Below are 53326 nucleotides of genomic sequence, written 5' to 3' on the forward strand. Positions count from 1 at the left end.
TTTCGCCCGCCTCTGGGGCGTTCTATTGCTCGACCAGTTCGTTCCATCCGGCGCGCCGCGGTTGGGGCTAACGCCCGGCGGCGGCCGCTTCGCGCGCCACATTATCCAGCACCTGCGCCTTGCGTGCTTCGTCGCGGACAATAGCGCGGTCGGTCTTGATCCGCGCCGCGGCGTTCATATAGCCGAAGCGGCGGACAAGCAACCCGACGAGTTCGCGGTCGACCTGATCGACCCCCGCACGCACATCGGTCATCGTTTCGCAGGCTTCGGGAGATTTGGCAGCGGTCATGCGCGCTGCCTTTAGCGGTTTTTCCGATGCTGTCGAGGCACGCATCACGGCACGACTGCCGCGCTTGACTTTGCCCCCCTCTCCGTCTAACCGCGCGCCTTCGCAATGGACCCCGCACCCCGGTGAAGCGGCGGTCGCATATGGCGTCGAGCCGGTCTCGATACCCATATGGTGCGACCCGGGACACGCCGAAATCTCTCGGCACATAGCAAGTTGGAGACGACATATGTCGAAGCGCCATAGCGCCAAGTATAAACTCGACCGCCGGATGGGTGAAAACATCTGGGGTCGCCCGAAGAGCCCGGTCAACCGCCGCGAATATGGCCCCGGCCAGCACGGTCAGCGCCGCAAGGGCAAGGTGTCCGATTTCGGCATCCAGCTGCGCGCAAAGCAGAAGCTGAAGGGCTATTACGGCGACATTACCGAAAAGCAGTTCAAGAAGAACTATTTCGAAGCCTCGCGGATGAAGGGCGACACCGGCCAGAACCTGATCGGCCTGCTCGAACGCCGCCTCGACGCGGTGGTCTATCGCTCGAAATTCACTCCGACGATCTTCTCGGCGCGCCAGCTGGTCAGCCACGGTCACGTCTATGTGAACGGCGTCAAGTGCAACGTCGCCAGCCGCCTCGTGAAGCCGGGTGACGAAATCACCCTCGGGAAAAAGGCGCAGGAAATGGCGCTGGTCGCCGAAGCGCAGAGCCTGCCCGAGCGCGATCTGCCCGAATATCTGGCGATCGACGGCACCAAGGCCACTTACGTTCGCGTCCCGACGCTTGACGAAGTACCCTATCCGGTGAAGATGGAACCGAACCTGGTCGTCGAATTCTATTCGCGCTGATCCGGTTCCCACCGAAACGATTTCATCAAGGGCGGTCCGCAAGGGCCGCCCTTCTTGCATGAGCGCGCCCCGGCTGGCACAAGCCGGTTCATCACGAACAAGCCTCAAGGATATGTCATGCTTCGTTTCCCGCGAACGACCGCAGCGCTTGCGCTTCTTTTGACCGTTGCCGCATGCAACGCGTCCGACAAGAACGCCGCGTCGCAGGTCGCCATCCCCGACGTCGAAATCCCCGAACTGTCGCTCGCGACGTTGCAGGAGATCACGAAGGAGCTGTCGCTCGATTCCTATGAAGGCCGCGCACCCGGCACACCCGGCGAGGAAAAGACCGTCGCCTATCTGATCAAGAAATATCAGGAAGCGGGGCTGAAGCCCGGAAACAACGGCAGCTGGACGCAGGATGTGCCGCTGGTCGAGATCACTGCGAAGAACGCGACACCGCTGACCTTCACCGGCGGGAAGGCGCCGGTCACTGCCCAATATGCCAAGGATTATGTGGCGTTCAGCTATCGCGTGCAGCCGACGACCGAGGTCAAGGATAGCGACGTCGTCTTTGTCGGTTACGGCATCAATGCCCCCGAAAAGGGCTGGAACGATTATGCCGGGCTTGATGTGAAGGGGAAGACCGTCGTCGTCCTCGTCAACGACCCCGACTGGCAGACCGCCGAAGCCAAGGGCGAATTCAATGGCCGCGCGATGACCTATTATGGCCGCTGGTCGTACAAATATGAAGAAGCGGCGCGCCAGGGCGCCGCGGCGGTGCTGATCGTCCACGACACCGAACCTGCCGCCTATGGCTGGAACGTCGTCGAATCGAGCAACACCGGCACCCAATATCTGGCCGAAAGCAAGGACGGCGGCGCGAGTCAGACGGTCGCCAACGGCTGGATCCAGTTGCCCAAAGCGAAGGAATTGTTCGCGAGCGCCGGACAAGATTTCGACGCGGTGCGCGAAGCAGCGAAGAAGAAGGGCTTCAAACCCGTCGCGCTGACCGGCGTGAAGGCCAACTTCGGCTTTGACAACGAGATTGCCAAGAAGATGTCGCGCAACGTCATCGGCGTGCTGCCGGGCGCCAAGCGCCCTGACGAATATGTACTTTATACCGGCCATTGGGACCATCTTGGCCGCTGCACGCCCGTCGCTGGCGACGACATCTGCAACGGCGCGGTCGACAATGCGACCGGCATCGCGGGCTTGGTGACGCTGGCGCAAGCGTTCAACAAAGCGGGGGCGCCCGACCGCAGCATCGTGTTCCTTGCGGTGACCGCCGAGGAATCGGGGCTGCTCGGATCGAAATATTATGCCGAAAATCCAGTGTTCCCGCTGTCGCAGACCGTCGGCGGGGTCAATATGGACGCACTCAACTCGGTCGGGCCAGCGAAGGACATCGTGGTCGTCGGCGGCGGCAAGTCCGAACTCGACGCCTATGTCGAAAAGCTCGCGAGGATGGAAGGCCGCACGGTCAAGGCCGAGCCGACTCCCGAAAAGGGCTTTTACTATCGGTCGGATCACTTCAGCTTTGCCAAGCTGGGCGTGCCGATGTTCAATTTCGGAAGCGGCGACGAGCTGGTCGAGGGCGGCGTCGAAGCGGGCCAGAAAGCGTCGGAAGATTATGAAAAGAACCGCTATCACGCGCCGGGCGACGAATATGAGGCGATCACAAACTGGGGCGGCATGATGGCCGACCTGCGCCTCTATTACGCCGCGGGCCGCATGCTGGCGATGACCGACGCGTGGCCGAACTGGGTCGAAGGCGACGAATTCCGCGCCGCCCGCGACAAGTCGCGCAGCGCCGCGAAATAGTTCCTGCGCTCGTCATTGCGAGGAGCCAAGCGACGCGGCAATCCAGAGTAGCGTAAACCCCTCTGGATTGCGTCGCTCAGCTCGCAATGACGAAACAGGGAAATTGAGGACTTCGACCGCATGACCCTAAAAATGCCCGCCGAATGGGCGCCACACGAAGCGGTGTGGATCGGCTTTCCGCACCTTGCCGACGAATGGTCGGGACAGATCGACGCCGCGCGGCGCGATGTCGCGGCCTTTGCCAACGCCGTCCACGACGGCGGCCGCGGCGAGCAGGTGCGGCTGGTCGTCAACGACGAGCGGCAGGCGCAGATCGCCGCGGCGCTGGTCGATTCCGGCGTTTCCATTGTGACCCAGCCGCTCGGCGACATCTGGCTGCGCGACACCGGGCCGATCATCGCGGGAACCGGCGCGGCGCGGCGCGCGCGCAATTTCCAGTTCAACTGGTGGGGCGAGAAGTTCGTGATGCCGGGCGATCAGGAGGTCGGTGCGGCGCTGGCCGCGTCGAGCGGGCTTCCCGTCGACGATCAGGACTGGGTGCTCGAAGGCGGCGGGATCGACGTCGACGGCAGCGGCCTGGGCGTCACCACCGAGGAATGCCTGCTCAACACCAACCGCAATCCCACGCTGACGCGCGAGGATATCGCGGTGCGGCTCCACCAGTCGCTCGGCATCGACCGGTTGCTATGGCTCGGGGGCGGCCTAGTCGGCGACCACACCGACGGCCATGTCGACAATCTGGCGCGCTTCGTCGGCGAAGGACGTCTCGCCCTGCCCATCGCGCACGGCGATGACGATCCCAACGCCCACATCTACGCCGACGCGCGCGCGCGCACCGCTGCGTTCGGCGGAGTCGAGATCGTCGACCTTCCCTCGCCCGGTCGGATCGAGATCGACGGCGAGATCGCGGCGGCGAGCTATATGAACTTCTATATCGGTAACAGCGTCGTGGTCGTGCCGACCTATGGCGTGGCGAATGATCAGGCGTCGGTGGAGGCGCTCGCCGCGTTGTTCCCCGATCGCCGTGCGGTTGGCGTCCCCGCCCTCGGCATCATCGCCGGCGGCGGCAGCTTCCATTGCTCGAGCCAGCAGCTTCCGGCATAGCGCACCCATGACCCGCACGATCACCGTCGCTGCCTTGCAGCTTCCCCTGCCCGGCCCCGTTCAGCGCAATATCGAGGCCGTCACTGCCCTCGTCGCGGACGCGGCAGCGCAAGGCGCGCAAATCATCCTGCCGCCCGAACTGTTCGAAGGGCCGTATTTCTGTCAGGCCGAGGATGAAGCGCTGTTCGCCTCAGCCCGCCCGACTGCCGAACACCCCAGCGTCATCGCGATGCAGGCGCTCGCCGCCAAGCTGAAGGTCGCGATCCCGACGAGCTTTTTCGAGCGCGACGGGCCGCATTATTACAACACGCTCGCGATGATCGGCCCCGATGGCGCGATCATGGGCACCTATCGCAAAAGCCATATCCCCGACGGCCCGGGCTATGAAGAAAAATACTATTTCCGCCCCGGCAACACAGGCTTCAAGGTGTGGGATATGTTTGGCGCGCGGATCGGGGTCGGGGTGTGTTGGGACCAATGGTATCCCGAATGTGCGCGCGCGATGGCGTTGATGGGCGCCGAATTGCTGTTTTATCCGACCGCGATCGGCAGCGAGCCTTACGACGCCGACCTCGACACCAGCCGCATGTGGCGCCGCGCGATGCAGGGGCATGCGGTGTCGAACTGCATGCCGGTGATCGCCGCCAACCGCATCGGGACCGAAGGCGGCGCCAATTTCTACGGCCACAGCTTCATCAGCGACGAATGGGGCGATTTGACGCAGCAATTTGGCGCCAGCGAATCTGGCGTGCTGATCGAAACGATCGACCTCGATCGCGCCACAAGGCATCGCGCGGGGATGGGATTTTTCCGCGACCGGCGCCCGCAGCTTTACGGACGGTTGGTCGAGGATATCTGACGCCGCGAACCGCGTTCAGCTTTCGAAATGGCGGATGCTTTCCAGATCGGCGCGATCAAGTGGCTGGGTGAGCCACAGCCCGCCGCGACCGGCTCGCGACCAGCGCACAATGGCGCGGCGCTTGATCCCGCCGGGCAGGATCAGGTCGATCTCCTTGCCGACCTCGAAATGGCCATCGTGGAGAAAACCCGCACCATGCTGTGACAGATCGACCAACTCGATGTTGCCCGTCCCTTCATCGGTCACCGTCTGCGCGCGGCTGTGCACCGGCAGGCGCGGCTGGCGATAGCCGGTCGCGCGCTGCTCCGCGGCCAGTTGCTTCAGGACGTCGGCGACATCGACTTCCTTGTCGAACGCGACGCCGCAGCGTCCACCCTCGGACCAGACGACCTTGCCGCGCAGATTTACCGTGTCGGACAGTGCAATTTCCAGCTTTTCGCCGATGCTGATCGGCACATCGGCGGCCAGCATCATGCCCCGGTCGGAAATGTTACGGACGCGCCACAGGCCGGCGTCGCCATTGCGATTGATCTTCGCAATGCGCCAGACCGTGCGATAGCGATCGGCACCGCGGCGATCACTGGCGGCGGCGTTGTCGCACTCCTCATTCGGGTCCGACAAACGGGTTTGTCTCATGTCGTCCACCTTATCGCAGCCGCGTCAGCAAGAACCGGCAAGTCCCGAAAACAATTGCAAAATTCGCAAAACGAGGCTGGTTCCAATATCAAAATTTTCATTATTATTCAATATCCATACAGATCGTAGTTAATGATTTCAGTCAAATTTTCCGAACCACTGGCCAAGCTTGTGCGCCAACCGTGAATAAATTTCGTATTTTGCATGATTTAACGGTGCCACCGCGGCGACATTAAGCGCCAGACTGGCAGCATCGCGTCAAAAGCGCGCGCCGAGCGCAGATCGGAGTCCGAGTAATGTCGAAGAATCCGATGGTGCCCCTGGCCGGACTCGAACCAGCACTCCTTGCGGAACCGCATTTTGAGTGCGGCGCGTCTACCAATTTCACCACAGGGGCCCGTGGACGGCGGTCTGGCCGGAACTGATTCCCGCCGGACGACCGATGCGAAGGTGCCGTTGCCACAGAAAGGTGGTTTTAGTCTAGTGGATAAGCGGCATCGTGCATAAGACGGGGACATGACCGACAAGCCCAAGGCAGCCTCTGCCCTATCGTCCCGTCCCGCGCAATCGACCCGCGCCAAGCCAGACGCCGCGCCGACCTTCGGGGCCGGACGGATCGCGCTGGCCGCGGTGGTCGTCATCGCCATCATCGGCGTCGCGTGGCTCGCCGTCACCCTGACGCGCTTTTTCATGCTGGTGTTCGCGGCGATCGTGCTGGGCGCGATTTTCGACGCGATTGCGGGCTGGCTGGTTCGCCGGACCAAGATGAAGCGCGGCTTCGCGCTCGCCGGCTCGGTCGTCGGCATCATCGCGATCTTTACCGGCGCGTTCGTCCTGTTCGGATCGCAGCTCGCCAGCGAGGTCGACACGATCCGCGAGCAGGTGCCGCGCGCGCTGCAGGGGGTCGAAGCCTTCCTCGATCGCTACGGCCTCGGTACGCGGGTTCGCGAACTCGCCGAGGTTGGCGGAAACGATATTTCGCAGCTCGTCTCCCAGGCGGGCGGTTACGCGCTGGCGGCGGGCAGCGGCATCGCCGATTTTGTACTCGTGCTGGTCGCCGCGATCTTCCTCGCCAGCGACCCTGCAACCTATCGCCGCGGCCTGTTGCTGCTGATGCCCGCGAAGGCAGAGAAGACCGCTTCACTGGCGCTCGACGACGCCGCTCGCGGACTGAAGGGCTGGATGGTTGGACAAGCCGTATCGTCGCTCGTCGTCGCGGCCTTGACCGGCGCCGGGCTGGCGCTGCTCGGGGTGCCGGCTGCCGGCGGGCTAGGGCTGATCGCCGGGCTGCTCGACGTGATCCCGATGATCGGTCCGATCATCGCGGGCATCCCCGCAGTGCTCCTCGCCTTCACCGTCTCGCCCGCCACCGCGCTTTGGACGCTCGTTCTGTTCCTGGTGATCCAGCAGTTGCAGGGCAATTTCCTGCAACCGATGATCCAGAAACAGGCGGTCGACGTCCCGCCCGCGGTACTCCTGTTCGCGGTGGTCGCCGCAGGGGTGCTGTTCGGCTTCCTCGGCGTGCTGCTGGCGGCGCCGCTGACGGTCGTGGTCTATGTGCTGGTGCAGCGCGTGTATGTGAAGACGTTGCTGGGCAAGGATATTAAGATCGCTGGAGCGGATTGAGACCTCCCCTCCCTGCAAGGGAGGGGAACGCCTACTTCTTCAATTCCTTCGCCAGCGTCTTTGCCGTCGCCTTGCCATAGGGCGGCTTGAACCCCGCCAGCCCGGCGACATCCAGCTTCGGCTGCCGATACACCGCCCGCGCATGGCTGAACGTGCGGAAGCCGTCAATACCGTGATAATTGCCCATCCCTGACGGCCCGACGCCACCGAAGGGCAGATCCTCCATCGCATTGTGGAACAGCACGTCGTTGACCGTCACCCCGCCCGAGATGGTGCGGCTCAGCACACGGTCCTCCTCGCTCTTGTCCTGCCCGAAATAATAGAGACCGAGCGGCCGGTCGTTGGCGTTCACATAATCGATCGCGTCGTCGATCGTTTTGTACGTCTTGACCGGCAGGATCGGGCCGAAGATTTCCTCCTGCATCACCTTCATATCGTCGGTCGGGTTGCGCACGATATGGAGTGGCATCTTGTGGCCGTTCGAGCTGGCAAAATCTTCGCCGCCCGGATTGACCTCGATCACCTCGGCGCCCTTTTCGCGCGCGTCGGTCAGATAGGATTGCAGCCGGTCGTAATTGCGCGTGTTGACCACCGACGTGTAATCATCGTTGGCGAGGAGCGTCGGATAGAGCGCCGCCGCGCCCTTGGTGACGCTGTCGATCACGTCGCCCTCCTGATCCTCGGCGACGAGCAGATAATCGGGGGCGAGGCAGATCTGCCCGGCGTTCATCATCTTGCCGAGTGCGACGCGCTGCCCGACCAGCTCCTTGTTCGCGCTGCGCCCGATAAAAGTCGGCGATTTGCCGCCCAGTTCCAGTGTCACCGGAACGAGATTGTCCGCCGCGGCGCGCATGATATGGCGCCCGACGCTCGTCGCGCCGGTGAAGATCATATGGTCGAAAGCGAGTTTCGAGAAAGCCACGCCGACGTCGGCGTCGCCGGTGAACACCGCCATCTCGGTCTCGTCGAAATATTCGGGCACCAGCCGCGCGATCAGCGCCGAGACATTCTCGGTGAACTCGCTCGGCTTGATCATCGCGCGGTTGCCCGCGGCCAATATGCCCGCCATTGGCACAAACACCATGCCGACCGGGAAATTCCACGGCGCGACGACGCCGACGACGCCCTTGGGCTGAAACTGTACCTCAGCCTTCGCCCCAAGCAGCCCCAGCGGGAAGGTCGGCTTGCGCTTCTCGCCCTTCGCCCAGCTCGCCATATGCTTTTTCGCATGCTTCAGCGCACTGACCGACGGCATGATGTCGGTCATCAACGTCTGCTCGCGGCTGCGATGCCCGAAATCCTCGCTGACCGCCTTGGCAAAATCCTCGGCATGATCGACGAGCAACGCGAGCGCGCGGTCGATGCGATCGGTGCGGACCGCAAGACTCTCGGGCATCGCCGCGGTAAAGCTCGCCTTTTGCGCGGCGAGCACTTGGCCCATCCGCTGCGTTTCCCCGGTGATATTGCTTGCGACCGTTGCCATTGCCCGTCTCCCTGATTTGATGGCGCGTGTTTGATCATGAGCCGCGGCGGGTTGCAAGATGAAACCGGCTGCTTATCTCCGTTCAGCCCCTTTCGCAGTTGCAGCAATTCCGCTATTCGACCCGCCGATCCTGTTTTCCCTTACGGAGTCTTGTCCCATGACCGCCACCGATCCCGTCGTCTTTCTGTCCTATGCCCGCACCCCGATGGGCAGCATGCAGGGCAGCCTGTCCGACGCGAGCGCGACCGACCTCGGCGCGACAGCGGTCAAGGCAGCGGTCGAGCGTGCCGGTGTCAGCGGCGACGATATCGAGCGTATTTACATGGGCTGCGTTCTTCCCGCCGGCCTCGGCCAGGCACCTGCACGGCAGGCGGCGATCAAGGCCGGCCTGCCGAAGTCGGTGCAGGCAACCACCGTCAACAAGGTGTGCGGTTCGGGTATGCAGACGGTGATCATGGGCGCCGAAGCGCTCGCCGCGGGCAGCGTCGATTTGATCGTTGCTGGCGGCATGGAATCGATGACCAACGCGCCCTATTTACTCAAAAAGCATCGCGGTGGCGCGCGCATCGGTCACGACACCGCCTATGACCATATGTTCCTCGACGGGCTGGAAGATGCCTATGAGGCGGGCCGCGCGATGGGGACTTTTGCGCAGGATACTGCTGACGCCTATCAACTGAGCCGTCAGGCACAGGATGATTATACGCTGGCATCGCTGAGCCGCGCCAAGGCCGCCATCACCGATGGCGCTTTTGCCGCCGAAATCGCGCCGGTAACGATCGCGGGCCGCAAGGGCGACACCATTGTCGACACCGACGAAGCCCCCAGCAAGGCGATGCCCGACAAGATCCCGACGCTGAAGCCCGCCTTTGCCAAGGACGGCACGATCACGGCGGCGACCAGCAGCTCGATTTCGGACGGCGCCGCCGCCGTCGTGCTGACCCGCCAGTCGATAGCCGACGCCAAGGGCGCGAAGCCCGTCGCGCGCCTCGTCGCGCACGCCGCGCATGCGCAGGAACCAAAGGACTTCACTATCGCCCCGGTCGGCGCGATCAACAAGGTGCTGGCCAAGGCGGGTTGGACGATCGGCGACGTCGACCTGTTCGAAGTCAACGAAGCCTTTGCCTGCGTCGCGATGTTCGCGATGCACGACCTTGGCATTCCGCACGACAAGATCAACGTCCACGGCGGCGCCACCGCGCTCGGCCATCCAATCGGCGCCAGCGGCACCCGCATCATCACGACGCTGATCGCTGCGCTGCAACGTCACGGCAAGACGCGCGGTATTGCCAGCCTGTGTATCGGCGGCGGCGAAGCCACGGCGGTGGCGGTCGAGCTGATCTGACCCGCTAATCGAAAAAGTTGCACGGCGCCGTCGCAAGGCGGCGCCGTTTCGTCGTTTCGTCGCGACAAATTGCGACACTAATGTCTTGAAAATAAACGGCGCATTCCGGCGCCGTTCAAATCGAATCGCCTAATCCGTCATTTGTCATCGGGCAGTCCCCTCCCCCTGACGGATTGAAAGGATAGACCAATGAAGACCAAATTTCTTACCGCCGGGCTGATCGCGGCCCTGATGGTCCCGGGCGCGGCCGCGGCGCAGTCGCGCGGCGAAGTTCGTGAAAGCCGTCAGGACGTTCGCGAAGAGCAGCGCGAATTACGTCAGGCGCAGCGCTATGGCGACCGCAGCGATGTTCGCGAAGAACGCCGCGACGTCCGCGAGGCGCGTCAGGAGCTGCGCGAAGACAAGCGCGATTGGCGCCAGGATCGCCGCTATTCCGACTATCGCGCGCCGTTCCGTTACCAGCAGTTCCGCGTAGGTGCGACGCTCCGCTCGAACTATTACGCCCCGGCGTACCGTCCGAGCTACGACAGCCGATGGGGCGTGCCGCGCGCCGGTCGTAACCTGACCTATGTGCGTCACTACAACGACCTGCTGCTCGTGAACGCGCGGAACGGTCGGGTGGTGAAGGTGTACCGCAACCACTTCAACTGGCGCCGCTAAGCGCTGGCTGAGGCAAGGTAACCAAGAAGGGTCGATGGGAAACCATCGGCCCTTTTTTGGTACGCCTATTGGGGGATTGTCGCCGTCTCACGATAAACCTAGCCTGCACGCATTCTGACCGGGGAGATCACGCCGTCAAAAACTTCGTCCTGCTCGCCGCTTTCGCCGCTTTGTCCGCCTGCTCGCAGCAAGCCGAGGAAACAAAGAAAACCGCCGCGGCTGCCGAAACCACCGCTGCCGCGGTACCAGCGAGCACCGGGACACCGCCGGGCGACTATGAGGTGAGGATGGCCGATGGCACCATCGCGTCGACCACGATCAATGCCGATGGAACTTATGTCGATACCGATCCCAAGGGTAAAGCCATCAAAGGCAAGCTAACGCACAAGGATGGTAAGGACTGCTTCGATCCCGATGGCGACGAAAGCGAAGCGTGCTGGAGCCTGTCCCCGACCGCCGCAGACGGCAGCTTTACGGCGACGGCGCCCGACGGAGCAGCGGTCACCGTCACGCCCAAGAAAAAATGATACCGATGACCGGCGCTATCGGGGACGGCGTCAGTCGCCCCATATATGGTCGGTCTGGATCCAGCCGCTCCGGCCCTTGACGTTAAAGCGGCACCAGCCGTCGGCGCAATCGGTGATCCGCCCGACCACGCCAGGTTCGGCGCGGTAAGCGACGGCAGCCGATGCGCTGGCCGCTTCGCGCAGCGGTCGGATGTCGCCGGTGACGATCGCGGTGCGGGTGCGGCTGAGCAATCGCGCCGCCATCCAGCCCTGCGTCCCGTCGGGATCCACGATCTTGCGCCACGTCTCATGGCGGGCGACGACCTTGACCGGCAAATCCTTGCGCCGATATTCCCAGATCACCGGCACGTCGGGCGACGGCCCCTTGCGCATCCGCGCCTCATCGACGCTGATCGACGCCCAATAGGGCAGTTTGACGGGGTCGGATTGCGCGGCGGCCGGTCCCACGACGGCTGTCAGCGCGGCGGCTGCGAGTATCAGGCGGCTGGTCATCATATTGCCTTGTCAAAATCGGGTCGCCAATTCAACCGCTCGCCGCGCAAAAGGCTGCGTTCATCCCCAGACTTTTCGCGGTTCTTTACGCGCTAGCGCACTTGACCGCCGCGCCGCGGCGCGCTCTATCGGCGCCCATGCCCGATTCATCCCGCCCGAAACGCCCACGCGTGATCGTCACCCGCCAGTTGATGCCGCATGTCGAAGCGCGCATGGCCGAATTGTTTGACGTCGCGCTCTCGGCCAATGATCAAGCCTTTACCAAGGACGAGTTGAAGGCTGCCGTGGCCGACTGCGACGTGTTCGTGCCGACGGTGACCGACGAGATCGATGCAGAGGTGCTGGCGGCGGCGGGCGAAAGGCTCAAACTGATCGCCAACTTCGGCGCCGGGTTCGACCATATCGACCTGGCAGCGGCGCGCGCAAAGGGCATCATGGTGTCGAACACCCCAGGCGTGTTCACCGAGGATACCGCCGACATGACGATGGCACTGATCCTGTCGGTGCCGCGGCGCCTCGCCGAGGGCGAGAAACTGATGCGATCGGGCCAATGGGCCGGATGGGCGCCCAGCGCGATGTTGGGCCACCGGGTCGGCGGCAAATTGCTGGGCATCATCGGCATGGGGCGCATCGGGCTGGCGGTGGCGCGCCGCGCGCGCGCGTTCGGCCTGTCGATCCATTATCATAACCGTCGGCGCCTCCCCGAAGCGATCGAGGAGGAATTGGGCGCGAGCTATCATGCCAGCGTCGACACCTTGCTGCGGATCAGCGACATCGTGACGCTCCACTGCCCGCACACCGCCGAAACGCATGAGTTGGTCAACGCAGCGCGCATCGGGTCGATGAAGCCAACGGCCTACCTCATCAACACCGCGCGCGGTGAGATCGTCGACGAAAAGGCGCTGATTGCGGCGCTCCAGACCGGGCGTATCGCGGGCGCCGGCCTCGATGTATATACCCACGAGCCCGCGGTCGACCCCGCGCTGCTCGCGCTCGATAATGTCGTGCTGCTCCCGCACCTGGGATCTGCAACCATCGAGGGCCGAGAGGCTTCGGGCGAAAAAGTCATCGCCAACATCCGCGCCTGGTGCGACGGCCATCGTCCGCAGGATCAGGTGCTGGAGGGTTGGGTTTAATACCCCGTCGCCCGCGCCCAGGCGGGGGCCGTTGTCGGTTTACGCTGCTTTGCTGGGGCAAGGGCGCCTGCGGCCCCGCCTTCGCGGGGGCGATAGCAATCAATCCCCCGTCAAGATCCGATCGACCAGCTGCTTCACCGTCGGGGTGAAGTTGTTCGAATAAAACGGGTCGGTCTTGAAGTTGAACGCGGCATGGCCCGCAAACATCAGATTTTGCTCAGGATCACCGCCGTGCGCGATGTCCTGCAGCGTCTTCTGGATGCAAAAGCTGCGCGGGTCGGCGAGGTAGCCGGTGGTGTAATCGTCATGGTCCTTCCACGACGAAAAGCCGCAGTGCGACAGGCAGCCCATGCAATCGGTCTGATCCTTGCGGATCACCGCCTTGTCGGTTTCGGTGACAAACACCACCGTGTTGTCGGGCGTCTTCAGCGCCTCGGTATAGCCTTCCGCCGCCCAGTCGCGCGCGCGGGCGCGGTCGTGGGGGGTGACCCAGAAATTCTTGCCCTTCACCCCGACGTCGAGCTGGACGATATGATCGCCCGCTTCCTGCTTCGAATAGGGAATCTGACGCTCCGAACGCGCTTCGAGATCGCGCAGGAAGGGCGTGCGCACCGCGCTCGAGTAAAAGCCCGTCGGCGAAAAGCGGTGGAGCAGCACATCGCCGTCGTCGAGGGTGCGGAGGCGGTCCTTCCACGCCTGGGGAATCGGGCTTTCTTCGGTCAGCAGCGGGCGGGTGCCGTACTGGAAAACGATCTGGCCGAGCTCGGGGTTGTCGATCCAGTTTTCCCAGTCGCGCAGATACCAGACGCCGCCGGCCATCACGATCGGTACAGAGGCGGCAATCCCTTCCGCCGTCATGACGTCGCGCAGCGCTTTCACGCGCGGGTACGGGTCCTGCGGGACCAGCGGGTCTTCGGCGTTCGACAGACCGTTGTGACCGCCGGCCAGCCAGGGATCTTCATACACGACCGCGCCCAGCAGGTGCGGCGCCTTATGATAGGCGCGCTTCCACAGCGCGCGAAAGGCGCGCGCCGAGCTGATGATCGGCAGGTACATGACATTGTGACGCTCAGCGATTTCGCTGAGCTTGTACGGCATCCCGGCACCGCAGGTGACCCCCGCGACCATGCCCTTGGTCCGGGCCAGCACGCCTTCTAAGATCTGCTGCGCGCCGCCCATTTCCCACAGGACGTTGATGTTGATCGCGCCCTTGCCGCCCGACACCTCATAGGCGCGTTCGACCTGCGCGACGGCGCCCTCAATGCCATAGTGGATCAGTTCCTCGTGGCGTTCCTTGCGGGTCAGGGACTTGTAAACCTGCGGGACGATCTTGCCCTCGGCGTCATAGCTGTCGGCGTTCACCGCCGACACGGTGCCGATGCCGCCCGCCGCGGCCCAGGCGCCGCTCGACATATGGTTGGTCGCCGACACACCCTTGCCGCCCTCGACCAACGGCCAGACTTCACGTCCGCCGTAAAGGATGGGCTTCAATCCTTTGAACATTCTAGATCTCTTTCTCTCCACCGGCCGTTCCCATTCCGGCCAGTCCCCATGCCGGTTCCGTAAGCGGAAGCGCGCGGCGAAAGTCAATGGTTCCGCGGCTGGTTAGCCCGCAAAGAGGCGGCGGCCTTTGAGCGCCCCACCATAGAGATTTTCATAGGCCGCGACCATCGCCGATTCGTCGAACCGCTCGGCAGCGACGCGCCGGTTCGCGGCGCCGATCCGCGCGCGCAGGTCGCCATCGGCCGTCAGCTCGGCCAATGCGGCGCGAAAGCGCGTTTCGTCGGCGGCGATAAAGTGCTGGTTGTCGGGTGCGACCATCGCAGCGACATCGCCCACATCAGGGCTCACTACAGGCAAGCCCGCCGCCATCGCCTCGATCACCGCAATCGGCGCCTGCTCGCTCTGCGACGACAGCGCGAGCAGGTGGAAATGGCCGATCCAGCGTGCCGGCTCGGTCATGAACCCCGGCATCACCAGTCGGTCGGCAATCTCGCACGCCGCCGCCTCTGCCGCGATTGCCGCGCGTTCCGGCCCTTCGCCGACGATGACCAGCCGGACATTGGTGGGCAAAGTTGCAACCGCACGGACGAGCCGCGGCAGATTCTTGACCTTGCGCAGCCCAGCAACGGTGCCGATCACGACCTCGCCTTCACGGCGTGCGAACCCCGGAATCGCGACCGATGGCTTGGCTTGATATGCCGAGGTGTCGATGCCGTTGCGGATCAGCACCGTGCGCCGCCGAGCGCGCCATTCGTCCGAGGCGATCCGCTCGAGGAGCGTCGACGGCACCACCAGCGCCTCGGCGGTCGGCAGCGCGAGGCGGCGAAAACCGTTGCGTTTCCAATTGCGCCGGACGCTTTCATCCTCGTTGAACCCATCCTCGTGATGGATTAGCGGCGGCAGGTCGCGAAACGGCGCAAAGACGCGGTGCGCCATCACCCCGTCCATCGATCCCCAATTAAAGCTGAGCACCAGGTCGAACTGCTGCATATAAGCAGAAAGATCGCGGTAACGCGCCAGCGCCGGCTTCCCGTGCAGCGGCGGCGCGTCGGCCGGAAACTCGACGTCGATAGCTGGACCGATCGCATCGCGCGCGCCCATCGCATCAGGCACTGCCGACAAGACAGTGTGGCGGGCGCGTGGCCCCATCAGATTCATCAGCCGGACGGCGCGGGCTTCCTTGCCCCCCAGCGAAAAGCTGGAATGGAGGTGCAACAGGCGCGCAGGCGGTAAAACGCCGGTCACGCGGTCGGCAGTTCTGCCAGCCACGCATCGATCGCCGCAACCGCTTCAGGCTCGTCGAGCGTCGGAGCGTGGCCGACGCCTTGCACCTCGATCAGCTTGGCATGCGGCAGTTCAGCAACCATCTTTTCACCCGCCGACCGCGCTAAAATGTCCGACAGCTCGCCGCGCAGGATCAGCAGCGGAGCATTACGGAGCGCGCGATAGACCGGCCACATATCGAGCGCCGCTTCGCCGCCGGTCACGCGCAGCGGCGCCGCGATCTGCTTGTCATAATCGGTGACGATCCGGCCTTCGGGGGTCAGCCGGTGGGTACGCTTGGTCAGCCGCAGCCAGTCGTGGATGGCATAGTGCGGATAGATCGCTCCGTTGAGTTCGGAAAAGGCGCGCGCCGCGTGCATCCACGTCGGCTGACTGCCGCCCGCGCCGATATAATCGCGGATCCGCTCAAGCCCGCTGGTCTGAAGCTCCGGCCCCACGTCGTTGAGCACCGCGCCGACCAGCCGCCCGGGCAGCGTCGTGGCCATCAACATCGACACCAGCCCGCCCAGCGACGTGCCGATCGTCGCAAAGCGATCGATCGCCATTTCATCAAGCAAGGCGGCGACATCCTGGACATAGGTCAGCGGAACATAGGTCATTGGATCCTTGGCATAGGCGCTCTCGCCCCGCCCGCGGAATTCGATGACGATCGTTGTGCGATGCTGCGCGACATGCGGCGCCAGCAGCTCGAAATCGCGCGCGTTGCGCGCAAGTCCCGGCATGCACAGCACCGGCGGCGCATGCTCGGTCCCGTCCGGCCCCGCATAGACGCGCGCATGCAGCCGCACACCATCGCCCGACCACCAATATTGGTCGGACCAGTCGCGGCGGCTGTCCTGTTTCGCTAAAATGGCGCGTTCCCCTTGTCGATGTGCGGACCTGTCTATCGCCACCACGCCACAGGGTGCAAGCAATCCGTCGCACCATGCCCCAGTGCAGGTTGCCGCCACCAGCTTTCGCCGATAAGACCGGGGCGACCATGAGTGACACCCTGCTTTCCTTCGAACCCGCAACCGGCGAAGAGCTGTGGCGCGGCGCGGTCAGCAATGTCGATGACGAGGTCGCCATCGCGCGGGGCGCCTGGCCCGAATGGGCGGCCAAAGCCGTCACCTTCCGAACCGAAACGCTGCGCCGCTTCGCCGACCGGGTCAAAGCCGAAGGTGAAGTGCTCGCCGACCTGATCGCGCGCGAAACCGGCAAGCCGTTGTGGGAAGCGCGGACCGAGGTCGAATCGGTGGTGGCTAAGGTCGATGTTTCGGTGAAATCCTATGGTGAACGCACCCCGAACCGGCGGATCGAGGGCGCCATGGGGCTGCGCAACGCGGTGCGCCACAAACCGCACGGCGCGCTGGCGGTGCTCGGCCCGTATAATTTCCCGGCCCACTTGCCGAATGGCCATATCGTCCCGGCGCTGATCGCGGGCAATTCGGTGGTGTTCAAGCCGTCCGAAAAGACCCCCGCAGTTGGCGCCAAGCTGGTCGAGCTGTTCCACAGCGCCGGGGTGCCGCCAGAGGTGCTGCGGTTGATCGTCGGCGGCCCTGACACCGGCAAGGCGCTGGCGGGGCATCAAGGCATCGACGGCCTGTTGTTCACCGGGTCAGCACGCACCGGCCTCGCGCTCAACCGCCAATTCGCCGACCAGCCGGGCAAGATGCTGGCGCTCGAAATGGGCGGCAACAATCCGATTGTGGTGTGGGACACCGCCGACATCCGCACCGCAGCGATCATCGTCGTCCAGTCTGCCTTTCTCAGCGCCGGACAGCGGTGCAGCAACGCGCGGCGGCTGATCGTTCGCGACAGTCTCGCCGACGCGCTGCTGGAAGAGGTCAAGGCGCTGGCCAACCGACTGATCGTCGACCATCCGCACGCCGATCCGGCGCCCTATATGGGGCCGGTGATCGACAATGAGGCCGCCGACGGCCTGACCGAAAGCTTCCTGATCCTGATGTCGAACGGCGGCCAGGTGATCCGCCATATGACGCGGCCAGTCGCGGGCCGACCATTCCTTACTCCCGGCATCATCGACGTCACGTCGATGCCTGAGCGCCCCGACATTGAGCTGTTCGGACCACTCCTCCAGGTCGTCCGCGTCGAGACGTTCGAAGCCGCGATCGCCGAGGCGAACAACACCGCGTTTGGCCTTTCGGCTTCGCTGGTGGGCGGTACGCCGCAGCTGTATGACCAGTTCTGGGCCAACGCGCGCGCCGGGGTGATCAACTGGAACCGCCCAACCAACGGAGCATCGTCGGCGGCGCCGTTCGGCGGGATCGGCCTGTCTGGCAATCATCGCCCCAGCGCCTTCTACGCCGCCGATTATTGCGCCTATCCGGTTGCGAGCGCGGAAAGCGATGCGCTGCGCGCCTCGATCGGGGTCGGCTTGCGCGATCCAGAAGGATCGCGATTGATTCCGAAGAACTACAACTAGCCGCGTCGTCGTCATGCCGGACTTGATCCGGGGTGACGATCGAGAGGGGCAATTTTACCTTCATCAGCGTCAATAAAGCCTGCTTTGCCATTCGGCGGGCGCACCATCATCTATCGTGCATGGAAAAGACTCTCCCCCCTGTCGGTAAGCTATGGCTCGTCGGCGCTGGCCCAGGCGACCCGGACCTGCTGACGCTGCGCGCCGTGCGGCTGCTCGCGAGCGCCGATCTTGTCGTCCATGACGGGCTGGTCGGCGACGGCGTGCTCGCGCTGATCTCGCCGCATGTCGAACGCATCAGCGTCGCGAAGCAGCGCAGCCGCCATACGATGAAGCAGGAACTGATCAACGAGCTGCTCGTCCGCGAAGCGCTGACCGGCAAGCAGGTCGTGCGCCTGAAAGGCGGCGATCCGTTCATCTTTGGGCGGGGCGGCGAGGAACTCGATGCAGCACGTGACGCCGGTGTGGCTTGCGAAGTCGTCCCGGGTATCACCGCCGCGATGGGCTGCGCCGCACAGGCGGGCCTCCCCCTCACCCACCGCGACGACGCCAGCGCCGTCAGCTTTGTCGCCGGCCAGTGCAAGGATCTGTCCGATCAGGACTGGTCGGGCCTCGCGGGCCATGGCCGCACCCTCGTCATCTACATGGGCATCGCCACCGCATCCGCGATTGCCGACAAGCTGATCGCCGACGGCGTGTCGCCCGAACTGCCCGTCGCGGTGATCGAACGCGGCACGACCGTCGACGCGCGCGTCCTCCGCACTTTGCTCGCCGACCTCGGCGATCTCGTCACGCGCGAAGCGGTGAAAAGCCCGGCGCTGATCATCGTCGGCAAGGTCGCAGCGCGCGCCGATGCGCTCGACTGCCTCGGCGCCCCCGGCGTCGCCGAAAAATTGGGGAATTTTATATGAAACTGCTGACCGGCAATGACCTGAAAACAGGATTTGTCACCTGGTGGACCGGCGCCGACTGGTCGCTGCATATCGAGGACGCCGCCGACGTCGGTGAGGCTGGCGAGGCAGTCCTCGCAGTCGAGGAAGCCGCGCGCCGCGTCAACGCGCCCTATATCATCGCCGGCGAAGCCACCCCCGACGGCCCGCGCCCCGCGCATATCAAGGAGCGCATCCGCGCGCTCGGCCCAACCGTGCGCCCCGACCTGACATTAAAACCCGCCGATCCTGCGGCCGGCGACTGGGTGATTTGATATGTATAAATATGACGAATATGACCAGCAGATGGTCGATGCGCGCGTCGCCGAATTCGCCGATCAGGTGAAGCGCCGCTTGGCGGGCGAGATCACCGAAGACCAGTTCAAGCCGCTGCGCCTAATGAACGGCCTCTATCTCCAGCTTCACGCCTATATGCTGCGCGTCGCAGTGCCCTATGGCACGCTCGACAGCCGCCAGATGCGGATGCTCGCGCATATCGCGCGCAAATATGACCGCGATTACGGCCATTTCACCACCCGCCAGAATATCCAGTATAACTGGATCAAGCTGGAGGATGCCCCCGCGATCCTCGCCGATCTGGCGTCGGTCGAGATGCACGCAATCCAGACGAGCGGCAATTGCATCCGCAATATCTCGTCGGACCAATGGGCGGGCGCCGCCGCCGATGAGCTGACCGATCCGCGTCCATGGGCCGAACTGCTGCGCCAATGGTCGAGCTTCCACCCCGAATTCAGCTATTTGCCGCGCAAGTTCAAGATTGCGGTGATCGCCGCCGAGGAAGATCGCGCCGCGATGCGCCTCCACGACATCGGCATCCAGATCGTCGAAAAGGACGGCGTCCACGGCGCCGCTTTCTATGTCGGCGGCGGAATGGGCCGCACCCCGATGATCGCGCCGCTGATCAAGGATTTCGTGCCGCTCGACGACCTGCTCAGCTATACCGAGGCGTGCCTGCGCGTGTACAACCGCTATGGCCGCCGCGATAATATCTACAAGGCGCGGATCAAAATCCTGATCCACGAGCTTGGCGCCGACGAATATCGCCGCCAGGTCGAGGAAGAATTTGCGCACGTAAAATCGCTCGGCGTCGATCCGCCGAAAGCCGAATTCGACCGCATCGCGGCGCAGTTCGCAATGCCGCCGCTCGACGCGTCGGCTTCGGACGAGATCGACCGCAGCGACCCCGACTTCGCGGTCTGGGTCGACCAGAATGTCGCCGCGCACAAAGTGCCGGGCCATGCGATCGTCAACATCAGCCTGAAACCTTTGGGCGGTATTCCCGGCGATGCCAACTCGGCGCAGATCGACCTGATGGCCGACCTCGCCGAACGCTACAGTCACGACGAATTGCGCGTCACCCATGCGCAGAACATCGTCCTGCCGCACGTCCGCAAGGCCGACCTGTTGGCGATCTGGCAGGCACTCGACGCCGCGGACCTCGCGACGCCGAACCTAGACCTGATCAGCGACATCATCGCCTGCCCCGGGCTCGACTATTGCAGCCTGGCCAACGCGCGTTCGATCCCGGTCGCGCAAAAGATCGCGCAGCGCTTCGCCGATCCGGCGCGCCAGCGCGATCTGGGCGAGTTGAAGCTCAAGATTTCGGGTTGCATCAACGCGTGCGGGCATCACCATGCGGGTCACATCGGCATCCTCGGCGTCGACCGCAAAGGTACCGAAAATTACCAGCTCCTGCTCGGCGGGTCGGGCGCGGAGGATGTGTCGCTCGGCACCATCACCGGCCCCGGTTTCGACGAGGACGGCATCGTCGATGCGATCGAGCGCGTGACCGACAAATATCTGAGCGAACGCACCGACGGCGAACGCTTCGTCGACACCTATCGCCGCGTCGGCATGGCGCCGTTCAAGGAGGCGATCTATGGTTGAGCATCTACAAGCCGACGGCGAAGAACCCTGCGTCACCCTCGACGCCTTCCTCGAACAGTCGAACGCGACCGCGGTGCGGCTCGAATCTGATGAGGATGCACGCGCACTCATCCCGCACCTCGACCGGCTTTCGCTGATCGAGGTCGCGTTCCCGAAATTCCGCGATGGCCGGGGCTATTCGTCGGCGCGCATCCTGCGTGAGGCGGGTTACACGGGCGAATTGCGCGCGCAGGGCGACGTGCTGGTCGACCAGATCGCTTACATGAAGCGCTGCGGCTTCGACAGCTTCGCGCCCGAAAAGGATCTGAACCCGGCCGATGTCGAAGCGGCGCTGTCGCGCTGGCCCGAACATTATCAGGGCGCCGCCGATGGCGCTGTACCGATCTGGAAGCTGCGGCATGGGTAAAGCCGTTCCCCGAATTCCGTTCGTGTCGAGCGAAGTCGAGACACCAGGAGGCCGTGCGCCAACGACGGGCATCTCGACTTCGCTCAACGCAAACGGTGGCGACAGAAAGCGCGATCGCATCGACGTCGCACCGCGTTTCACCGACGCCGATGTCATCCGCCTGAACAACCTGTTTCGCGGTCAGGATGCCGCCGAGGTGGTCGCCAGCGTCATCGGCGCGGGGCTGCTCGGAGACACCGCGCTTGTCTCCAGCTTTGGCGCCGAAAGCGCGGTGCTACTGCACCTCGTGGTGCAGGTCTCCCCCGACATGCCGGTGCTGTTCCTCGACACCGGCAAGCATTTCCCCGAAACGCTCGCCTATCGCGATACGCTCGCGGCGCGGCTCGGGCTCAATATCGTCAACCTGACCCCCGATGCAGACGATCTGGCAGCGAAGGATTCCACCGAACTGCGCTGGTCCTATGATCCCGACGGCTGCTGCGAAATCCGCAAGGTCAAACCGCTCGAAAAGGCGATGGCTGGTTTCGATGCGTCGATCACCGGGCGCAAAGGCTTTCAGTCATCGACGCGCGGCGGTTTGCCGCGCTTCGAGCTCGACGGCAGCACCGGCCGGTTGAAATTCAACCCGCTCGCCAACTGGACACGCGATCAGCTCGACGCCTTTTTCGCCGAGCACGACCTGCCGCGCCATCCGCTGGAATCGCAAGGCTACCCGTCGATCGGCTGCTCGCCGTGCACGTCAAAGGTTCTGCCGGGCGAAGACCCGCGCTCGGGCCGCTGGCGCGGCTGGGACAAAACCGAATGCGGCATCCACGAAGCGGTGTCGCCGATCGGCGACGACCCGGCGAACGATCCGGCGTTCTGACATCTTTATCACCCCGGCGAAGGCCGGGGTCTCAACCTCGCATCCGAACGCGACGGCGAGATCCCGGCCTTCGCCGAGATGACGATCAATTACTCATAATCCGCAAACGCCTGACTCTCGTCGGCGAGATCGCTGAACTTGGTCGTCTTCGCCTCGAAGTGCAGGCGGATCTTGCCGGTCGAACCATGGCGTGACTTCGCAACGATCACTTCGGCCAGGCCAAAGACGCGCTCCATTTCGGCAGCCCATTCCTCGTGCGCAGCGTGGATCTTGACGTCATCGCCTTCCATCGGGCGTTTGGGTTCGCGCGAACCGACATAATAATCCTCGCGAAACACGAACAACACCATGTCCGCGTCCTGCTCGATCGAGCCCGATTCGCGCAGATCGGACAGCATCGGCCGTTTGTCTTCGCGCTGTTCGACCGCACGGCTCAGCTGCGACAGCGCCATCACGGGCACATGAAGTTCCTTTGCCAGCGTCTTCAAACCACGCGAAATTTCCGAAATTTCCTGCACGCGATTGTCGCCGCTCTTCGAGCTGCCCGCCAGCAACTGGAGATAATCGACAATGATCAGGCCGATGCCATGCCGCCGCTGCAAGCGCCGCGCGCGCGTCCGCAGCCCCGCGATGGTCAGCGCCGGGGTGTCGTCGATAAACAGCGGCAACGTCTGAAGCTGCTGGGCGGCGCGCGACAGTTGCTGAAACTGTTCCTTGCTGATCTTGCCCATGCGCAACGCCTCGCCCGACACCCCCGATTGTTCGGCGAGGACGCGCGTCGCGAGCTGGTCGGCGGACATTTCGAGGCTGAAAAAGGCGACTTTCGCGCCCATATTCTTTTCGGGCGGAATCCCGTCGTCCTCGTCGCGGCGCCAGCGTTAGGCGGCGTTTTACGCGATGTTGGTAGCGAGCGAGGTCTTGCCCATGCCGGGACGCCCGGCGAGGATCATCAAGTCCGAATTGTGCATGCCGCCGATCTTGGCGTTCATACTCGAAATGCCGGTGGTGATCCCCGACAGATGGCCGCCCGAGTTGAGCGCGCGTTCGGCCGCCTGCAACGCGGTCAGCCTGGCCTGGCTGAAACTTTTGACCGACCCCATTTCGGCCTCGCCGCCCGCGACGCGGTAGAGCGCGGTTTCCGCCTCTTCGATCTGCGCCTGCGGATCCACCCGCTCGCTGGTGTCGAGCGCATTTTCGACGAGCACCCGCCCGACGCCGGCCAGTTCGCGCAGCAAGGCCAGATCATAGATCTGCTTGGCGAAGTCGCGCGCGCCGATCAGCCCGGCGCCGCTGCCGGTGAGCTGCGCCAGATAACCGACCCCGCCGACCGCCTTCATCGCCTCATCGGCTTCGAAATAGGGCTTCAGCGTCACCGGCGTCGCGATGCTGTTGCGTTCGATCAGCGCCATCGTCTGCTGGAAAATACGGCCGTGGAGCGGCTCGAAAAAATGATCGGGGGTGAGCGCGACGGGCAGATCCTCGACGACTCGGTTGTCGATCAAGATCGCGCCGAGAAACGCGGCCTCGGCCTCGATATTACGCGGCAATTGAGGGGCTTCCCCGGCGGTTGCAGAGGGGGCGAGGCGGACAACATCTAACATGGTCACTTCATGCTCTGTCACCACGCGCGGTGCAACCGGCTAGACCGACCCCATTGGCATCGCCGTGGGCGCATCTGGGGATAAGTCCAAGATTCCGTCCGTGTCGACGGTGATGCCAAGTCCCCTTGCCCTTCGCCCCGCGCCAAGTAGAAGCACAGGCAGCATGGCCGACGCAGACCCTTCCAAACAGCGCATCATTTCGGTCGAACTCGACGAGGGTTCGATCGTCTGGCGCAATCCCGACGTCGAACAGGAACGCCGTGTCGCGATCTTCGACCTGATCGAGGATAATAAATTCGTCCCACAGCGCGGCCACTCGGACGGCTATGTCGGACCCTATCGCCTGCTGCTGCGCGTCGAGGAAGGGCGGCTGATCTTTGAAATCTCGCGCGAGGATGGCTCGCCGCTGGAAGCGATCATCCTTGGGCTCGGCCGTTTCCGCCGCCCGATCCGCGACTATTTCGCGATCTGCGACTCTTATTATCAGGCGATCAAGACCTCGACCGCGCAGCAGATCGAGACCGTGGACATGGCGCGCCGCGGACTGCACAACGAAGCGGCCGAGATGCTGATGGACCGGCTCGACGGCAAGATCGCGGTCGATTTCGACACGGCGCGGCGCTTGTTTACGCTGATCTGCGTCCTGCACATCAAGGGTTGACGGATGGCAAGGGCGGCCACCAGAAACCAGCGGCCTGCAAGACCGGCTGGTGATTGGCGTAGCGCGCTTGCGCGAACGCTACGCCGCATCGGCGCCGCCATCGTCCTGCTGTTGCTGGCGACCGGCCTTGCGCTGTGGTGGGCAGCGCGCTGGACCCCTGATCGGGCGATCTATCCGACACAGGGGGTGACGATCGACGCGGGCAATGGCGATGTCCAATGGGGATCGATCAAGGCTGCGGGCGCCGATTTTGCCTATGTAATGGGAACCGACGGGACGCGCGGCATCGACGCCAAATTCACCCGCAACATGGTCGCGGCGCGCGAGGCGGGGGTTCAGACCGGCGCGATCCACCGCTACAGCCTGTGCCAGCTCGCAACCGATCAGGCGGCGAATTTCATCCGCCACGTCCCGCGCCGCGCCGACGCGTTGCCCGCCGTCGTGTGGCTCGATTATGACGACCGCTGCCCCGACCGTCCGACGCGCTCGCTGTTGCTCTCAGAACTCGCGACATTTTTGGCGCAGATCGAGGCGCATATGGGTAAGCGGAGCCTCATCGCCCCGGGTCCGGCGTTCGAGAGCGACTATCAGGTGACGAAAGGCATCGCGCGCACCATCTGGCTGCGCCGCGATTTCTTCGAACCCGATTATGCCGCGCACCCCTGGGCGATGTGGCAGGCGAACAACTATGTCCGCCTGTCGGGCGCCGACGGCACCATCGGCTGGAATGTGCTGCGCCCGCAAGGAGAAACGCGATGACGGAAGCTCGTGACGAACTGATCGCCGTCGCCCGCGATGCGGCCAGCCGCGCTTACGCGCCCTATTCGGGCTTTCATGTCGGCGCCGCCTTGCTGCTTAAGAACGGCGATGTCGTCACCGGCGCCAATGTCGAAAACGCCAGCTATGGCCTGACCCTCTGCGCCGAGACCGCCGCAGTGGCGAAGATCGCCAATGAGGGCTGGATCGGCGAGCTCGCCGAGGTCGCGATCATCGGTGGGCGCCCTAACGGCGATGCGCTGATCGGCACCGACCCGGTTAATCCGTGTGGCCGCTGCCGCCAGATTTTGAACGAAGCCGCCGAGCGGTCGAAAACCGACATCCTTGTCCATTGCGCGTCAGGCGACGGGACGTCGGTCAAGACCTACAAGCTCAGCGAATTGCTGCCCGCAGCCTTCGGGCCAAAAGATCTCGGGCTGATCGGCGACTGACCGCTTGCGCGAATCTGCGCGCGCCGACAAACAGCGGCATGGCTATTCTTTCAGATCGCTGGATTCGCGAAGCCGCCCAGACGCAGGGCATGATCGAACCGTTTGTCGAGGCGCAGCGCCGCGACGGGTGCATCAGCTATGGCCTCTCGTCCTATGGCTATGACGCGCGCGTCGCGCCCGAGTTCAAGATCTTCACCAACGTCGATTCGACGATCGTCGATCCCAAGGATTTTGATCCGAAGAATTTCGTCGACCGCGAAACCGACGTCTGCATCATCCAGCCGAACAGCTTTGCGCTTGCCCGCACGGTTGAGTATTTCCGCATTCCGCGCGACGTGCTGGTCATCTGCCTCGGTAAATCGACCTATGCGCGCTGCGGCATCATCGTCAACGTCACCCCGCTCGAACCCGGCTGGGAAGGCCATGTGACGCTGGAGTTTTCCAACACCACTCCCCTGCCCGCGAAGATTTACGCCAATGAAGGCGCGTGCCAGTTCCTGTTCTTGGCTGGCAACGAACCATGCGAGATCAGCTACGCCGACCGCGCCGGCAAATATATGGGGCAAAAGGGCGTCACGCTGCCCAAGCTCTGACCGCTAAACACAAAAACGGAACCTCCTCCCGCGCCGCGCGTCGTGAAAGCACAAGCGGCGGGGGCATCGTTTGGAGGACTGACGCATGTCCATGATCGCTGTTTTTATCGGGCGTCTTTTCATCTCGCTGATTTTCATCGTGTCAGGGATCAACAAGCTGATCCACGTCAACGATACTAATGCGATGATCACCGCCGCGGGCCTGCCCGCTGGACTCGCCATCCCCACGGGGCTGTTTGAACTGATCGCCGGTGTTTGCATCGCGCTCGGTATTGCGGTCCGCCTTTGGTCAATCCTGCTCGCGGGCTTTGCCCTTGCGACGATCCTGTTTTTCCACCGCGAATTCACCGATCCGATACAGGCGATGGCGGCGATGAAGAATCTCGCGATCGCGGGTGGGCTGCTGTGCCTGTTCGGCTATGGCCACACGCGGTGGAGCTATGACGCGCTGCGCCAGCGTCGCCGCGACGAAATCGCCACCCGCGATGCACAGCTCCGCGCCACCGAAGCCGAAGTCCGCGCCGCGCGCGCCGAGGGCCGCGCAGAAGCCGCCGTCGGCGAGCCGGTCGTGGTGCAAAAGCGGCCGTTCTGGCGCCGCTGACGCTTCGCACTTGGCATCGGCCTTATGCTGCGCTAGCCTCCCTTTACGTTTACGTAAGGGGAGGCTTCCATGGCCAGCCGGGAATTTGACATCATCGTCTATGGCGCGACCGGGTTCACCGGTCGGCTCGTCGCCGAATATCTGACGCAGCATTATGCGGGCCGCAAGGATGCGCCCAAATGGGCGATGGCAGGGCGCAGCGCCGCCAAGCTGGCCGAGGTGCGCGACCTGATCGGCGCGCCAAAGGATACCTCGCTGGTCGTCGCCGACGCGAGCGATCCTGCGACCCTCGACGCAATGGCGGCGCGCGCGACGGTCATTCTGACGACCGTCGGCCCCTATCAGCTCTACGGCAACGAGCTGGTCGCCGCCTGCGTCAAGGCGGGTACCGCCTATGCCGACCTGTGCGGCGAACCCGGCTGGATGCGCGAGATGATCGACGAGCATGAAGCCGCGGCCAAAGCGTCCGGCGCCCGCATTACCTTCAGCTGCGGCTTCGATTCGATCCCCTTCGACCTCGGCGTGCATTTCCTGCAAGCCGAAGCCGTCAAACGCCACGGCAAGCCCGCGCCGCGGGTCAAGGGCCGCGTCCGCAAGATGGCGGGCGGCGCGTCGGGCGGCACCATCGCCAGCCTGACCGAGACGTTGAAAGCCGTCGCCAAAAAGCCGTCGCTGGCGCTGCTGCTCAAATCCTCTTTCGCGCTGACCCCGGGTTTCGAGGGGCCGTCGCAGCCGACCGGCCTGTTCCCCGAATATGACAGCGCCACGGGCACCTGGACCGCACCGTTCGTCATGGCACCGATCAACACCAAGAATGTCCACCGCACCAATTTCCTGCTCGGCCACGCGTGGGGCGCCGGTCTCGTATATGACGAGATGGTAATGACGACGATCGGTGACGCGGGCAAGGCGATGGCACAAGCGATGGCGAAGGCGAACCCGTTCGGCGAATCAAAGCTCAAGCCCGGCGAAGGGCCAAGCAAGGAAGAGCGCGAAAACGGCTTCTATGACATCCTATTCATCGGCGAATATCCCGACGGCAAGACCGTCCGCGCCAGCGTTCAGGGCGACCGCGACCCCGGCTATGGCTCGACGTCAAAGATGCTGGCGGAGACCGGCCTCGCCTTGCTCGCGAACAAGGGTGCGGGCGGCGTGTGGACCCCCGGCGCGTTGCTCGGCGACGCGCTGATTGCGCGACTCATCGAGCACGCCGGACTGACCTTCCAGATCGAGGAATAACCGAACGATGTCGACCTCTCCCAGCGCGCTCGACGCGCTGCTATCGACGCTGCGCACCGAAGAGGGTGTAGCGAAGGCGCATATCGACGACGGCTGGATGCAGGGCCGCACCGCATATGGCGGGATCAGCTCGGCGGTCGCGCTGGCGGGAACAATGATGCTCCATCCGACCGACACCGCGCTACGCTACGCGCAGATCAGCTTCGTCGGCCCGGTCGGCGGCGATTGCACCGTCAATACGCGCGTGCTCCGCCAGTCGAAATCCTCGCTGTTCGTCGAGGCCGGGGTATCGAGCGACGCGGGTTTTGGCACCGCGGCGGTGTTCGCCTTTTCGCCCGACCGCAAAAGCCACCTCGACCATAACCGGCTAGCGATGCCCGAATGCCCCGCGCCAGAGACGCTCGAACCCGTGCCCGACCATCATGCGCGCCCGTCTTTCGTCCGCCATTTCGATATGCGCCCCACTACCGGCCCGCGCTTCGCGTGGAAGAGCGAGGTCGGCGAATATCTGACTTGGGTACGCTTCGTCGAGAAACCGGCGTGCCACCCCGCGGTCGCGCTGCTCGCGATGGGCGACGCGCTGCCGCCCGCCGCGATGGCACTGTTCAGCAAATTCGGGCCGATCAGTTCGATGAACTGGACGGTCAATATGCTGACCGGCGATCCCCAGACCGATGACGGCTGGTGGCTGTTGTCGGCGAAGACCGGCTTTGCCCGCCACGGTTTGTCGGTGCAGGACATGATGCTGTGGAACCGCGCCGGTGAGCCGGTGCTGAGCGGCAGTCAGGCGATCGCGATTTACGCCTGATACTGAACAAAATCGTCGTTGCGAGCGAAGCGAAGCAATCCAGAGCGATTTACGCTACCCTAGATTGCCGCGTCGCTTCGCTCCTCACAATGACGAAGTGTAATTACCTCGGGCCGATAGTCGGCAACTTAATCACGGCATTCAGCCCACCCCCCGCACGATTGCTCAGTGTCAGCGTCCCGCCCTCACCCTCGGCAATGTCGCGCGCGATCGAGAGGCCGAGCCCCGAACCGCCGGTCGCGCGGTTGCGCGATTGTTCGCCGCGCGCAAAGGGCTCGATCAGCGTCCGGATCTGCTCATCGGTGAGGCCGGGTCCGTCATCCGAAACGATGATCCGCACTTCGCCCTGCCCCCGCTCGACCGACAGCCGCGCGCGCTGACCATAGGCCGCGGCATTGTCGATCAGGTTACGCAGCGCGCGGCGGAGCAGCAACGGTCGTGCCATCACCGTGGTATCTACGGCAGCACTCACGGTCACATCCTTACCGCGCTCCCGGTAATCGGCGGCCAGTTCCTCGACCAGCCTGCGCAGCGCCACCGGCTCGCGCCCCTCGGTCCCAGCCCCCGATCGCGCCAGCGCCAATATGTCGGTCAGCATCGCCGCCATTTCCTCGATCGAGGCGATCATCTTGTCGCGCAGTGCATCGTCATCGACCTGTTCGACGCGCACCCGCAAGCTGGCGAGCGGCGTGCGCAGATCGTGACCGACTGCGCCCAGCATCCGGTCCTTGTCCGACAACATCGTCGCAATCCGCCCGCGATAGGCATTGAAGGCGATGATCAGGTCGCGGACGTCCGACGGCCCCTCTTCCTCCAGCGGGGTGGCATCGCGCAGCGCCGGATTGGCGCGCGCCGCGCGGGTCAGGTAGCGCAGCGGCGCCGCGGCGCGCCAGGCGATGACCATGATCGGAACGAGTAACAAGAGGTAGAGCGACAGCGTCTGCCAGACGAGAAAGCCTTGCAACCGGTTGCCGCTGGTCGGGATCCGGCTACGCACTGCGAAATAGCGACCGTCGATCTGCGCCGAAACGATGACGGTCCGACCGGGGAAGTTCGCCCGCAGACGCGGCTTCTGAGGCATCGCCCAGGCATCAACCGACTGCGCGGCGACATCGGCATCGCTCAGCAGATTGGCGACATAATCGGCAAGGTCAGGCAAACGCACAGCTCCGCTTGGAACCGGCACCGGCACGTCCGAGATCACGAGTTTCTGCGCACGCTCCCGTTCGTGCGGGCTGCCGCGCTCTTCACGCGAACCGCGCCGAAAATCGCCGCGCCGGTCACGATCGACCGCATCAATGATACGCGCCACCGCCATGCCGCCGCCATGCGCCAGCGTCTGCTGTTTCTGGCCGCGCACGAGCAGGGCAAAGTTTACCGCCTGCGCGACGAACAGCATCACCGCCACCGCAAAGACAAGCTGGCCGATCAGGCTGCGGGGCCACAAGCGCAGTTTCATCCCACCGGTCCCATGCGTTTGACTTCGCACGCCAGCGTATAGCCACCGCCCCACACCGTCTTGACGATCTGGGGGTGCGCGGCATCGACCTCGATCTTTTTGCGCAGGCGGCTGACCAGATTGTCGATCGCGCGATCGAAAATTTCGGCTTCTCGCCCGCGCACGAGGTCGAGAAGCCGGTCGCGGCTCATCACCTGCCGTGGATGACGCACCAGCGCGTGGAGCAGATGATATTCACCCGACGACAGCGCGACCTCATTGCCCTCGCGATCGACCAGCACCCGCTCGACCTCGCGCAGCACCCAATCGGCAAAAGCATAGCTGGTGCCGCCCGAATCAAGCGCCCGCCCGCCCTGTTGGGTCCGGCGCAGCACGGTGCGGATCCGCGCCACCAGTTCGCGGGGATTGAAGGGTTTGACGACATAATCGTCGGCGCCGATCTCCAGCCCGATGATCCGCTCGGTATCCTCGGCGCGCGCGGTCAGCAGGATCACGGGAATGGCGCTGTTCTCGCGCAAATGGCGGGTCAGCGAAAGGCCGTCCTCGCCGGGCATCATGATGTCGCTGACGACCAAGTCGATCGACTGCGCGCGCAGCACCGACCGCGCCTCGGCAGCACTCGCGGCGGCAGTCACGGCAAAGCCCTGCGCGGTCAGATATTCGGACAACGGCTCGCGGATCGACGGTTCGTCGTCGATCAGTAGGATGCGAGGGTTATTACTGTCGGTCATTGTCGATCCGAAAAGGAAGCTAGTTCGCCCACCGGTCGGGGGACCGATGGGCGATAGCTGGCAGGGACCAGCGGCAAAGGCAATGCCAGAAGGGGGGGGAAGCAAGCCTGCCCGTCGCCACCGATCCTTGCCAAATGCTTAGGTGGCCGGAGTAGCCGGTGCCGCTCGCTTAGCGCGCCATTCGCCGCGCTGCGCCTTGCGTTCTTCGGCGGTCACCCGACCATCCTTGTTGGCGTCGGCCGCATCGAAGCGGGCAAGAGCAGCGGTCTGGAACTCGGCCTGACTGACCGCCTTGTCGCCATTGGTGTCGGCCTTGCCCATCATGCCGCCGTGCATGCCACGATGGCCGCCGCGCTTGCCGGGACCGCGCATAGCGTGGCGTTTGCCTTCGCTCATTTCGCCAGCCGCGGCGCGCTTTTCAGCCCGCTCGGCGCGTTTGGCACCTTGGTTGTTCCATTCGGCCTGACTGATGCTGCCATTGCCGTCGGCGTCGAGGCTGGCGAACTTCTTGGCCTGCATCTCGGCGCGCTTTGCGGTGCGGTCGGCGGCGTCGATCTTGCCGTCCTTGTTAAAGTCCATCTTGGCAAACATCTGTGTGGCATGCGCCTGAGCTTCGGTGCGTGTCAGCGTGCCGTCGCCGTCGGCGTCGGCTTTGGCGCCGCCCGGAGCGGCGATGACGGGGACGGCGATCAACGCGGCACCCAATGCGAAGAGCGAGATTTTCTTGTTCATGGTACGAACTCCTTCAGGGGATGTTCCGGGGAAGGACCGGATCCCGATGAAGACGTTCTAGGCGTCATTTGTCCCAGTTACTTGCCGGATCGGCACAAATTTGTCGCAAAATGTCGCAGATCGGCGGCGTCGTTCATCTTGACGCAAATCGCGGGCGCTTCGCCGTATCCTTCAACGGATAAAAGAATGGGCGCGTCCACCGATGATGCACGCGCCCGTCCCCAAGACGATTACGGTAATTACGGACTGACCGGCGAATCCTCATCATCGTCGAGGATCAGAACCATCGCGGTAACACCAGCCAGAAGGCCGACCAAGCCGATGATCCAACTCGAATTGCCCTCGAGATTATTTTCGCCAGCGACGGACGACGCTGCCCGCGCACCAACAGCGGCAGACGCCGCGACCGGCGCCACCACGGCGGACGTTGCCGCCAGCGCGATCACAAGCTTTTTGGCTATGTGCATATCATTCTCCATCAATTGAGCAGAAGGGGTGAATCCGAACAACGACCGGGCTGCGCCGATTGATCCCGGTCGACGCGGCATTCGTCGCGTTAATTGGACGGGTCAGCGGAGCGCCGTCGCGCGGCGCTGTGTCGAATCGTGATTGCGCACCTGCGCGGGTCCGCGTTTATGCGTCGGCATGACTACAGGAGTGAATATGCCCGCAACGCTATCCCATCGTCTGCTGCTAACGGCCGCCAGCTTGGGCCTTTTCCTGCCCGCCGCGCTCGCCGCCGAACCCACCCAGGGTACCGCGTGGCTGAACCGCCAGATGGCCGCCCTCGCCGAGCGGCATGGTGCCGATGGCTGGCAGGTAACGTCCAGCGGGCTGCGCTGGCGCCGCATCGCAGGCGATGGCAGCGGCACGCGGCCCGGCCCGACCGACGTCGTGACGGTCCACTATGTCGGCACCCTCGCCGATGGCCAGGAATTCGACAGCTCGATCAATCGCGGCGAACCGACCAGCTTTCCGCTCAATCGCGTCATCCCCGGCTGGCAAGAAGCCGTCGCGCTGATAGGCGTCGGCGACAAGGTCGAACTCGCGATCCCCTACCAGCTTGCTTATGGCGCCGAAGGCAAAGGCCCGATTCCCGGCGCCGCGACGTTGCTGTTCACCGTCGAACTGCTCGGCATCGAACCGGCGGGAGAAGATCGGGAAGGACGTGGAGCAGGAAGCAGGAAATACGGCTCTAAGATTATGATTCGAAATGGAAAAAAATTATCCAATTTCGAATCAAATTCGAGCCTCAAGCAGCTCTGGCCGGTTGGAGACAATCCGCTTGGGGTCCCACTTCGGGATGAGCGGATCCGGCGCTTCCTATGAAGCAAGTTCCCAAAGCAGCCGCCGGAGATCGCGATTAGAATTATACGGTTCGGAGACCATCGCTGCGCTTACCGGTCGAGTGCGCGTGCGACAAACAGCGACGTTCCCGAACTGGCCAGCGACCAGTCGGCAGATTCCCGCGTATTCTGCTCTCCCTCGGCCATCGTCAGAACTCGCCGTGGCGCTCGTCGCGCGAAATACTGGTGCGCAGGGTGGTGGACAGGGCTGGATTCGAACCAGCGTACGGAAACCCGGGCAGATTTACAGTCTGCTGCCTTTAACCACTCGGCCACCTGTCCATGGGGTCCGCTTTGGGAAGCGGTCCAATGGCGAAACGAGGCTTGCCTGTCAATGCCAGTCATGGGAAAGGCGCGCGCTATGAAACAAATTTCCCGTCACCGTCGCCCGCAAGGCCAGGCCCAGCGCGGCCAGGCCACCCGTTTCTGGGGCCGTCACGCCGTCCTGGCGGCTCTCGCCAACCCCGAACGCACCGTCAAACGCATCTGGGGAACGCGCGAAGCGCTGGGGCAGCTTGACCTGCCACCGGTGATTCCGATCAGCTATGCCGAGGTTACCGATCTCGCGCGGCTGGTCGCGCGCGACGCGCCGCATCAGGGGCTGGTGATCGAAGTCGATCCGCTCGAAGACATCTATCTTGGCGACCTGTTGCAACAGGAAGTCGACGTCGATAGCAAGCGCCCGCTGATCGTGCTCGACCAGGTCACCGACCCACATAATATCGGCGCGGTGCTGCGTTCGGCGGCGGCGTTCGACGCAGCAGCAATCATCACCCAGGACCGCCACAGCCCGCCGGAAAGCGGCGTCATCGCGCGCTCGGCGTCGGGGGCACTCGAAATCGTGCCGTGGGTGCGCGTGGTCAACCTCTCTCGGGCGCTGGAGGAGATTGCCGAGGCGCAATATTGGCGCATCGGGTTGATGGGCGACACCGACACGACGTTGGGTTCGACGCTTGACGGCAGCCGCGTGGCGCTGGTGCTCGGCTCGGAAGGCGACGGAATGCGTCACAATGTGATGGAACATTGCGACGTGCTGGCAAAGCTGCCGATCTCGCCGCGCATGGAGAGCCTGAACATCTCGAACGCCGCGGCGATCGCGCTTTATGCGGTGGCGACGGCGAAAAGCTGATTGTCATCCCAGCGAAAGCTGGGATCGCTCGCATGCGGAATGGACGATAGCGGCCCCAGCTTTCGTTGGGGCGACGGTCGGGCTCAATCCTCCGCCGCGATCCTGACCTTTAACCCATCCAGCGCTTCGCTGAACGGCAGCTGGCACGACAGGCGCGAGCCTTCGTCACGGTCGGTGGTCGAATCGAGCAAGTCGTTCTCGTCTTCGCTCATCGCGGGCAGCTGTTCGGCCGCACCTGTTTCGACATGGACGTGGCACGTCGCGCACGAGCAGCAACCGCCGCACAGCGCGAGCAGTTCGTCGAATCCGGCGTCGCGGATATTTTCCATCACCGTCAGGCTGGTGTCGCCCTCGATCTCATGCTCGGTTCCGTCACGCGTCACGACAATCAGCTTGGCCATGCTAGTCCCCATATCTTCTCTGTCGATCGCGCTATGTCGCGCGTTGCGCGGCAAATCAAGCACTGCTAGTGACAGGCAGCGGAACAAAAGGGGAATATGAAATGGGTCTGACCCAGCAGCAGCTAAACGCCGGAATTGACGCGCTGGCGGCGTTCGATCCGAATTTCGCCCGCGCGCTCGGCAACGCGGGCTACCCCGAACCACGCATCCGCGCACCGGGCTACGCCACCCTGCTCCGTACCATCGTAGGCCAGCAGGTGAGCGTCGCCGCCGCCACCTCGATCTGGAACAAACTGGAGGCGCAATTTGGCGAAGGCTGCCCGGCCGAAGTCGTCGCAGCAGCCGATTTCGATACACTGCGCGCCTGCGGTCTTTCCGGCCAGAAACAAGGCTATGCCAAAAGCCTGGCACAGCTCATCCTCGACGGCGAACTCCAAGTCGACGCGCTGCCCGCCGACGACGAAGAAGCGATCGCGCTACTCACCAAGGTCAAAGGCATCGGCCGCTGGTCCGCCGAAATCTACCTACTGTTCGCCGAGGGCCGTCCCGACATCTGGCCCGCGGGTGATCTGGCGGTGCAGGAAGCCGTAGGCCGTATCCTGCAACTGAGCGCGCGCCCCACCGAAAAGCACGCGCGCGCGTTGGCCGAACCCTGGCGCCCGCATCGTGGCGCCGCCGCGATCTTCAGCTGGCACTGCTACAATATGGCGGTGATCTGAAAGACGCGATCGGGTACTCAGCTAGCCGCCTTCTTCGCCGGAGCCTTCTTCTTCGCAGGCGCCTTTTTCGCCGCCGCCTTCTTCGGCGGGGCCTTCTTCCCCTTCGCCGGCCCCTTGGCAGCGCGAGCATCGATCAGCGCGATTGCTTCCTCCAGTGTCAGCGTCGCCGGATCGCTGCTCTTGGGCAGCGTGGCATTGGTTGTTCCGTCGGTAACATAAGGACCGAAGCGTCCCTCCATCAGCTTCATCTCGCCGCCGCTGGTCGGGTGCGGGCCGAAGGTATTGAGCGGCTCCGCCTGGGTCCGCCCGCGCCCGCTGCCAGTTGCGGCTTCGGCAATCCGGACGACTGAGGCGTTCATGCCGATATCGAAGATTTCGGCGGTACCCGTCAGCTTCGCATATTTGCCGTCGTGGAGCAGATAGGGCCCATAGCGCCCGAGCCCCGCCATGATCACCTTGCCGCTTTCGGGATGCGTCCCGACCTCGCGCGGCAGGCTGAGCAACCGTAGCGCATAGTCGAGATCGAAATCCTCAGCCGGAATGTCCTTGGGGATCGACGAGCGTTTCGCCTCTTTGCCGTCGCCGAGTTGGATGTACGGCCCGAAACGCCCGCTGCGCTTGGTGACCTCCAGCCCGCTATCGGGATCGTTGCCCATCGTCTCCGGTCCGGTATCGGCGCCATCGCTGCCGCCCGGCTGCGCAAATTTGCGGGTGAATTTGCAGTCGGGATAGTTGCTGCACGCGATGAATGGCCCGAACTTGCCGCCGCGCAACGCCAGCTTGCCGGTGCCGCAATTGGGGCAAATCCGCGGGTCTGTCCCGTCGCCCTTGTCGGGGAAGAGATAGGGGCCGAGGAAGATATCGAGCTCCGCGGTGATCTCCGACGGCTTCTGTTCCATCACCTCGCCGGTGCGCGGCTTGAAATCGCGCCAGAAGCGATCGAGCACCGCCTGCCACTGGGCGCGGCCGCCCGACACATCGTCGAGCTCTTCCTCAAGCCCGGCGGTGTAGTCATATTGCACATAGCGGGTGAAGAAGCGTTCGAGAAAGGCGGTCAGCAGCCGTCCGCTTTCTTCGGGACTGAAACGGTTCTTCTCGACTGTCACATATTCACGGTCCTTCAGCACCTGGAGGATCGAGGCATAGGTCGACGGACGCCCGATGCCGAGCTCTTCCATCTTTTTGACGAGGCTCGCTTCCGAATAGCGCGGCGGCGGCTGGGTCTCATGACTTTCGGTCTCGACCCCGGTCTTGGCCGGCGCGTCGCCCTTGGACATCGCGGGCAACAGGCGCGCATCCTCGTCTTCGCTGTCGTCACGGCCTTCGTCATAGAGCGCGAGGAAGCCCGGGAATTTAATCACCTGCCCCGTCGCGCGCAGCATCGTCTTGCCGGTGCCGTCGGTCAGGTCGATGCTCGTGCGCTCAAGCCGCGCCGACGCCATCTGGCTGGCCATCGCGCGTTTCCAGATCAGCTCGTACAGCCGCGCATGATCGCCGCCGCCGACCTTGTCCTTAGAAAAGTCGGTCGGGCGGATCGCCTCATGCGCTTCCTGCGCATTCTTGGCCTTGGTCTGATATTGCCGCGGCTGGTCGGGCACATAGCCGCCATCGTAGCGGGTCGCGATCGCCTTGCGCACCGCACTGATCGCACTGCCGTCCATCTGGACGCCATCGGTTCGCATATAGGTGATCGCGCCGTCCTCATACAGCCCCTGCGCAATCCGCATCGTGTGGCTGGCCGAGAAGCCGAGTTTGCGCGCCGCTTCCTGCTGCAAGGTTGAGGTCGTGAACGGCGGCGGCGGGTTGCGCGTCAGCGGCTTGGTTTCGACCAGATCGACGGTGAAATGGCCCGCCTTCACATCGGCCTCAGCGGCGCGCGCATCGACCTCGTTGGTGATCGTCAGCCGCTCGATCTTGTCGCCGCGCCAGCGCGCGAGGCGCGCCTTGAACGGCGTTCCCGACATTTCGAACAGCCCCGTGATCGACCAATATTGCTGCGCAACAAAGGCCTCGATCTCGCGCTCGCGCTCGACGATCATCCGCAGCGTCACCGACTGCACACGCCCCGCCGATTTGGCACCGGGCAGCTTGCGCCACAGCACCGGCGACAGGGTGAAGCCGACAAGATAATCGAGCGCGCGGCGGGCGCGATAGGCATCGATCAGATCCTCGTCGAGCGCACGCGGGCTCGCCATCGCGGTCAAAACCGCGTCCTTGGTGATCGCGTTGAACGTCACCCGATCGACCGTGGCCGGCAGCGCCTTTTTGCTGCGCAGCAATTCCTGCACATGCCAGCTGATCGCCTCGCCCTCGCGATCAGGGTCGGTCGCGAGGATCAGACGGTCGGCACCCTTGGCGGCGTCCTGAATTTCCTTCATCCGCTTGGCCTTGTCAGGATACAGCAGCCACTGCATCGCAAAGCCATCGTCGGGATCGACCGACCCGTCTTTGGGCGGCAAATCGCGGACATGGCCATAGGAGGCCAGCACCTTGAAATCGCGCCCCAAATATTTCTCGATCGTCTTCGCCTTTGCGGGCGATTCCACTATTACCAATTGCATTGAAAAACTGCTCTCCGGAAAGCCCTACGCATATACGCGCGAGGGTGGCGGGCGCCGCCCCCCTCCGTCAAGAGGGGAAATGGGGCGCCCGCCGTCCGATCAGCGCAGCGCGCCGAGGCGCCCGATCAGCATCGCGCTGGCCAAGCTCGCGGCCTTCGTCGCGCCCTCTTCATAGGCACCCGGCTTCGCGGTAAAGGCGAATTTGCGCGTCTTGCCAAATCCCAGCCCACCCAGGCCTGCCACCGCGGCAAGGCCGCCCGCGACGTTGGCGGTCGATTGCAGCGCCTTGTCGGTGCCGCTCGATGCATCGGCTTTCTCGATAAACTCGCCCTCGACCGCGATGGGCGCCTTGACCGTGATCACCGACTGCTTGCCGGTCGGCGCGATCAACGTGATGCGCGAATAGTCGGCGGTCACTGAAACCCCGCTGTTGACCTGGATCCCGGCGAAGCTGAAGGCGTCCGGGCGCTTCTGCTCGGAAAAGTCGATCAGATAGACAACGTCGATCACCCCGACACCCGCTTGCTTCGCATAGGTGGAAAGCGCCACGCTCGCCTGCCCCGCCGCCATGTTCCTGCCCATGCTGCTCATCCCCGATCCCAGAAAATCGCCAGGGATCATCAACAGCGACGGCAGCGCCGACGGCTTGTAATAGGTCGCCTTGCCCTTGCTGCCCTTTTCCAGCGCGATGTTGATGTCGAGCGGCACATCTTGCGATTTCGTTTTCGCCAGCGCGGCATGGCTGAACAGGTCCGCGGCAGGCAGTACGGCGTAGCCGCTCGCGCTCAGCTGCGCGACGAAATCGGCATAAGCGGCGTCGGTCACCGCCTGCATCATTTCGGGTGTGACGCCGACGAGTTCGCTCTTGGCCTTCGTCGTTCCCCCGAACGCCCCCATCAAACCGCCCGACGCCTTGGTCTGATCGGTCGATTCAAAGATGAAGCCGACGTTGAACGCGCCGACGGTGACGGTGGTCACGCCCTTCGCATTTGCGGGACCGGCGATCTTGACCGGTTCCTTTTCCTTGGCAGCGATGGCGACAGGCTGGGCAAGCATCGCGATGACCGCGATGGCCGACAGCAATTTTTTCATGGACTGGTCCTCCGACCCCGCGACCGGATTCATCCGATGGCGGGGTTCCCCCGAAGCGACCCACGCCCCCGCATCGGTCAGATGCGGGGGCAAGTCAATCTCAGATCAATTTTGCCACTTGAAGTCGGCAGGCAGGATGCATTTGCCCGCGTCATATTTGCCGACGCTGCGGATGATTTCCTGATCCTCGGGCTCGATGCGGCGACCGCTGATCTGGGTGTCGATCACGCGGCGCACCAGCGCGTCGAGCTTGGTCACCAGATAGCAATCGATCGCCGGCGGGGCGTGCGGATTGCCGACGCCGCTGTCGTCGGTCAGGAACAGGTACCGCGACTGCGTCGCCGCCGCCATCGCGCGCATCGCATATTCGGCCTTGTCGGCGACCCCCGATGCGGCGACCGGGGTGACGTGGATGCGCTTGGCGCGCGCCGCTTCCGCCGCCTGCCAAGTCCGCCCGAACTTGTCGTCATGCGGCGATGCATCGGCCACCAGCAAAAGCGATTTCACCGCATCGGGACGCCAGTCCTGCCCGACCGCGCGGATCATCGCCTGATCCATAGCCTCGGGATAATCGCCGCCGCCGTTCGCGCTCTGGCGCGCTAGCGCGCCCTGCACGCGCCCGACATCGCGATCGAATACGACGGTGCGCGTGACATATTCGTCGCCGAGATCTCGGTAGAAGACAAAACCGATGCGGATGTCGAGGTTGCGGTGCTTGGCGGTGATCGCGCTGATGATTGAGCGCAGTTCGGACTGCAAATAGTTGATCTCGTCGCCCATGCTGCCCGTGGTGTCGACGACCAGCATCAGGTCGAGCTTGGTTACCTTCGTCGCCGCCTGATTGGCGGTCAGACCGACCAGTTGGCCGCCCGCCGCGTTGGCGACCAGCACCGGGCGCGCGTCGGCGATCGTCCGTCCCGCCTTGCGCGCCGTGACGGTGATCCGCTCGCTCAACCGGTCGAGCCCCGGGAAGAACACCGCGCGGCCGTCGGCTTGCGTCGCCATGGTGATGCTGTTGCCATCGCTGCACGTCACGACGACGTCGGCAAAGGGGATCGGCTGGCCGCTGCGGTCGTTGACCTTCACCGTCACCACCCGCGTCGTGTCGACGCGCGGCAGGCTCCGCACCTCCTGCCCCAGATCGCCGCTGCGGTTCACATAAGCGGCGTATAACTCCGGGTTGAGCAAATCATCATGCTCGCCCGCGGTCAAGGTGCCCGACTGCGGTTGAGGACGCGGATGGGGCCGCGGTGGGTAGGGCGACAATATACGCGCGTCAGACGACCCCGGCACTGGCGGTGCGACCGACCGCTCCGCTCCAGATGAGTCGATCGCCGTCTCCGACCTTGGCAATTCGGATGGCGATGAGGAAATGCGCGAGCCAGTAACCACCACCTCCGCCGCGCTGCTTGCGTCGGCATAGGCAGAGGGCGCCGTGATCGGTGATGGCGGAGGAGGCGGTGGAGGTGGCGGCATCGGCTCCGGAGCCATGCCGACGTCGCGAGCGCGCTTCCGCTCACCTTCGGTTTTGACGCTTCCGTTCGATTGCTGTTGTTGTGGCTGAACCTCGGCGTCGAGGCGTGGCAGGGGGTCGGCAGTGCGGCAGAAACCTTGACCAGCAATCGATCTGGCCTGCGCCGTTGCAAAAGGCATCGGCCCGGGCGCGGACGCCAGCACCGCAACCATAATCACGCTTGTCAGTAACCGGCTTCGCATCATCCCACTCCCCGAGATGTAACACAATATCATCAAACTGAAGCTCGACCGCTGAACCGTGGCTGAACCGGGATGAAAGGTTAGATTGCCGGGAATTAGGGCGCTGTGCGCGGCCTCACACGAGAGAAATCTTGGCTCCGGCATGCCGTTCGATGCGCCCCACGAGCTCGAGTTCGAGCAGGACAAGCTGCACTGTCGCCGTCGCCTGCCCCGATTGCCGTACCAGTTCATCTGCAGTCACCGGGGTGGGACCGAGCAGGTCGATCACGCGTCGCCTGTCGCCGTCGCCCGCGCCATTACCAATAGGCACTGCCGCGTAGTCGCGCACAGGTTCGCGCACCAGCCGCGTATCGATCGGGCCAAGCGCCTCCAACACATCGTCCACCGTCTGGATCAATGTCGCTCTCTCGCGGATCAGCAGGTTGCAGCCCTGCGTGCGCGGATCGACGCGCGGATCGAGCGGCCAGCCCGGCGATGATGCGGTTGCGCGACGGGAAGTGACGCGCCAGCGGCTCGCTGCCCGGCGGCTGTTCGGCGATCAGCAACTGGTCGTTGGCGATCTTTTCCTGCAGCGCCTCATTTTCCGGCGGAAAGGCGATATCGATGCCGCTGGCGATCACGCCCACCGTCGATCCGCCCAGTGCACCGATATGCGCCGCGGTATCGACCCCGCGCGCCAGCCCGCTGACCACCGTGACGTCGCGCGCTACGAGGCGGCAAGCTGGCGCGCGAACTGGCACGCGATGGCAGAGGCGTTGCGTGCGCCAACGATCGCGACGCACCGGCTGCGCAGCATGGTGGTATCGCCGCGCACGATGACCACCGGCGGGGTGCCCTCGCCCTCGCGCAGCAGTGGCGAATAATCGGGCTCGTCGCTGAAAATATGCCGCGCGCCGAGGTCCGCGGCACGTACCAATTCGCGCTCGGCAATGTCGGCGGAGGCAATCTGCACTTTCCCCGCCCCGCCGTGCAACACCAGATCGGGCAGCGCGTCGAGCGCCGCCTCGCCCGATCCAAACCGCTGCATCAGCTGGTGCCAGCTGACCGGGCCGACATGCGGGGTGCGGATCAGCCGCAGCCGCGCCAGCCGTTCGGCGTGCGTCACGCGGCCTCTTTCTTGCCGCCAATCCGCGGCTCGGTCCCGGCCCGCAGCCGCGCAATATTCTCGCGGTGCCGCCACAGCACGATGACCGCCAGCCCTGCGAGACCGATCGCATAAACGCGATAGCCTAGCGCCAGCGCCGCAATCGGCGCCGCGAGCGCGCCCAGCATTCCGCCGAGCGACGAGATGCGCAGCAACAGCACCGCGCCGATCCACACCGCGGCAAAGGCCAGCCCGATCGGCCAAGCCAGCGCGAGCGCGAGACCGAGCAATGTCGCGACCCCTTTGCCGCCGCGGAAGTTCAACCACACTGGATAGCAATGGCCGATCATCGCCGCCGCGCCCGCGATCATCGCGCCCTGATCACCGAGTTCGGGCACGAAATGCCGCGCCAGCATCACCGCGATCGCGCCCTTCGCGCCATCGAGGATCAGCGTCGCCGCCGCCAGCCCCTTGCGCCCCGTGCGCAGCACATTGGTGGCGCCGATATTGCCCGACCCGATCTGGCGCAGGTCGCCGGCGCCGAACAGGCGGGTCAGGATGACGCCAAAGGGGATCGAGCCGAGCAAGTAGCCCATGGCGATCAGCAACATATTCGTCATGGCAATTCTTGCTCCGTTCGCGGCGATTGTGGCGAAGTTGGCGCGCGCAATCAACGGATTCGGTATGGTTGATCTCCAGAATGGACAATTACCGTCGCCCCCGCGTAGGGCGTTCAGAGTCACGTGCCACTGCACGCGGCCGCCCTCGGCCTCGCGCAAGATGCCAGCGGCCCTCGCCGTCGCGGGGGCGACGAGATATATTTGAGCACCGCCTTGCCCCCTGCTAGTCGCGACGCATGAACCCCGCCCGCGACGCCCCCATTCTGTTCTTCGACTCCGGCCTCGGCGGCCTCACCGTGCTCGGGCCGACGCGCGCGCTGCTGCCGACCGCGCCGATCGTCTATGCCGCCGACTATGCCGGGCTGCCCTATGGCCAGAAAAGCGAGACAGAGCTCGCGGCGCGCGTCCCGGCGCTGCTCGGCCGCCTTGTCGAACGCTATCAACCGCGGCTCGCGGTCATTGCCTGCAACACTGCCTCGACGATCGCGCTTGCGCATGTTCGCGCCGCACTTGACCTGCCGATCGTCGGCACCGTCCCCGCGATCAAGCCTGCCGCCCAGCTCACCAAAAGCGGCGTCATCGGCGTGCTCGGCACTGAAGCGACGGTGCGCCAGCCCTATGTCGACGACCTCAGCGCGCGGTTCGCGGGCGGCAAGACGGTGCTGCGCCACGGCAGCCCCGGCCTCGTCACCGGCGCCGAGGCGAAGCTGCGCGGCGAACCGGTCGACCCCGCGGTGATTGCGCGCGCCATTGCGGGCCTGCGCGATCAACCGGGCGGCGCCGCAATTGACGTCATCGTCCTCGCCTGCACGCATTTCCCGTTGCTGGCCGATGAATTACAGGCCGCGGCGGGTCCGGGCGTGACCCTGATCGATGGCGCCGAGGGTATTGCGCGGCGGATCGCCGACCTGACGCGGGGCCAACAATGGCCAAAAACGGCAACCCCCGGTCTTGCAGTGTTTACCCGCAACGCCGACCGCCCCCCGCCACCGCTGGCGACACTGGCGCCCTATGGCATCGACCGGATCGAGACGATTTGACGCATCACTCGCGCCCCGCAGCGCAGGCCGCTAGCCGGATACGATCCTCCGGCTGCCGTCCTTGCTCGCCCAGGCTGCGAACGCGCGGCATTCCCATGCCGGGCGTCACGCCCTTACAACTGGCGAGCGCATCGCTCGACGTGCTGAACAACCGGCTGCGGCACCGGAACAATCGTTCGCCGGACGTATCCCACCCCATTGCAGCCGCATTGTGCGGCGCCCGACCGGCACAATAGGTGTCGGTCTCCGATCCCGGGTCACCGCAGATCTTCTCAAGTTGCGCGACATGGCCCGTCACGGTGCCGACAAACCGCTGCTCGTAATAAGCGCTGGTTGCAAAATAGCGCTGAACGCCGCAAACCCGACTGCCGCGTTGCGGCAAGCAACTTGTACGTTCATATCGCGGCCCCGCGATAGGTTTCGCAGGACATCCACGCCCCATCGAACGGTGCCGGCGCCGGCGCGGGGACCGGCACGGATATCTCAATGGCAATCGACCATAGGGCAACAAGCGGGACGCGCATCGTGACCTTGCTCATTTTGACAGCTTTGGGTTCGCCGCTTAAACACTGACGGTCAACATACCGGGCATTTGAACACACTGATCGACGCAATGACTTGCGAATCGTTCGCACTGGATTTCAGCCCAATTCACCGTTATTGGCCCGCGTGTTAATAGCCGCCCTGAACGAGCGGCAAAAATGCCTGGATTTGGCACCTGGATTGCGGGGCTGGAACGTGAATTATAACGATATCTTCGCTCGCGCGATCGACCGGCTGCACGAAGAGGGGCGCTATCGCGTCTTTATCGACATCCTGCGTAACCGCGGCTCGTTCCCCAACGCCCGCTGCTTTGCCGGCCATAACGGTCCCAAGCCGATCACCGTGTGGTGCTCGAACGACTATCTGGCGATGGGCCAGCACCCCAAGGTCGTCGAAGCAATGGAATCTGCTTTGCACGATGTCGGCGCCGGTTCGGGCGGCACGCGCAATATCGGCGGCAACACGCATTATCACATCGACCTCGAGCATGAACTGGCCGACCTGCACGGCAAGGACGGCGCACTGCTGTTCACCTCCGGATATATCTCGAACGAAGCGACGCTAGGCACGCTCGGCAAATTGCTGCCGAACTGCATCATCTATTCGGACGAGCTCAACCACGCCTCGATGATCGCGGGCATCCGCAATTCGGGCTGCGAAAAGCGCGTGTGGCGCCACAACGATCTCGCGCATCTCGAAGAATTGATGGCGCAGGACGATCCCGAAGCGGCGAAGCTGATTGCGTTTGAAAGCGTCTATTCGATGGACGGCGACGTCGCCCCGATCCACGCGATCTGCGACCTCGCCGACAAATATAACGCCCTCACCTATTGCGACGAAGTCCACGCCGTCGGCATGTACGGCCCGCGCGGCGGCGGCATCACCGACCGCGACGAAGCTGCCGATCGGGTCACAATCATCGAGGGCACGCTGGGCAAGGCGTTCGGCGTGATGGGCGGCTATATCGCCGCCGACAAGAATATCATCGACGTCATCCGCAGCTATGCGCCGGGTTTCATCTTCACCACCAGCCTGTCGCCGGTGCTCGTCGCCGGGGTGCTCGCCAGCGTCCGCCACCTCAAAAGCTCGAGCGTCGAGCGCGAGGCACAGCAGGCCAATGCCGCGTATCTCAAGGCCTGTTTCCGCAACGCCGGACTGCCGGTGATGGATTCGACGACGCATATCGTGCCGCTGATGGTTGGCGACCCGGTGCGCGCCAAGAAGATCAGTGACATCCTGCTCGCCGAATATGGCGTGTATGTGCAACCGATCAATTTCCCGACCGTGCCGCGCGGTACCGAACGGCTGCGCTTCACCCCCGGCCCGGCGCATGACGAGGCGATGATGCGTGAGCTCACCGATGCGCTCGTCGAAATCTGGGGCCGGTTGGAGCTGGAACTGCGCGAGGCGGCGTGAGCCAGGCAATCGGTTTTGACGATGTCGTGTTGGGACGCCGCTCTATCCGCGGCTTCCTCGACAAGCCGGTCCCCAAGGAACGGATCGCCGAGATCATCGAGGTCGCTATGCGCGCGCCCTCGTCCTACAACAACCAGTGCTGGAATTTCTCGGTTGTCACCGGTGAGCCGCTCGACGCGATCCGCCGCGGCAACACCGACGGCATATTGGCGGGCAAACCCGACAGCCGCGAATTTCGGACATTCAACCTTGTCCCCGACGAACATCGCGGTCGGCAGATCGAAGTCGCCAAACAATTGTTTGGCGCGATGGGGATCGCGCGCGACGACAAGGACGGGCGACAGGATTGGGTGTTGCGCGGGTTTCGCCAGTTCGACGCGCCGGTCAGCATCGTCGTCACTTACGACCGCGTCCTGCTCGGCAGCGACATCGCGCCCTTCGATTGCGGCGCGGTCACCAACGCGCTGGTCAACGCCGCCTGGTCGCGCGGGCTGGGCTGCGTCATCAACAGCCAAGGCATCATGCAAAGCCCGGTGGTGCGCGAGCATGCGAAAATTCCCGACGATCAGGTGATCATGATCTGCGTCGCGATGGGCTGGCCCGACGAAGATTTCTCCGCCAATGCGGTGGTGTCGAACCGCAAGAGCGTCGCAGAAGCTGCGCGGTTCGTGGGCTTCGACGACTGATCTAATTGGTGTCCGGCAATGCGGCCCGTCCCGGGAGGGAAGTGGACGGACCGCACCTGTTACCGGACGAAGGGGTCAGCCCGGCAGCAACACGTCATCGACGACGTGGATGACGCCGTTCGACTGCTTGACGTCAGCGATGGTGATCTCCGCCTTCCCGCCCTTGGCGTCGGTGACATACCATTTGCCATCCTTGCCCCACACGGTGAGCTTGGCGCCCTGAACCGTCGTCAGCACGGCCTTGCCGCCATTGGCCTGCGCATTGGCGGCCAGATCGCCGGCGGTCAGCGTGCCGGGTACGACATGATAGGTCAGCACCGCGGTCAGCATGCCCTTGTTCTCGGGCTTCAGCAGCGTATCGACGGTACCCGCGGGCAGCTTGCCGAACGCAGCGTTAGTCGGTGCGAACACGGTGAACGGGCCGGGGCTGGCGAGCGTGTCGACCAGGCCAGCCGCTTGCACCGCGGCGACCAGCGTCGTGTGATCCTTTGAATTGACGGCATTTTCGACGATGTTCTTGGTTTCGTACATCGCGGCGCCGCGGACCATCGGGTTGGCTAGCGCGGCGCCGCCCCCGGCAACCATCATCAAGGCAGCGAGCGACGCGGAGAGTTTGGAAAGTTTCATCATACAATCCTCTGGTTTCTGGCACCCCGGAAATGCGGAATGCGGCGCAGCTACGGCGGCACCCCCAGCTCGGATGCAACGGAACGTCAGATTGTGATGATTTTTCCCGAGGCCACCGCGACGCTGCTCGGCGCAGGATGCGGCGTTTTCGACACCGGCTCCATCGTGATCGCCAGCGTCGCACCTTCGGTCATGAGCAGGCGGTGCGGCGGCGGCATCGTCATTTCGGCTTCGCCTGCATGACCGATCTGCCCGAGCGAGACGGGCGTGCCGCCCTCGGGAATGACCCACAGTTCGGGCGCCAGCGTTCCGGGCTCGAAGCCATGGATGCGCAGCTGCATCAAACCGTTGCTCTGGTTATAACGCGCGAGCACCAGCGGCCCCGCGGCATCGCTTTCGATCCGCGCAACCGCGAGCTGCGGCGCGGCCGGTGTTGGTGTCGGCACGGGCTGGGTGATCAGCACGAAAGCCAACGCCGCCGCAACCGCACCCGACAGCAGCGCCCCGGCGCGCCAGCGGCGCAACCGCATTTCGATAGCGGTAACCTTGTCGGTGGGCGCATCCGCCAGCTGCCGCTCGATGCCGCTCCACACCGCGGCGCCGGGCTGCGCATTGGCCCACTCGTCATGCAGCGGTGCCAGCTTCGCCTCCCACGCCGCGACCTGCGCCGCGAAGGCGGGATCGCTGAGCGACAGCCGCAGCGCATCGGCGCGCGTCTGCCCTTCGAGCAGGCCAAGCGCCAGTTCGGCGGCGAGCGCGTCGCGCTCTTCAGTGGGCGTCAGATGGTCATCCATCGCCAAGACAATCCTTCAGGCGCAGCAACCCGCGCCGTATCCAGCTTTTCATCGTCCCCAACGGGACATTTTCGCGCGTCGCAAGCTCGGCATAGGTCGATCCGTCGAAAAAGGCGGCGCGGATGCACAAGCGGGTCCGATCCTCGAGTTCGCCCAGGCAGCGGTGCAGCTGCTCGCCCTCCTCTGCCGCAACCAGCGACTGGTCCGCGAGCGGGCTGTCGTCGGCCACTGCAAAGGCGGCCTGTTCGGGCAAAGTGTCGTGCACCGTCCGCCCGGCAACCGACCGTCGCCAGTCGATTGCGCCATTGCGGGCGATCGTCGCCAGCCAGGTGATCGGGCTGGCACGCGCAGCATCAAACTGCCCCGCGCGCTCCCACACCTTGATATAGACGGTCTGCAAAACATCCTCCGCGCTGGCCCTCTCCCCACAGATACGGAGGCAGATTCCAAATAGTTTCGCGGCGGTCATGTCATAAACCTGGCGGAGCGCCGCGCGGTCGCCGCGCCCGACCGCGGTCAGCGCCGCCGTCAGCTGCGCGCGCGCCTCGTCCGCGCCTGATGACCATTGGGTGCCGTCCACGGCGTCAAGTCGTAGAGAGGTGACGGGAATATTCAAGCGCGGCCGGTCGCATCATGCCCCAAAAATGCGGTCCGCCCTCTGGCACGTCCCATTCGACCTGCGTCGCAAAGCCCAACCTTTCATAAAGCGGCACATTTTCCGGGGTCGCGGTTTCCAGCCAGCACGGCAGCCCTTCGGCGTCGGCGACCGCGGTTTGCGCGCGAATGATCCGCCCGCCATGGCCTTTGCCCTGATGCGCGGTGCGCACCCCGACATAGTGGAGATACCAGAAGCCGCTCGTCGGACGGTGCGCGTCGATGCCGCTTTGGACCTTCATTCCCCGCGGCAAGGCGGTGCCAAAGGTGGCGATCAGCGACAGGACGGTGCGTAGGAATTCCAACCTCTCGCCATGCGCCTGCCCCGGCGAACGCCACAGCGCCGCCGCTTCGTCGCCAGCGGAGCGAAGCGCCACCCCGGCGCGCATGTCGGCGGGGACGAGGGTGCGGAACAGGCTACGCAGCGCCCGCGCGCGGTGGGCGGGATCGGGCAATATCCATGACAGCGCCGGGTCGGTCTGGAAAGCCTGCGCGAGTGTTTCGATCAGCGCTGATTGGTCGGCTATTGTTGCTCTGCCGATCTGATCCATTCCCACCCTCTCCATCGTCATTGCGACCCCGGACTTGGTCCCGGGGGAAGCAATCCACAGCGGTTTACACAAGGACTGGATTGCCGCGTCGCTTCGCTCCTCGCAATGACGGCGAATTTACCAGATCAATCGCGGCAATAGCCCTCGCCATCCTTGACCTTCAGGCAATCCTTCTTGCCCGCGAGATATTTGAGGCCGGTCGCATCGCCGGTCGAAGCCGCCAGCGTCAGAGTTTCGGTACCGCGGGTAAATGTGATGCCGCCCTCGCCGTCGCTGCCGTCATAGGTGCCTTTGGTGTCGAGGTCCGACTGCATGTCCAGCTTGTACTTGCCGGGCTCAGCCGCGGTGATCGTGACATACATGCCCTCGACCCCGGTCCACTTGCCCGCCCATGCCGCGTAGCGGTGCGCCGCGACAGCCGGATCGTTGGCGTCAGCGCCTTCAGGCGCTGTCGTTTCGACCGGCACCTCGGTCGTAGCGGTCTCGGCAGGCGCCGGCGCCTCGGCCTTTTCGCAACCGGTCAGCAACGCCAGCGCCGCTGCACCAGCCAGAATTACGTTTTTTTGCATCTCGCTTCTCCTTCGCCGTCCCAACGCAGTGAAGCAGATATCCCGCGCGGCGTCACCCGGCGATTATCTCGGCATAAAGCTCCGGATCGACATTGCCGCCCGACAGGGTGACCAGCGTCGCCTCGCCCAGCGCGACCTTGCCCGCCAGCACCGCCGCCAACGCCGCCGCGCCGCCGGGTTCAACCACCAGATGCAATCGCTCGAACGCCACGCGCATCGCGTGCCGCACCTCCTCGCGCGTCACCACCACGCCGCGCACCCCGCGCGCTTGCAGCACCGCAAAATTGATCGGCCAGGTCTGCGGCGTTTGCAGCGCGTCACACTCAGTCGGATAGGCCAGATCCTCGACCGACAGGATTTCTCCCGCCACCAACGAGCGCGTCACATCGTCCCACCCCTCGGGCTCGACCGCAATTATCTCGGCATCGGGACAGGCCAGCGCCAGCCCCGCCGACAACCCGCCGCCGCCGCAGCACGCGATGACTTTATCCGGTCCAGTAAACCCGCGCGCCGCCAGCTGCGCCCGCGCCTCGATCCCCGCGCTCCCCTGCCCCTCGATGATCCACGGATCGCCATAGGCATGCACGAGCGTCCCGCCGCTGGCTGCGAACAATTTCGCCGCCACCGCGTCGCGCGATTCGGTCACGCGGTCGTACAGCACCACCTCGGCCCCCAGCGCCCGCGTTGCGGCGAGCTTCATCTTGGGCGCATTGCTCGGCATGACGATCGTCGCTGGAATCCCCAGCCGTTTCGCCGCCCACGCCACGCCCTGCGCATGATTGCCGCTGGACACCCCGACCACCCCCGCCGCCGCTTGCTCGGGCGTCAGGTCGGTCAGCCGGTGCCAGGCGCCGCGGATCTTGAAGGCGCCAACGGGTTGCAGGCATTCGGCCTTGCACCAGATCGTCGTGCCATCGACTTCGAGCGGCAGTAGCGGCGTTTGCGGCAGCAATGCAGCGACTTTCTCCGCAGCGCGTTCGACACCCGCAAGCGTGGGCGCGCGGTTCGGGTCGAGCAAGGGATCGGGGCTTTGCTGTGTCATGGCTTCGTCCTATAGGGCCGGGCATACAAGACAAGCCGCATAGGTAGGCGCAGGAGATTTTTCATGAGCAAGGTTCTGGTGATCGGCGCAGGCGGCGTCGGTTCGGTCGCGGTGCACAAGATGGCGATGAACGCCGACATCTTTCCCGACATCACATTGGCCAGCCGCCGCAAGTTCAAATGCGACGCGGTCGCCGAATCGGTGAAGGCACGCACGGGCGTGACGATCAAGACCGCCGAAGTCGACGCCGACCATATCGACGCCACCGCCGCGCTGATCCGCGAAATCGGTGCGACGCATGTCGTCAACCTCGCGCTCCCCTATCAGGATCTGACGATCATGGAGGCGTGCCTGTCGACCGGCGCGCATTATATGGATACCGCCAATTACGAACCGCGCGACGAGGCGAAGTTCGAATATCACTGGCAGTGGGCGTATCACGACCGTTTCAAGGATGCCGGGCTGATGGCGCTGCTCGGCTCGGGCTTCGACCCCGGCGTGACCAGCGTGTTCACCACCTGGCTCAAGAAACATCATTTCACCCGCATCGACACGCTCGACATTCTCGACTGCAACGGCGGCGATCATGGCCAGCATTTCGCGACCAACTTCAATCCCGAGATCAACATCCGCGAAGTCACCGCGGTCGCGCGCCACTGGGAAAATGGCGACTGGATCGAAACTCCGCCGATGTCGGTGAAGCAGAAATTCGACTTCGAAGCGGTCGGCGAAAAGACAATGTACCTCATGTATCACGAGGAGATCGAAAGCCTGAAAACGCACCTCCCCGAAATCCAGCGCATCCGCTTCTGGATGACCTTTGGCGAGGCCTATATCACCCATCTCAATGTGCTGCAGAATGTCGGCATGACCCGCATCGACCCGGTGATGTACGAAGGCCGCGAGATCATCCCGCTGCAGTTCCTGAAAGCCGTACTCCCCGAACCGTCTAGCCTGGGTGAAACGACCAAGGGCAAAACCAACATCGGCGTCATCGCCACCGGTCTGGGTCAGGACGGCAAGGAAAAGACGCTCTACCTCTACAATATCTGCGATCATGAGGACGCCTATGCCGAAACGGGCAATCAGGCGGTCAGCTACACCACCGGCGTCCCCGCGATGATCGGCGCCGCGATGATGGTGACGAACACTTGGTCGGGTGACGGGGTGTTCAACATGGAACAGATGGACCCCGATCCGTTCATGGCGATGCTGAACGACCATGGGCTGCCCTGGAAGGTGAAGGAACTGGACGGGCCGCTCGAATTCTGATTGCTGCACGTAGCGTCGGCGCCTGTTGGCGCTACGTGCCAGCGAGGGAATTTATGACCGCCTATCTCGCCCCCATCGGGCTGCTTATCATCTCCAACATCTTCATGACCTTCGCTTGGTATGGGCATCTCGGCGACATGTCGCGGCCGTTGTGGCTCGCGGTGCTGATTGCGTGGGGCATCGCCTTTTTCGAATATTGCCTTGCGGTACCCGCCAATCGCATCGGTTACGGCGTTTACACCGCCGCCGAACTCAAGACCTTGCAGGAAGTCATCACCCTCGTCATATTCGCCGGGTTCGCAGTCTTCTGGCTCGGTGAGAAGCTGACGGTGAACCATCTCGTCGGCTTTGGCTTTATCGCAGCGGGGGCTTTCTTCATCTTCAAGGGGCCGATTGCGGTCGCATAGGAACAGAACGACATGGAAACCCGTGCCGGCGATCCCGGAGCTTTCGCAAGCTTCGACCTCAGCCGCGTCCCCTCGCCCGCCTTTGTCGTCGATGCCGCAAAGGTTCGCGCCAATCTGTCGGTGCTGCGCCATATCGGCGACGCGTCGGGCGCGCGCGTGCTCGCGGCGCTCAAGGCATTCTCGATGTGGTCGCTGGGTTCAACGGTGGCCGGGTACCTCGACGGCGTCTGCGCCTCGGGGCTTTACGAAGCCAAGCTCGGCAGCGCTGAATATGGCGGTGAAGTCGCAACCTATTGCGCGGGTTACAAGGAAGCCGACCTGCCCGAAATTGCGGCGCTGTCCGATCATCTGATCTTCAATTCGCCCGGGCAAATTGCCCGCTTCCGCCCGCTGCTCGACGAACTTCGCGCGAAGGGCGAGAACTTCGACATCGGTTTGCGTATCAACCCGATGCACAGCGAGGGGGAGGTCGCCAAATACGACCCCGCCGCGCCGTGCAGCCGCCTCGGCTTTCCGGTGACCCAGTTGCTGCCCGAGCATATGGAGGGCATCGACGGCATCCATATGCACAGCCTGTGCGAACAGGATTTCCCGCCGCTGGCGCGGACATGGGAGGCTGTCCAGCCGATGTTGCGGCCCTTCTTCGGCCAGCTGAAATGGATCAACTTCGGCGGCGGCCACCATGTCACCCGCGCCGATTATCAGGTCGACGATCTGATCGCGTTCCTGAAACAGGTCCGCGCCGCGACCGACTGCGACGTGATGATCGAACCCGGCGAAGCGATCGCGCTCGACGCCGGGATCCTGATCGGCGAGATCCTCGATCTGTTCGACAACGGCATGCCGATCGGTATCACCGATATTTCGGCGACCTGTCACATGCCCGACGTGATCGAGGCGCCGTATCGCCCCGCGATGCTCGATGAAGGCTCAGACGGCATGCCGACCCGCCTCGGCGGTCCCTCATGCCTCGCGGGCGACGTCATCGGCGACTACCGCGTCCCCGGCGGCGCTCGCATCGGCCAGCGCTTCGCTTTCCTCGATCAGGCCCATTATTCGATGGTGAAAACCAACACCTTCAACGGGGTGCCTCTGCCGTCGATCTGGCTGTGGGACAGTGAAACCGACGATCTCAAGCTGATCCGCGAATTCGGCTATGAGGATTTCAAGACGCGGTTGAGTTGAGCTGATCCTCCCTGTCGCGCAGCGATAGGGAGGGGGACCCCGCGCGGTGCGAGCGGTGGGGGGGGCGCCACCGTATCCCCCAAACCCCCCCCGCCCCCCCCCAACGGCGGCCCCCCACCCCAAA

The 53326-nt window shown here is 64.1% G+C and carries 53 protein-coding genes, 2 tRNA genes and 3 pseudogenes; 31 read left to right on the forward strand and 27 right to left on the reverse strand.

The genetic code is table 11. The annotated features are described in order from the left end of the window. Positions 1-73: 73 nt before the first annotated feature. Positions 74-289: pseudogene (locus K0M74_RS08290) on the reverse strand (chorismate mutase); the annotation flags it as partial. Positions 290-515: 226 nt separating this feature from the next. Between K0M74_RS08290 and rpsD the strand changes: the two are divergent. The 4 genes from rpsD to aguB all read left to right on the forward strand — a co-directional run bounded on the left by rpsD (position 516) and on the right by aguB (position 4893). After that, on the forward strand, positions 516-1127 hold the full coding sequence (gene rpsD / locus K0M74_RS08295; RefSeq protein ID WP_088441602.1) for a 30S ribosomal protein S4: 612 nt from the start codon (positions 516-518) through the stop codon (positions 1125-1127). Positions 1128-1244: 117 nt separating this feature from the next. Beyond that, a complete protein-coding gene (locus tag K0M74_RS08300) occupies positions 1245-2930 on the forward strand; it encodes a M28 family metallopeptidase (RefSeq protein WP_293970413.1) in 1686 nt (561 codons plus the stop codon). A 120-nt stretch (positions 2931-3050) separates the two neighbouring features. After that, positions 3051-4034, forward strand: a complete 984-nt coding sequence (locus K0M74_RS08305) for an agmatine deiminase family protein (protein ID WP_293970416.1) — start codon at positions 3051-3053, stop codon at positions 4032-4034. Positions 4035-4041: 7 nt separating this feature from the next. Then, on the forward strand, positions 4042-4893 hold the full coding sequence (gene aguB, locus K0M74_RS08310) for an N-carbamoylputrescine amidase (RefSeq protein ID WP_293970419.1): 852 nt from the start codon (positions 4042-4044) through the stop codon (positions 4891-4893). Between the two features lie 15 nt (positions 4894-4908). Here the strand turns inward: aguB and K0M74_RS08315 are convergent, their stop codons facing one another. Both K0M74_RS08315 and K0M74_RS08320 read right to left on the reverse strand, forming a co-directional pair. After that, positions 4909-5529 (reverse strand): PilZ domain-containing protein, encoded by a 621-nt coding sequence (locus K0M74_RS08315; protein ID WP_293970422.1) that lies wholly within the window; start codon positions 5527-5529, stop codon positions 4909-4911. Positions 5530-5841: 312 nt separating this feature from the next. Beyond that, positions 5842-5926, reverse strand: a tRNA-Leu gene (locus K0M74_RS08320). 119 nt (positions 5927-6045) lie between these two features. Here K0M74_RS08320 and K0M74_RS08325 point away from each other — a divergent pair. Continuing rightward, positions 6046-7155, forward strand: coding sequence for an AI-2E family transporter (locus K0M74_RS08325; RefSeq protein ID WP_293970425.1), 1110 nt, complete (start codon positions 6046-6048; stop codon positions 7153-7155). Positions 7156-7186: 31 nt separating this feature from the next. On the opposite strand, the gene K0M74_RS08330 is transcribed toward K0M74_RS08325, so the two are convergent. Then, positions 7187-8638, reverse strand: a complete 1452-nt coding sequence (locus K0M74_RS08330) for a coniferyl aldehyde dehydrogenase (RefSeq protein ID WP_293970429.1) — start codon at positions 8636-8638, stop codon at positions 7187-7189. A gap of 157 nt (positions 8639-8795) precedes the next feature. Between K0M74_RS08330 and K0M74_RS08335 the strand changes: the two genes are divergently transcribed. The 3 genes from K0M74_RS08335 (at position 8796) to K0M74_RS08345 (ending at position 11170) form a co-directional block, all read left to right on the forward strand. Next, positions 8796-9983: an acetyl-CoA C-acyltransferase gene (locus K0M74_RS08335; RefSeq protein ID WP_293970432.1), complete on the forward strand. Its 1188-nt coding sequence runs from the start codon at positions 8796-8798 to the stop codon at positions 9981-9983. A 189-nt stretch (positions 9984-10172) separates the two neighbouring features. After that, a complete protein-coding gene (locus K0M74_RS08340; protein WP_293970435.1) occupies positions 10173-10643 on the forward strand; it encodes a DUF1090 family protein in 471 nt (156 codons plus the stop codon). Positions 10644-10813: 170 nt separating this feature from the next. Beyond that, entirely contained in the window at positions 10814-11170 is a 357-nt protein-coding gene (locus tag K0M74_RS08345; protein WP_293970438.1) for a hypothetical protein, read from the forward strand. A 30-nt stretch (positions 11171-11200) separates the two neighbouring features. Here K0M74_RS08345 and K0M74_RS08350 read toward each other — a convergent pair whose 3' ends face one another. After that, positions 11201-11662, reverse strand: a complete 462-nt coding sequence (locus tag K0M74_RS08350) for an SH3 domain-containing protein (protein ID WP_293970441.1) — start codon at positions 11660-11662, stop codon at positions 11201-11203. Between the two features lie 137 nt (positions 11663-11799). Here K0M74_RS08350 and K0M74_RS08355 point away from each other — a divergent pair, with 137 nt between their 5' ends. Further along, entirely contained in the window at positions 11800-12798 is a 999-nt protein-coding gene (locus tag K0M74_RS08355; RefSeq protein ID WP_293970444.1) for a D-glycerate dehydrogenase, read from the forward strand. Between the two features lie 99 nt (positions 12799-12897). On the opposite strand, the gene K0M74_RS08360 is transcribed toward K0M74_RS08355, so the two are convergent. The 3 genes from K0M74_RS08360 to K0M74_RS08370 all read right to left on the reverse strand — a co-directional run bounded on the left by K0M74_RS08360 (position 12898) and on the right by K0M74_RS08370 (position 16478). Continuing rightward, complete coding sequence (locus K0M74_RS08360; protein WP_293970447.1) at positions 12898-14301, reverse strand: nitronate monooxygenase; 1404 nt, start codon at positions 14299-14301, stop codon at positions 12898-12900. A 102-nt stretch (positions 14302-14403) separates the two neighbouring features. Next, on the reverse strand, positions 14404-15570 hold the full coding sequence (locus K0M74_RS08365; protein WP_293970450.1) for a glycosyltransferase family 4 protein: 1167 nt from the start codon (positions 15568-15570) through the stop codon (positions 14404-14406). After that, positions 15543-16478 carry an alpha/beta hydrolase gene (locus K0M74_RS08370; protein ID WP_293970453.1) on the reverse strand — a complete coding sequence of 312 codons (936 nt, stop codon included), beginning with the start codon at positions 16476-16478 and terminating at the stop codon, positions 15543-15545. The genes K0M74_RS08365 and K0M74_RS08370 overlap by 28 nt, the downstream gene beginning before the upstream one ends. 86 nt (positions 16479-16564) lie before the next feature. On the opposite strand from K0M74_RS08370, the gene astD reads away from it, so the two are divergent. The 6 genes from astD (at position 16565) to K0M74_RS08400 (ending at position 22115) form a co-directional block, all read left to right on the forward strand. Beyond that, positions 16565-18010, forward strand: coding sequence for a succinylglutamate-semialdehyde dehydrogenase (gene astD, locus K0M74_RS08375; protein ID WP_293970456.1), 1446 nt, complete (start codon positions 16565-16567; stop codon positions 18008-18010). A gap of 119 nt (positions 18011-18129) precedes the next feature. After that, positions 18130-18918 (forward strand): uroporphyrinogen-III C-methyltransferase, encoded by a 789-nt coding sequence (gene cobA / locus K0M74_RS08380; protein WP_293970459.1) that lies wholly within the window; start codon positions 18130-18132, stop codon positions 18916-18918. Continuing rightward, positions 18915-19211: a DUF2849 domain-containing protein gene (locus tag K0M74_RS08385; RefSeq protein ID WP_293970462.1), complete on the forward strand. Its 297-nt coding sequence runs from the start codon at positions 18915-18917 to the stop codon at positions 19209-19211. Before cobA ends, K0M74_RS08385 begins: the two co-directional genes overlap by 4 nt. A 1-nt stretch (position 19212) precedes the next feature. Then, positions 19213-20844: a nitrite/sulfite reductase gene (locus tag K0M74_RS08390; RefSeq protein WP_293970465.1), complete on the forward strand. Its 1632-nt coding sequence runs from the start codon at positions 19213-19215 to the stop codon at positions 20842-20844. Continuing rightward, entirely contained in the window at positions 20837-21250 is a 414-nt protein-coding gene (locus K0M74_RS08395; RefSeq protein WP_293970468.1) for a DUF934 domain-containing protein, read from the forward strand. The genes K0M74_RS08390 and K0M74_RS08395 overlap by 8 nt, the downstream gene beginning before the upstream one ends. Beyond that, positions 21243-22115 carry a phosphoadenylyl-sulfate reductase gene (locus tag K0M74_RS08400; RefSeq protein ID WP_293970471.1) on the forward strand — a complete coding sequence of 291 codons (873 nt, stop codon included), beginning with the start codon at positions 21243-21245 and terminating at the stop codon, positions 22113-22115. Before K0M74_RS08395 ends, K0M74_RS08400 begins: the two co-directional genes overlap by 8 nt. Before the next feature lie 89 nt (positions 22116-22204). Here the strand turns inward: K0M74_RS08400 and K0M74_RS08405 are convergent. Further along, positions 22205-23716 (reverse strand): annotated as a pseudogene (locus K0M74_RS08405) (replicative DNA helicase). Between the two features lie 163 nt (positions 23717-23879). Between K0M74_RS08405 and K0M74_RS08410 the strand changes: the two are divergent. The 7 genes from K0M74_RS08410 (at position 23880) to K0M74_RS08440 (ending at position 28826) form a co-directional block, all read left to right on the forward strand. Then, positions 23880-24377, forward strand: coding sequence for a UPF0262 family protein (locus K0M74_RS08410; RefSeq protein WP_293970474.1), 498 nt, complete (start codon positions 23880-23882; stop codon positions 24375-24377). A 3-nt stretch (positions 24378-24380) separates the two neighbouring features. Next, positions 24381-25136 (forward strand): GH25 family lysozyme, encoded by a 756-nt coding sequence (locus K0M74_RS08415; RefSeq protein WP_293970477.1) that lies wholly within the window; start codon positions 24381-24383, stop codon positions 25134-25136. After that, on the forward strand, positions 25133-25585 hold the full coding sequence (locus tag K0M74_RS08420; protein WP_366932643.1) for a cytidine deaminase: 453 nt from the start codon (positions 25133-25135) through the stop codon (positions 25583-25585). The genes K0M74_RS08415 and K0M74_RS08420 overlap by 4 nt, the downstream gene beginning before the upstream one ends. A gap of 38 nt (positions 25586-25623) precedes the next feature. Next, positions 25624-26178 carry a dCTP deaminase gene (gene dcd, locus K0M74_RS08425; RefSeq protein WP_293970480.1) on the forward strand — a complete coding sequence of 185 codons (555 nt, stop codon included), beginning with the start codon at positions 25624-25626 and terminating at the stop codon, positions 26176-26178. Positions 26179-26263: 85 nt separating this feature from the next. After that, positions 26264-26779, forward strand: coding sequence for a DoxX family protein (locus K0M74_RS08430; protein ID WP_293970483.1), 516 nt, complete (start codon positions 26264-26266; stop codon positions 26777-26779). A 69-nt stretch (positions 26780-26848) separates the two neighbouring features. Next, positions 26849-28018 carry a saccharopine dehydrogenase NADP-binding domain-containing protein gene (locus K0M74_RS08435; protein WP_293970485.1) on the forward strand — a complete coding sequence of 390 codons (1170 nt, stop codon included), beginning with the start codon at positions 26849-26851 and terminating at the stop codon, positions 28016-28018. A 7-nt stretch (positions 28019-28025) separates the two neighbouring features. Then, positions 28026-28826, forward strand: a complete 801-nt coding sequence (locus tag K0M74_RS08440; protein ID WP_293970488.1) for a thioesterase family protein — start codon at positions 28026-28028, stop codon at positions 28824-28826. Between the two features lie 103 nt (positions 28827-28929). On the opposite strand, the gene K0M74_RS08445 is transcribed toward K0M74_RS08440, so the two are convergent. From K0M74_RS08445 to K0M74_RS08460, 4 genes are all read right to left on the reverse strand, one after another. Continuing rightward, entirely contained in the window at positions 28930-30285 is a 1356-nt protein-coding gene (locus K0M74_RS08445; RefSeq protein ID WP_293970491.1) for a HAMP domain-containing sensor histidine kinase, read from the reverse strand. After that, the gene (locus K0M74_RS08450) at positions 30282-31016 is read right to left on the reverse strand and encodes a response regulator (RefSeq protein WP_293970494.1); all 735 of its coding nucleotides are present in this window, start codon (positions 31014-31016) and stop codon (positions 30282-30284) included. Before K0M74_RS08450 ends, K0M74_RS08445 begins: the two co-directional genes overlap by 4 nt. 138 nt (positions 31017-31154) lie before the next feature. Then, positions 31155-31748 (reverse strand): hypothetical protein, encoded by a 594-nt coding sequence (locus K0M74_RS08455; RefSeq protein ID WP_293970497.1) that lies wholly within the window; start codon positions 31746-31748, stop codon positions 31155-31157. Positions 31749-31987: 239 nt separating this feature from the next. Further along, entirely contained in the window at positions 31988-32215 is a 228-nt protein-coding gene (locus K0M74_RS08460; protein ID WP_293970500.1) for a hypothetical protein, read from the reverse strand. A gap of 178 nt (positions 32216-32393) precedes the next feature. Here K0M74_RS08460 and K0M74_RS08465 point away from each other — a divergent pair, with 178 nt between their 5' ends. Beyond that, positions 32394-33077, forward strand: coding sequence for an FKBP-type peptidyl-prolyl cis-trans isomerase (locus K0M74_RS08465; protein WP_293970503.1), 684 nt, complete (start codon positions 32394-32396; stop codon positions 33075-33077). A 213-nt stretch (positions 33078-33290) separates the two neighbouring features. Here K0M74_RS08465 and K0M74_RS08470 read toward each other — a convergent pair. After that, positions 33291-33376 (reverse strand) — tRNA-Tyr (locus tag K0M74_RS08470). Between the two features lie 79 nt (positions 33377-33455). On the opposite strand from K0M74_RS08470, the gene rlmB reads away from it, so the two are divergent. After that, positions 33456-34223: a 23S rRNA (guanosine(2251)-2'-O)-methyltransferase RlmB gene (rlmB, locus tag K0M74_RS08475; RefSeq protein WP_293970506.1), complete on the forward strand. Its 768-nt coding sequence runs from the start codon at positions 33456-33458 to the stop codon at positions 34221-34223. 83 nt (positions 34224-34306) lie between these two features. Here the strand turns inward: rlmB and K0M74_RS08480 are convergent, their stop codons facing one another. Next, positions 34307-34624: a 2Fe-2S iron-sulfur cluster-binding protein gene (locus K0M74_RS08480; RefSeq protein WP_293970509.1), complete on the reverse strand. Its 318-nt coding sequence runs from the start codon at positions 34622-34624 to the stop codon at positions 34307-34309. Between the two features lie 101 nt (positions 34625-34725). Between K0M74_RS08480 and K0M74_RS08485 the strand changes: the two genes are divergently transcribed. Next, the gene (locus K0M74_RS08485) at positions 34726-35343 is read left to right on the forward strand and encodes a DNA-3-methyladenine glycosylase 2 family protein (protein WP_293970512.1); all 618 of its coding nucleotides are present in this window, start codon (positions 34726-34728) and stop codon (positions 35341-35343) included. 17 nt (positions 35344-35360) lie between these two features. Here K0M74_RS08485 and topA read toward each other — a convergent pair whose 3' ends face one another. The 5 genes and pseudogenes from topA to plsY all read right to left on the reverse strand — a co-directional run bounded on the left by topA (position 35361) and on the right by plsY (position 42416). Then, a complete protein-coding gene (gene topA, locus K0M74_RS08490) occupies positions 35361-37904 on the reverse strand; it encodes a type I DNA topoisomerase (RefSeq protein ID WP_293970515.1) in 2544 nt (847 codons plus the stop codon). Between the two features lie 99 nt (positions 37905-38003). Next, on the reverse strand, positions 38004-38996 hold the full coding sequence (locus K0M74_RS08495; RefSeq protein WP_293970518.1) for a hypothetical protein: 993 nt from the start codon (positions 38994-38996) through the stop codon (positions 38004-38006). 105 nt (positions 38997-39101) lie between these two features. Next, the gene (locus K0M74_RS08500; RefSeq protein ID WP_293970521.1) at positions 39102-40154 is read right to left on the reverse strand and encodes a VWA domain-containing protein; all 1053 of its coding nucleotides are present in this window, start codon (positions 40152-40154) and stop codon (positions 39102-39104) included. A 673-nt stretch (positions 40155-40827) separates the two neighbouring features. Then, positions 40828-41817 (reverse strand): annotated as a pseudogene (locus K0M74_RS08505) (DNA-processing protein DprA). After that, positions 41814-42416, reverse strand: coding sequence for a glycerol-3-phosphate 1-O-acyltransferase PlsY (plsY, locus tag K0M74_RS08510; protein ID WP_293970524.1), 603 nt, complete (start codon positions 42414-42416; stop codon positions 41814-41816). Before plsY ends, K0M74_RS08505 begins: the two are co-directional and overlap by 4 nt. 236 nt (positions 42417-42652) lie before the next feature. Here plsY and murI point away from each other — a divergent pair, with 236 nt between their 5' ends. Next, entirely contained in the window at positions 42653-43456 is an 804-nt protein-coding gene (murI, locus tag K0M74_RS08515) for a glutamate racemase (protein ID WP_293970527.1), read from the forward strand. A gap of 4 nt (positions 43457-43460) precedes the next feature. Here murI and K0M74_RS08520 read toward each other — a convergent pair whose 3' ends face one another. Continuing rightward, complete coding sequence (locus K0M74_RS08520) at positions 43461-43838, reverse strand: hypothetical protein (protein WP_293970530.1); 378 nt, start codon at positions 43836-43838, stop codon at positions 43461-43463. 356 nt (positions 43839-44194) lie between these two features. Here K0M74_RS08520 and hemA point away from each other — a divergent pair, with 356 nt between their 5' ends. Then, complete coding sequence (gene hemA / locus K0M74_RS08525) at positions 44195-45415, forward strand: 5-aminolevulinate synthase (RefSeq protein ID WP_293970532.1); 1221 nt, start codon at positions 44195-44197, stop codon at positions 45413-45415. Continuing rightward, entirely contained in the window at positions 45412-46101 is a 690-nt protein-coding gene (locus tag K0M74_RS08530; protein WP_088442106.1) for a nitroreductase, read from the forward strand. The genes hemA and K0M74_RS08530 overlap by 4 nt, the downstream gene beginning before the upstream one ends. Positions 46102-46176: 75 nt before the next feature. Here the strand turns inward: K0M74_RS08530 and K0M74_RS08535 are convergent, their stop codons facing one another. From K0M74_RS08535 to K0M74_RS08560, 6 genes are all read right to left on the reverse strand, one after another. Further along, a complete protein-coding gene (locus tag K0M74_RS08535) occupies positions 46177-46728 on the reverse strand; it encodes a fasciclin domain-containing protein (protein ID WP_293970536.1) in 552 nt (183 codons plus the stop codon). 86 nt (positions 46729-46814) lie between these two features. Next, positions 46815-47522 carry an anti-sigma factor gene (locus K0M74_RS08540; protein ID WP_293970539.1) on the reverse strand — a complete coding sequence of 236 codons (708 nt, stop codon included), beginning with the start codon at positions 47520-47522 and terminating at the stop codon, positions 46815-46817. Then, on the reverse strand, positions 47515-48102 hold the full coding sequence (locus K0M74_RS08545) for a sigma-70 family RNA polymerase sigma factor (RefSeq protein ID WP_293970542.1): 588 nt from the start codon (positions 48100-48102) through the stop codon (positions 47515-47517). Before K0M74_RS08545 ends, K0M74_RS08540 begins: the two co-directional genes overlap by 8 nt. A gap of 4 nt (positions 48103-48106) precedes the next feature. Next, positions 48107-48727: a GNAT family N-acetyltransferase gene (locus K0M74_RS08550; RefSeq protein WP_293970545.1), complete on the reverse strand. Its 621-nt coding sequence runs from the start codon at positions 48725-48727 to the stop codon at positions 48107-48109. A gap of 125 nt (positions 48728-48852) precedes the next feature. Beyond that, on the reverse strand, positions 48853-49296 hold the full coding sequence (locus tag K0M74_RS08555) for a hypothetical protein (RefSeq protein ID WP_293970548.1): 444 nt from the start codon (positions 49294-49296) through the stop codon (positions 48853-48855). A 52-nt stretch (positions 49297-49348) separates the two neighbouring features. Further along, a complete protein-coding gene (locus K0M74_RS08560) occupies positions 49349-50338 on the reverse strand; it encodes a threonine/serine dehydratase (protein WP_293970551.1) in 990 nt (329 codons plus the stop codon). A gap of 63 nt (positions 50339-50401) precedes the next feature. On the opposite strand from K0M74_RS08560, the gene K0M74_RS08565 reads away from it, so the two are divergent. Genes K0M74_RS08565 through K0M74_RS08575 form a run of 3 tightly spaced genes read left to right on the forward strand, consistent with a single transcriptional unit; the run spans position 50402 to position 53202 of the window. Continuing rightward, on the forward strand, positions 50402-51610 hold the full coding sequence (locus tag K0M74_RS08565) for a saccharopine dehydrogenase family protein (RefSeq protein ID WP_293970554.1): 1209 nt from the start codon (positions 50402-50404) through the stop codon (positions 51608-51610). A gap of 53 nt (positions 51611-51663) precedes the next feature. Then, entirely contained in the window at positions 51664-52017 is a 354-nt protein-coding gene (locus K0M74_RS08570; RefSeq protein WP_088442100.1) for a DMT family protein, read from the forward strand. Between the two features lie 12 nt (positions 52018-52029). Beyond that, complete coding sequence (locus K0M74_RS08575) at positions 52030-53202, forward strand: carboxynorspermidine decarboxylase (RefSeq protein ID WP_293970559.1); 1173 nt, start codon at positions 52030-52032, stop codon at positions 53200-53202. Positions 53203-53326: the final 124 nt, after the last annotated feature.

The sequence above is a fragment of the Sphingopyxis sp. genome (assembly GCF_019459305.1).
Classification (GTDB): Bacteria; Pseudomonadota; Alphaproteobacteria; order Sphingomonadales; family Sphingomonadaceae; genus Sphingopyxis.

Coding starts and splice junctions, on each gene's coding strand:
- rpsD (WP_088441602.1), top strand. CDS start 516: ATGTCGAAGCGCCATAGCGCCAAGTATAAACTCGACCGCCGGATGGGT.
- K0M74_RS08300 (WP_293970413.1), top strand. CDS start 1,245: ATGCTTCGTTTCCCGCGAACGACCGCAGCGCTTGCGCTTCTTTTGACC.
- K0M74_RS08305 (WP_293970416.1), top strand. CDS start 3,051: ATGACCCTAAAAATGCCCGCCGAATGGGCGCCACACGAAGCGGTGTGG.
- aguB (WP_293970419.1), top strand. CDS start 4,042: ATGACCCGCACGATCACCGTCGCTGCCTTGCAGCTTCCCCTGCCCGGC.
- K0M74_RS08315 (WP_293970422.1), bottom strand. CDS start 5,529: ATGAGACAAACCCGTTTGTCGGACCCGAATGAGGAGTGCGACAACGCC.
- K0M74_RS08325 (WP_293970425.1), top strand. CDS start 6,046: ATGACCGACAAGCCCAAGGCAGCCTCTGCCCTATCGTCCCGTCCCGCG.
- K0M74_RS08330 (WP_293970429.1), bottom strand. CDS start 8,638: ATGGCAACGGTCGCAAGCAATATCACCGGGGAAACGCAGCGGATGGGC.
- K0M74_RS08335 (WP_293970432.1), top strand. CDS start 8,796: ATGACCGCCACCGATCCCGTCGTCTTTCTGTCCTATGCCCGCACCCCG.
- K0M74_RS08340 (WP_293970435.1), top strand. CDS start 10,173: ATGAAGACCAAATTTCTTACCGCCGGGCTGATCGCGGCCCTGATGGTC.
- K0M74_RS08350 (WP_293970441.1), bottom strand. CDS start 11,662: ATGACCAGCCGCCTGATACTCGCAGCCGCCGCGCTGACAGCCGTCGTG.
- K0M74_RS08355 (WP_293970444.1), top strand. CDS start 11,800: ATGCCCGATTCATCCCGCCCGAAACGCCCACGCGTGATCGTCACCCGC.
- K0M74_RS08360 (WP_293970447.1), bottom strand. CDS start 14,301: ATGTTCAAAGGATTGAAGCCCATCCTTTACGGCGGACGTGAAGTCTGG.
- astD (WP_293970456.1), top strand. CDS start 16,565: ATGAGTGACACCCTGCTTTCCTTCGAACCCGCAACCGGCGAAGAGCTG.
- cobA (WP_293970459.1), top strand. CDS start 18,130: ATGGAAAAGACTCTCCCCCCTGTCGGTAAGCTATGGCTCGTCGGCGCT.
- K0M74_RS08385 (WP_293970462.1), top strand. CDS start 18,915: ATGAAACTGCTGACCGGCAATGACCTGAAAACAGGATTTGTCACCTGG.
- K0M74_RS08390 (WP_293970465.1), top strand. CDS start 19,213: ATGTATAAATATGACGAATATGACCAGCAGATGGTCGATGCGCGCGTC.
- K0M74_RS08395 (WP_293970468.1), top strand. CDS start 20,837: ATGGTTGAGCATCTACAAGCCGACGGCGAAGAACCCTGCGTCACCCTC.
- K0M74_RS08400 (WP_293970471.1), top strand. CDS start 21,243: ATGGGTAAAGCCGTTCCCCGAATTCCGTTCGTGTCGAGCGAAGTCGAG.
- K0M74_RS08410 (WP_293970474.1), top strand. CDS start 23,880: ATGGCCGACGCAGACCCTTCCAAACAGCGCATCATTTCGGTCGAACTC.
- K0M74_RS08415 (WP_293970477.1), top strand. CDS start 24,381: ATGGCAAGGGCGGCCACCAGAAACCAGCGGCCTGCAAGACCGGCTGGT.
- K0M74_RS08420 (WP_366932643.1), top strand. CDS start 25,133: ATGACGGAAGCTCGTGACGAACTGATCGCCGTCGCCCGCGATGCGGCC.
- dcd (WP_293970480.1), top strand. CDS start 25,624: ATGGCTATTCTTTCAGATCGCTGGATTCGCGAAGCCGCCCAGACGCAG.
- K0M74_RS08430 (WP_293970483.1), top strand. CDS start 26,264: ATGTCCATGATCGCTGTTTTTATCGGGCGTCTTTTCATCTCGCTGATT.
- K0M74_RS08435 (WP_293970485.1), top strand. CDS start 26,849: ATGGCCAGCCGGGAATTTGACATCATCGTCTATGGCGCGACCGGGTTC.
- K0M74_RS08440 (WP_293970488.1), top strand. CDS start 28,026: ATGTCGACCTCTCCCAGCGCGCTCGACGCGCTGCTATCGACGCTGCGC.
- K0M74_RS08445 (WP_293970491.1), bottom strand. CDS start 30,285: ATGAAACTGCGCTTGTGGCCCCGCAGCCTGATCGGCCAGCTTGTCTTT.
- K0M74_RS08450 (WP_293970494.1), bottom strand. CDS start 31,016: ATGACCGACAGTAATAACCCTCGCATCCTACTGATCGACGACGAACCG.
- K0M74_RS08455 (WP_293970497.1), bottom strand. CDS start 31,748: ATGAACAAGAAAATCTCGCTCTTCGCATTGGGTGCCGCGTTGATCGCC.
- K0M74_RS08460 (WP_293970500.1), bottom strand. CDS start 32,215: ATGCACATAGCCAAAAAGCTTGTGATCGCGCTGGCGGCAACGTCCGCC.
- K0M74_RS08465 (WP_293970503.1), top strand. CDS start 32,394: ATGACTACAGGAGTGAATATGCCCGCAACGCTATCCCATCGTCTGCTG.
- rlmB (WP_293970506.1), top strand. CDS start 33,456: ATGAAACAAATTTCCCGTCACCGTCGCCCGCAAGGCCAGGCCCAGCGC.
- K0M74_RS08480 (WP_293970509.1), bottom strand. CDS start 34,624: ATGGCCAAGCTGATTGTCGTGACGCGTGACGGAACCGAGCATGAGATC.
- K0M74_RS08485 (WP_293970512.1), top strand. CDS start 34,726: ATGGGTCTGACCCAGCAGCAGCTAAACGCCGGAATTGACGCGCTGGCG.
- topA (WP_293970515.1), bottom strand. CDS start 37,904: ATGCAATTGGTAATAGTGGAATCGCCCGCAAAGGCGAAGACGATCGAG.
- K0M74_RS08495 (WP_293970518.1), bottom strand. CDS start 38,996: ATGAAAAAATTGCTGTCGGCCATCGCGGTCATCGCGATGCTTGCCCAG.
- plsY (WP_293970524.1), bottom strand. CDS start 42,416: ATGACGAATATGTTGCTGATCGCCATGGGCTACTTGCTCGGCTCGATC.
- murI (WP_293970527.1), top strand. CDS start 42,653: ATGAACCCCGCCCGCGACGCCCCCATTCTGTTCTTCGACTCCGGCCTC.
- K0M74_RS08535 (WP_293970536.1), bottom strand. CDS start 46,728: ATGAAACTTTCCAAACTCTCCGCGTCGCTCGCTGCCTTGATGATGGTT.
- K0M74_RS08540 (WP_293970539.1), bottom strand. CDS start 47,522: ATGGATGACCATCTGACGCCCACTGAAGAGCGCGACGCGCTCGCCGCC.
- K0M74_RS08550 (WP_293970545.1), bottom strand. CDS start 48,727: ATGGATCAGATCGGCAGAGCAACAATAGCCGACCAATCAGCGCTGATC.
- K0M74_RS08555 (WP_293970548.1), bottom strand. CDS start 49,296: ATGCAAAAAAACGTAATTCTGGCTGGTGCAGCGGCGCTGGCGTTGCTG.
- K0M74_RS08560 (WP_293970551.1), bottom strand. CDS start 50,338: ATGACACAGCAAAGCCCCGATCCCTTGCTCGACCCGAACCGCGCGCCC.
- K0M74_RS08565 (WP_293970554.1), top strand. CDS start 50,402: ATGAGCAAGGTTCTGGTGATCGGCGCAGGCGGCGTCGGTTCGGTCGCG.
- K0M74_RS08570 (WP_088442100.1), top strand. CDS start 51,664: ATGACCGCCTATCTCGCCCCCATCGGGCTGCTTATCATCTCCAACATC.
- K0M74_RS08575 (WP_293970559.1), top strand. CDS start 52,030: ATGGAAACCCGTGCCGGCGATCCCGGAGCTTTCGCAAGCTTCGACCTC.